The 56,035-nt window shown below is 36.0% G+C and carries 51 protein-coding genes, 2 pseudogenes and 1 riboswitch; of the genes and pseudogenes, 40 read left to right on the forward strand and 13 right to left on the reverse strand.

Going from position 1 to position 56,035, the window contains the following annotated elements; all coding sequences use genetic code 11:
- The 3 genes from U473_RS15090 to U473_RS01990 form a co-directional block, all read left to right on the forward strand.
- On the forward strand, positions 1-268 hold a 268-nt coding region (locus U473_RS15090), incomplete at its 5' end, for a hypothetical protein (protein WP_235589051.1).
- 56 nt (positions 269-324) lie between these two features.
- Complete coding sequence (locus tag U473_RS01985; protein ID WP_068722853.1) at positions 325-708, forward strand: DUF302 domain-containing protein; 384 nt, start codon at positions 325-327, stop codon at positions 706-708.
- Between the two features lie 139 nt (positions 709-847).
- A complete protein-coding gene (locus tag U473_RS01990) occupies positions 848-1,738 on the forward strand; it encodes a peptidylprolyl isomerase (RefSeq protein ID WP_068722855.1) in 891 nt (296 codons plus the stop codon).
- Between the two features lie 58 nt (positions 1,739-1,796).
- On the opposite strand, the gene shc is transcribed toward U473_RS01990, so the two are convergent.
- The 5 genes from shc to U473_RS02010 all read right to left on the reverse strand — a co-directional run bounded on the left by shc (position 1,797) and on the right by U473_RS02010 (position 6,821).
- Entirely contained in the window at positions 1,797-3,563 is a 1,767-nt protein-coding gene (gene shc, locus U473_RS01995; RefSeq protein ID WP_321164178.1) for a squalene--hopene cyclase, read from the reverse strand.
- Positions 3,564-4,281: 718 nt separating this feature from the next.
- A complete protein-coding gene (locus U473_RS02000; protein ID WP_068722857.1) occupies positions 4,282-4,992 on the reverse strand; it encodes an SDR family oxidoreductase in 711 nt (236 codons plus the stop codon).
- Between the two features lie 20 nt (positions 4,993-5,012).
- Positions 5,013-5,738 carry an SPL family radical SAM protein gene (locus U473_RS14865; RefSeq protein ID WP_323754974.1) on the reverse strand — a complete coding sequence of 242 codons (726 nt, stop codon included), beginning with the start codon at positions 5,736-5,738 and terminating at the stop codon, positions 5,013-5,015.
- Positions 5,732-6,025 (reverse strand): hypothetical protein, encoded by a 294-nt coding sequence (locus U473_RS14870; RefSeq protein ID WP_201024124.1) that lies wholly within the window; start codon positions 6,023-6,025, stop codon positions 5,732-5,734. Before U473_RS14870 ends, U473_RS14865 begins: the two co-directional genes overlap by 7 nt.
- Positions 5,991-6,821, reverse strand: a complete 831-nt coding sequence (locus U473_RS02010) for a 5'-methylthioadenosine/S-adenosylhomocysteine nucleosidase family protein (RefSeq protein WP_068722859.1) — start codon at positions 6,819-6,821, stop codon at positions 5,991-5,993. The genes U473_RS14870 and U473_RS02010 overlap by 35 nt, the downstream gene beginning before the upstream one ends.
- Positions 6,822-7,008: 187 nt before the next feature.
- Between U473_RS02010 and U473_RS02015 the strand changes: the two genes are divergently transcribed.
- The 26 genes and pseudogenes from U473_RS02015 to U473_RS02135 all read left to right on the forward strand — a co-directional run bounded on the left by U473_RS02015 (position 7,009) and on the right by U473_RS02135 (position 37,560).
- A complete protein-coding gene (locus tag U473_RS02015) occupies positions 7,009-7,986 on the forward strand; it encodes a nucleoside triphosphate pyrophosphohydrolase family protein (protein WP_068722861.1) in 978 nt (325 codons plus the stop codon).
- A gap of 108 nt (positions 7,987-8,094) precedes the next feature.
- Positions 8,095-9,534 carry a bifunctional metallophosphatase/5'-nucleotidase gene (locus U473_RS02020; RefSeq protein ID WP_068722863.1) on the forward strand — a complete coding sequence of 480 codons (1,440 nt, stop codon included), beginning with the start codon at positions 8,095-8,097 and terminating at the stop codon, positions 9,532-9,534.
- Positions 9,535-9,776: 242 nt separating this feature from the next.
- Positions 9,777-10,055 carry an ACT domain-containing protein gene (locus U473_RS02025; protein ID WP_068722865.1) on the forward strand — a complete coding sequence of 93 codons (279 nt, stop codon included), beginning with the start codon at positions 9,777-9,779 and terminating at the stop codon, positions 10,053-10,055.
- Between the two features lie 16 nt (positions 10,056-10,071).
- Positions 10,072-11,433: a PFL family protein gene (locus U473_RS02030; protein ID WP_068722867.1), complete on the forward strand. Its 1,362-nt coding sequence runs from the start codon at positions 10,072-10,074 to the stop codon at positions 11,431-11,433.
- A 143-nt stretch (positions 11,434-11,576) separates the two neighbouring features.
- Positions 11,577-12,724 (forward strand): annotated as a pseudogene (locus U473_RS02035) (NRAMP family divalent metal transporter).
- Positions 12,725-12,904: 180 nt separating this feature from the next.
- Positions 12,905-13,651, forward strand: coding sequence for a 5-oxoprolinase subunit PxpB (pxpB, locus tag U473_RS02040; RefSeq protein WP_068722869.1), 747 nt, complete (start codon positions 12,905-12,907; stop codon positions 13,649-13,651).
- Positions 13,638-14,411 (forward strand): LamB/YcsF family protein, encoded by a 774-nt coding sequence (locus U473_RS02045; protein WP_068722872.1) that lies wholly within the window; start codon positions 13,638-13,640, stop codon positions 14,409-14,411. The genes pxpB and U473_RS02045 overlap by 14 nt, the downstream gene beginning before the upstream one ends.
- Entirely contained in the window at positions 14,404-15,351 is a 948-nt protein-coding gene (locus tag U473_RS02050; protein WP_068722874.1) for a 5-oxoprolinase subunit C family protein, read from the forward strand. The genes U473_RS02045 and U473_RS02050 overlap by 8 nt, the downstream gene beginning before the upstream one ends.
- A gap of 222 nt (positions 15,352-15,573) precedes the next feature.
- Positions 15,574-17,085 (forward strand): TIGR02677 family protein, encoded by a 1,512-nt coding sequence (locus U473_RS02055; RefSeq protein WP_068722876.1) that lies wholly within the window; start codon positions 15,574-15,576, stop codon positions 17,083-17,085.
- A 9-nt stretch (positions 17,086-17,094) separates the two neighbouring features.
- Positions 17,095-18,291, forward strand: a complete 1,197-nt coding sequence (locus tag U473_RS02060; RefSeq protein ID WP_068722878.1) for a TIGR02678 family protein — start codon at positions 17,095-17,097, stop codon at positions 18,289-18,291.
- Positions 18,278-22,444 (forward strand): TIGR02680 family protein, encoded by a 4,167-nt coding sequence (locus U473_RS02065; protein ID WP_068722880.1) that lies wholly within the window; start codon positions 18,278-18,280, stop codon positions 22,442-22,444. Before U473_RS02060 ends, U473_RS02065 begins: the two co-directional genes overlap by 14 nt.
- 27 nt (positions 22,445-22,471) lie before the next feature.
- Positions 22,472-23,842: a TIGR02679 domain-containing protein gene (locus U473_RS02070; RefSeq protein ID WP_068722882.1), complete on the forward strand. Its 1,371-nt coding sequence runs from the start codon at positions 22,472-22,474 to the stop codon at positions 23,840-23,842.
- 365 nt (positions 23,843-24,207) lie between these two features.
- Entirely contained in the window at positions 24,208-24,441 is a 234-nt protein-coding gene (locus tag U473_RS14095) for a glutaredoxin family protein (protein WP_268807447.1), read from the forward strand.
- Positions 24,442-24,513: 72 nt separating this feature from the next.
- The gene (locus tag U473_RS02075) at positions 24,514-24,804 is read left to right on the forward strand and encodes a metal-sensitive transcriptional regulator (protein WP_068722884.1); all 291 of its coding nucleotides are present in this window, start codon (positions 24,514-24,516) and stop codon (positions 24,802-24,804) included.
- Positions 24,805-24,832: 28 nt separating this feature from the next.
- Positions 24,833-27,043: a heavy metal translocating P-type ATPase gene (locus U473_RS02080; protein ID WP_068722886.1), complete on the forward strand. Its 2,211-nt coding sequence runs from the start codon at positions 24,833-24,835 to the stop codon at positions 27,041-27,043.
- An 80-nt stretch (positions 27,044-27,123) separates the two neighbouring features.
- A complete protein-coding gene (gene copZ / locus U473_RS02085; protein WP_068722888.1) occupies positions 27,124-27,330 on the forward strand; it encodes a copper chaperone CopZ in 207 nt (68 codons plus the stop codon).
- Between the two features lie 94 nt (positions 27,331-27,424).
- A riboswitch (SAM riboswitch) is annotated at positions 27,425-27,528 on the forward strand.
- A 103-nt stretch (positions 27,529-27,631) separates the two neighbouring features.
- Positions 27,632-28,669 (forward strand): ABC transporter substrate-binding protein, encoded by a 1,038-nt coding sequence (locus U473_RS02090; RefSeq protein WP_235589053.1) that lies wholly within the window; start codon positions 27,632-27,634, stop codon positions 28,667-28,669.
- A 14-nt stretch (positions 28,670-28,683) separates the two neighbouring features.
- On the forward strand, positions 28,684-29,532 hold the full coding sequence (locus U473_RS02095) for an ABC transporter permease (RefSeq protein WP_082732319.1): 849 nt from the start codon (positions 28,684-28,686) through the stop codon (positions 29,530-29,532).
- Entirely contained in the window at positions 29,532-30,272 is a 741-nt protein-coding gene (locus U473_RS02100; RefSeq protein WP_068722890.1) for an ABC transporter ATP-binding protein, read from the forward strand. Before U473_RS02095 ends, U473_RS02100 begins: the two co-directional genes overlap by 1 nt.
- Positions 30,273-30,284: 12 nt before the next feature.
- On the forward strand, positions 30,285-31,502 hold the full coding sequence (locus U473_RS02105) for a YeeE/YedE family protein (RefSeq protein WP_068722892.1): 1,218 nt from the start codon (positions 30,285-30,287) through the stop codon (positions 31,500-31,502).
- Between the two features lie 153 nt (positions 31,503-31,655).
- Entirely contained in the window at positions 31,656-32,360 is a 705-nt protein-coding gene (locus tag U473_RS02110) for a response regulator transcription factor (protein WP_068722893.1), read from the forward strand.
- Positions 32,353-33,774: an ATP-binding protein gene (locus tag U473_RS02115; RefSeq protein WP_068722895.1), complete on the forward strand. Its 1,422-nt coding sequence runs from the start codon at positions 32,353-32,355 to the stop codon at positions 33,772-33,774. The genes U473_RS02110 and U473_RS02115 overlap by 8 nt, the downstream gene beginning before the upstream one ends.
- 217 nt (positions 33,775-33,991) lie before the next feature.
- On the forward strand, positions 33,992-34,447 hold the full coding sequence (locus U473_RS02120) for a hypothetical protein (RefSeq protein WP_068722897.1): 456 nt from the start codon (positions 33,992-33,994) through the stop codon (positions 34,445-34,447).
- Complete coding sequence (locus U473_RS02125; protein WP_068722899.1) at positions 34,440-35,171, forward strand: cytochrome b N-terminal domain-containing protein; 732 nt, start codon at positions 34,440-34,442, stop codon at positions 35,169-35,171. The genes U473_RS02120 and U473_RS02125 overlap by 8 nt, the downstream gene beginning before the upstream one ends.
- The gene (locus U473_RS02130; protein ID WP_068722901.1) at positions 35,150-35,899 is read left to right on the forward strand and encodes a cytochrome b family protein; all 750 of its coding nucleotides are present in this window, start codon (positions 35,150-35,152) and stop codon (positions 35,897-35,899) included. The genes U473_RS02125 and U473_RS02130 overlap by 22 nt, the downstream gene beginning before the upstream one ends.
- A gap of 143 nt (positions 35,900-36,042) precedes the next feature.
- Positions 36,043-37,560, forward strand: coding sequence for a peptidoglycan DD-metalloendopeptidase family protein (locus tag U473_RS02135; protein WP_068722903.1), 1,518 nt, complete (start codon positions 36,043-36,045; stop codon positions 37,558-37,560).
- Positions 37,561-37,674: 114 nt separating this feature from the next.
- On the opposite strand, the gene cysK is transcribed toward U473_RS02135, so the two are convergent.
- Positions 37,675-38,604, reverse strand: a complete 930-nt coding sequence (cysK, locus tag U473_RS02140) for a cysteine synthase A (protein WP_068722905.1) — start codon at positions 38,602-38,604, stop codon at positions 37,675-37,677.
- 258 nt (positions 38,605-38,862) lie between these two features.
- Here cysK and U473_RS02145 point away from each other — a divergent pair, with 258 nt between their 5' ends.
- The 5 genes from U473_RS02145 to U473_RS02165 are packed head-to-tail and all read left to right on the forward strand — an operon-like array spanning position 38,863 to position 42,463.
- Complete coding sequence (locus U473_RS02145; RefSeq protein WP_068722907.1) at positions 38,863-39,543, forward strand: response regulator transcription factor; 681 nt, start codon at positions 38,863-38,865, stop codon at positions 39,541-39,543.
- Positions 39,540-40,937: a HAMP domain-containing sensor histidine kinase gene (locus tag U473_RS02150; protein ID WP_235589054.1), complete on the forward strand. Its 1,398-nt coding sequence runs from the start codon at positions 39,540-39,542 to the stop codon at positions 40,935-40,937. The genes U473_RS02145 and U473_RS02150 overlap by 4 nt, the downstream gene beginning before the upstream one ends.
- Positions 40,934-41,173, forward strand: coding sequence for a hypothetical protein (locus tag U473_RS02155; RefSeq protein WP_068722909.1), 240 nt, complete (start codon positions 40,934-40,936; stop codon positions 41,171-41,173). The genes U473_RS02150 and U473_RS02155 overlap by 4 nt, the downstream gene beginning before the upstream one ends.
- Positions 41,174-41,207: 34 nt before the next feature.
- Positions 41,208-41,741 carry a TlpA family protein disulfide reductase gene (locus U473_RS02160; RefSeq protein ID WP_082732320.1) on the forward strand — a complete coding sequence of 178 codons (534 nt, stop codon included), beginning with the start codon at positions 41,208-41,210 and terminating at the stop codon, positions 41,739-41,741.
- A 2-nt stretch (positions 41,742-41,743) separates the two neighbouring features.
- Positions 41,744-42,463 carry a prolipoprotein diacylglyceryl transferase gene (locus U473_RS02165; protein ID WP_068722916.1) on the forward strand — a complete coding sequence of 240 codons (720 nt, stop codon included), beginning with the start codon at positions 41,744-41,746 and terminating at the stop codon, positions 42,461-42,463.
- Between the two features lie 86 nt (positions 42,464-42,549).
- Here U473_RS02165 and U473_RS02170 read toward each other — a convergent pair whose 3' ends face one another.
- Together U473_RS02170 and U473_RS02175 are read right to left on the reverse strand one after the other, a co-directional pair.
- Complete coding sequence (locus tag U473_RS02170; protein ID WP_068722918.1) at positions 42,550-42,756, reverse strand: DUF1657 domain-containing protein; 207 nt, start codon at positions 42,754-42,756, stop codon at positions 42,550-42,552.
- A gap of 74 nt (positions 42,757-42,830) precedes the next feature.
- Positions 42,831-43,184 (reverse strand): phage holin family protein, encoded by a 354-nt coding sequence (locus tag U473_RS02175; protein ID WP_068722921.1) that lies wholly within the window; start codon positions 43,182-43,184, stop codon positions 42,831-42,833.
- Between the two features lie 143 nt (positions 43,185-43,327).
- On the opposite strand from U473_RS02175, the gene U473_RS02180 reads away from it, so the two are divergent.
- The 6 genes from U473_RS02180 (at position 43,328) to trxA (ending at position 49,179) form a co-directional block, all read left to right on the forward strand.
- On the forward strand, positions 43,328-45,679 hold the full coding sequence (locus U473_RS02180; RefSeq protein ID WP_068722923.1) for an endonuclease MutS2: 2,352 nt from the start codon (positions 43,328-43,330) through the stop codon (positions 45,677-45,679).
- Between the two features lie 52 nt (positions 45,680-45,731).
- Positions 45,732-45,941, forward strand: coding sequence for a DUF350 domain-containing protein (locus U473_RS02185; RefSeq protein WP_068722925.1), 210 nt, complete (start codon positions 45,732-45,734; stop codon positions 45,939-45,941).
- A 114-nt stretch (positions 45,942-46,055) separates the two neighbouring features.
- Positions 46,056-46,886: an MFS transporter gene (locus tag U473_RS02190; RefSeq protein WP_082732321.1), complete on the forward strand. Its 831-nt coding sequence runs from the start codon at positions 46,056-46,058 to the stop codon at positions 46,884-46,886.
- Positions 46,880-47,257, forward strand: coding sequence for a hypothetical protein (locus tag U473_RS14100; RefSeq protein ID WP_082732322.1), 378 nt, complete (start codon positions 46,880-46,882; stop codon positions 47,255-47,257). The genes U473_RS02190 and U473_RS14100 overlap by 7 nt, the downstream gene beginning before the upstream one ends.
- A gap of 6 nt (positions 47,258-47,263) precedes the next feature.
- Positions 47,264-48,742: a spore germination protein gene (locus U473_RS02195; protein WP_068722927.1), complete on the forward strand. Its 1,479-nt coding sequence runs from the start codon at positions 47,264-47,266 to the stop codon at positions 48,740-48,742.
- 119 nt (positions 48,743-48,861) lie between these two features.
- Positions 48,862-49,179, forward strand: a complete 318-nt coding sequence (gene trxA / locus U473_RS02200; protein WP_068722929.1) for a thioredoxin — start codon at positions 48,862-48,864, stop codon at positions 49,177-49,179.
- Between the two features lie 22 nt (positions 49,180-49,201).
- Here the strand turns inward: trxA and U473_RS02205 are convergent, their stop codons facing one another.
- From U473_RS02205 to U473_RS02220, 5 genes and pseudogenes are all read right to left on the reverse strand, one after another.
- Positions 49,202-50,809 carry a response regulator transcription factor gene (locus U473_RS02205; protein WP_068722931.1) on the reverse strand — a complete coding sequence of 536 codons (1,608 nt, stop codon included), beginning with the start codon at positions 50,807-50,809 and terminating at the stop codon, positions 49,202-49,204.
- Complete coding sequence (locus U473_RS02210; protein ID WP_082732323.1) at positions 50,806-52,176, reverse strand: sensor histidine kinase; 1,371 nt, start codon at positions 52,174-52,176, stop codon at positions 50,806-50,808. Before U473_RS02210 ends, U473_RS02205 begins: the two co-directional genes overlap by 4 nt.
- Positions 52,148-52,609 (reverse strand): hypothetical protein, encoded by a 462-nt coding sequence (locus U473_RS14105; protein ID WP_082732324.1) that lies wholly within the window; start codon positions 52,607-52,609, stop codon positions 52,148-52,150. Before U473_RS14105 ends, U473_RS02210 begins: the two co-directional genes overlap by 29 nt.
- A gap of 324 nt (positions 52,610-52,933) precedes the next feature.
- Positions 52,934-54,620, reverse strand: a pseudogene (locus U473_RS02215) (glycoside hydrolase family 13 protein).
- A gap of 102 nt (positions 54,621-54,722) precedes the next feature.
- A partial coding sequence (locus U473_RS02220; protein WP_068722933.1) for an ABC transporter substrate-binding protein occupies positions 54,723-56,035 on the reverse strand: 1,313 nt, incomplete at its 5' end.

Here is a 56,035-nt window from a genome sequence, read left to right on the forward strand (position 1 = left end):
GTTAAAAAATACCACAAAAAGAGATCTATTTCAATGGAATACGAATTTCATTTTTTCTTCATATCTACAGACTATCCTTTTAGTAAAAGATGAGAAATGGATAGTAGGAGTGAGGGATTTGCAAGCGCAGTTAAATGTTTTAAATGGTCAGGTAACACCACTTAAAATGAAAACAATTCAGAATGATTTTACTTCTATAAAGCCAAAGGGAGGACTCTGGATCTACTTCATAAAAACTTCATATTTATACTTTATAATATACCCATAGTGGTATTAGTATTAATAAAAATGTAAAAAATATTTTTGCAAAGAGGAGAGATAAGTATGGTACATTATACAGTAACGACACGAAAAGATATGGATCAACTTTTAATAGATATAGAAGCTGCTTTAAAAGAGATCCAATTTGGCATCCTATGGAAGTTTGATCTTCATGAGAAATTAGAGGAAAAAGGATTTTCTTCAGAAAAAGAACATACAGTCTTAGAAGTATGTAATCCAAAAGAAGCTTCTGAGGTGTTAGCAATTGCCCCACTTTCTAGTTACTTTCTTCCATGCAAAATTGTGATTTCTAGAGATGAAAAAGAAACACAAATCGGCTTCATTCGTCCAAGCGTTTTGATTGGAATCATGGAGAATGAAGAACTAATTAAAAAAGGCAAAGAGATTGAAGAAAAACTTACCCTTGCGATTAACCAAGCAAAATAATCAAGTTAATAAAAAATAGATTAGAACGCCGAGACTCTCGGCGTTTTTTGTTTGGTTTCATCAAATTTTCATTTTAATCTGGTACACTAATCACTATTCGAGATAATTTCAATAAAATAAACACCGAGAGGAGATCAAAATGGATAAAAAAAGGCAACGGAAGAAAATCTATCTCTTTACACTATTTATTCTATTAGGTGCGATTACATTATTTGCTGCAGGATGTTCTGTTCAAGAGGCTGTTGGCAGTGTAAATGGAGAACCGATTACCAAAGAAGAGTTATATGACCAAATGGTTAAACAATATGGGCAAGAAACATTCGATTATTTAACGACACAAAAAATCATTGAACTAGAATCCAAAAATCAAAAGATTACAATTTCTGATTCAGATATTGAAAAAGAACTGCAAAAAATGATGGAATCTTATGGTGGAGAAGAATCATTTAATCAAGCATTACAAATGAGTGGTATTACATTAGATGAAATAAAAGAAAATGTAAAAATAAACGTGCAATTAAAAAAGCTGCTTGAACCGCAGATTTCTATATCCGAAGAAGAAATGAAAAAATATTTTGATGAAAACAAAGAATCATTTGCTGAGCAAGAGCAAGTTAAAGCACGTCATATTTTAGTCGACAGTGAAGAGAAAGCAAAAGAAGTAAAAGGGCAACTAGAAAATGGTGGAGATTTTGCCGAATTAGCAAAAAAATACTCGACTGATACAGGGACGAAGGACCAAGGAGGAGAGTTAGGTTATTTTGGAAAAGGAGAAATGGTTGCGGAATTTGACCAAGTTGCATTCTCTCTTGAAGTAGGTAAGATCAGTGATCCTGTCAAAACAGATTATGGCTATCACATCATTGAAGTTGAGGACAAAAAAGAAGCCAAACCAGCAAACTATGAAGAGAGTAAAAATGAGATTAAAGATATACTATCTGACCAAAAAATGCAAGACCTTTATCCAACATGGTTAGAAGACCAGAAAACGAAGTATAAGATTGAGAATTTTCTTGAGAAAAAGGAGTAAAAATAGGATAGTTTAGATTAGAGGTAGCTTATATTTTAAGCTACCTCAATGGTTCTTATCACAAAAATTTTGATCGATAATGGCTTAATGCAAGCAGTGGCCAAATGTAGCGATAACTATGGTAAAGAATATAAAAATTTCCTGGGAAACCTGCTCCAGTAGGATAGGTCGTCCGCCAATCCTTTTCTTTTCCTAAATCAATTAAACATTGAATCCCGCGTTGAATGGTTGGAGTCGGACGATTATAAACAGCGATTAAGGCATCGACAGCCCATGCTGTTTGCGATGGGGTGCTTGCCTGAAGAGGTACGTATTGTTTCTTGGCATCACTAATACAAGACTCCCCCCAACCACCATCTTCTTTTTGGATGCTTAATAACCATTGAATTGCTTTTTGAATCCTAGGATGGTTAGAGGGAATACCTACTGCTTTTAACCCGGTAATCGCTGCCCAAGTACCATAAATATAATTAATCCCCCAACGCCCATACCAAGACCCATTTCTCTCTTGATTGAAGAATAACCAGCGAATCCCTTTTTGGACCGAAGGATGATAAGCATTTAAGCCTGCGTAATTTCCGAGGAATTCTAACGTTCTTCCCGTTAAATCGGCATGACTTGGATCAATCGTCACCGACTCAACCCCTTTAATTGGTAGTAAAGAGGTGTATTTTTTATTAGTGTTTTTCTCAAAGGCGGGCCAACCCCCGTCTTGATTTTGCATGGAAAGCGTCCAGATTGTCCCTTTTTGCCAAGCATAAAGATAGGAAGGATCATAGAATGCATTTGTTTGAATTGCTCGTAATGCAACAGTGGTATCATCTATATCTGGGTTAATGGTGTTACTTGGGGAAAAGCCCCACCCTCCGGGAATGGCTCTTGGATTGTGAAGTCGCCAATCCCCATATTTTGTATGCTGTTTCGCTAATAGGTATTGGTTAGCTTTTACAATCATCGGATCAGAAGGAGGAACACCTGCTTCTTGAAGCGCATAGCTGATGAGAGCAGTATCCCAAATGGTTGGAGGGGAGTTTTGAATCGTTGTATATCTATCCGTTTTACATGCATAAGATTTTAAACCATTCACTGCTTTTGTGATCGTTTTTGAATCTTTTGAATAGCCTAGTGCTAATAAGGCGAAGATCATGACAAACGTCGCAGTGAAATAACTATAAAGTGTACCGTCATTTTCTATTCGATTCAATAAGAACTCTTCTGCTTTTTGAAAGGCAAGTTCACGTGGATTTTTCAGGTCAGAAAGTTGGTTTAAGGCATTCTCAATCATTTTCTCTTGCCAAGCCATTAGTTTGAAAGTTGACTCATTCGACTTTTCTGCAAGATATAACTCAGATAAGTTAGGCGATCTTAATGTCTTTAAGAAAAATTTTTTATTTGCTCCAATCATGATGGGGACAAAGTGAACCCTCGCATACCCGACAAAATCAAAGATATTAAAGGGGATAGGTGGAGGAAGTAGAATCAATTCAATCGGTAAACTTAAATTTCCTGGCCAATGATACTGACCGGTAAAGGCTAGCATCACTTTTGTGAATAGGCTTACTTGAGACAAACCACCTTTTTCGATGATAAATTGTTTTGCTGCGATCATTTTCGGTTCCTCTGGATTCACATATCCTGAATAAAGCAAAGAATAGTAAGCTTCCACTGTAGCTGATAAATCTCCCTCTTCTTGATCATGATAAATCTTCCATGTGCCACTCGATGTTTGTTTTTCTTTTATTCGACGAACTAATGTTTGGATTAAAGCTTCATCATCTATCTCCAATGATCTTAGAAGAATAATCAGATAGGCATCAGCAATGATTCCATTTTCAAAGCAAAAATACCAAGCTCCATCACTCGCTTGTTTTTCCTCTAAAAGGCCATCAAACGGTTGATTTCATCATTAACCCTATTTATCATTTATTTTCATCCTCTGTTAATAGTAAAGAAAGTTTAACTTTCTTCCGCTTATCGTTTAAGTTTTATATTCATAGAAATACACGGACAACGGAGCGCGTTGGAATATACAAACTTATGTAATTGCCTATCTTATGTTATTCAAATGATAAAAGAAAGGTTAATTTGAATTGATTTCATTTACATCAAATTTTCACATTTTCCGATTACACTCGATTTACAATCCAATCACCGTTCGCATCTCAGGGGCTAATATCAATCGAAGAACTCTAGAAAATATTGAAAAATCCGGATTTGTGATTGAGGAAAATGGGTGGATATCCGCCGTTGCAGAAATGCCTTCCTTTCAATAGGATAGTTTATGAGCTTCATTCCACTTTTTTTGAAAGGAGAGCTAAACTTGTTTAAATTTCTTAAATTTTTACCTTTTATAACAAATATCTCTAAAATTGCAGTGCTATATTGGGGATTAAAAACACCATTGCGTCTATTTAAACGAATGTTTCTTCCTAAAGGGAAAGGATTTGCGTCACTCTTCAGCTTTTTTCCAAAAATAATAAGATTATAAATTTGTGATAGGTAAACAAAAAACCGTCTACAACATCACGTAGGCGGTTTGATCCTTATTTTTTCATTTGTTTTTTCCTATTAATCATATGTCGCTGTGGTTGAATGGTAAGCTCTGTCAGCACCGTACCTTCTCGTTGAGAAAGGATCGTTTCAACCGCATTTGCTACACATTCAGGTGTTAGATAGCTCTCAGGTACGTCACCTTCTTGAAAATCCAAATGATCATAGAAGGACGTTTGCGTCATGTCTGGATGAATAGTGACAACTTTTACTCCTGATTTCCGAATTTCATCAAATAGGCTGATCCCAAAATGCGTAAGTCCTGCCTTTGTTGCTGCATATGCACAACCAAAGGTACTGGACTTTTTTGCTGTGATCGAAGAAATGTTAATCATATATCCTTTTGTCTGGCGAAGTTCTCGCAAAAGCAAATTACTGAGAATCAATGGTGCTTTAAGATTTGTTGCAATCATCGTTTCAATCTGTTTCGGACTCAAGGTCTCGTGTGGGCCAAAATAGCCTATACCTGCATTATTCACAAGGATATAGACTTCATTCTCTTCGTCTTTGATTTGTTTTGTCACTTCAACGAGTTGTTTTGTGTTGGTAATATCGCAAACAATTTTTTGAAAGTGTTCGTGTTGATAGTCCGTTTTTGAAAAATCTCTTGCTAACCCATACACTAGAACATTCATTTGATTCAATTTTTTCGTAATGGCTAAGCCAATCCCAGTGGATGCTCCTGTTACAATTGCCGATTTCATTGTAGACTCCTTTTTTGATATTATGATGTATAAATTTTCTCTTTTGGTACATACTTTTCGATCATCTGAGTTACTTCTTGAATCAGTTGATTACGAATTTCTTTTGGATAGGTATAAACACCTTCCATATGTTCATAAGGGTAGTAAATCAGATCAGAATTATTTCGATATTTACGAATATTTTTCAGATAATCTTTGGGCATCCGAAAAACTCCTACACTGATATCCAGAATCTTCTCAACAGGTATGGTCATAAACGTTTGGTCCACACATTCCTGATAGTGTTCGCGCCAATCATCAATGTGTAAAAGAGGATCAAAACTTAATCGAACCTTCCATCCGTCATTGATCGCTTGTCTGATATTCGCAAGCCTTGCTTCTAAAGAAGAGGTGCCTCGTTCATAATGTTTCACGATAAAATCAGGGGATACCGTCCATCCCAAGATCACATTGTTCAAGGGTTCAAAATGACGAATTGCTCGATAATTGACACTTTTCGTTCGAATCTCAATCGTTACATTCGCATGATTTTTGGCATAGTGAATCCATTCCGCTGTAAAGGGAGCGATATTTTCAAATGCTAGTAGATCGGTATCATAAGAGATAGGAAGATAGACAGAATGTTTTTCTAACATCTGATCTAATTCGGCAAAATAATCTTCTATATTCACAAACATCACGACATGAGCAGAAGAAAACATGCCTTGTAGATAGCAATAATCACAATGATAAATACAATTTAAGATATTCGTCGAGTAGTAAAAATGTGGGTTCCCGAAATCATGACAAACTTCTGCACCAGGATAAAAATAATGATCTTTTTTTCCGCTAAAATAAGCTTTTGTGAATTTTTTTGAACGAAAAAGTTTTGTTTTGGACGATGGAAAACTTCTTGATACTGATCGATTTCAATTACTCTAGCATTGGGAAAACGCTGAAGAATTTTTTGCGCCATCGGATGATCTTTCATATTTTCCTCAACATAGATATGAGAGAACCTAGGTGTATAAAAGTTGTTTGCGGATTTGTTCAAAATAGGTCTTCCCTTCAGACTTTGTTTTTACCTCAACATGAAGATATGATTGTAAAAGATCTAAAGGTTCTTTGGTACGAATTTTATATTGTTTTGTAAGATGAATCAATTGATGATACATGGTAATGGTTAGACGAAGGTGATCTCGAAGTTGCTGTAAAAGTTGCAGATCCTCTTCTGTTAGTACCTCAGGATCGGTAAAAGAAACCTCTTGCAAATTCTTAATAAATGCAGCAATCGACTCAAGTTGATTCTTTATCAATTGCGAAATATCATAAGATGTAACGACAGTAGGCTTCAATTGGTCAGAAACAATTTTTAGCACATGAATTTGGTGGGGTGGCAAGAAAGTAGAAGCAGCTTCAAAAAATCCAGCCCCTTCCATATCGACGAGATCCCCTATCACTTCCTTGCTCATTGATAGATCAACGATTGTAGAGAACGTCTCTAACACCCCTTCAGAAAAAGAATGTTCTACCAAGATGTCTGGATAGTAGTTATGCTTTGTATCATGATGAATGATTTTGTGACAGTAGATGAGATCGCCTTGTAACTTTTGGCTCTTAGCTCCCGCAACCCCAATATTCAGAATGGTATCTGTGGCCTTTACTTCATATTTTGTTAATAGATAAGTTGTAGCAATCGCAGAAGAAGTGATACCCACACCACTTACTGCGAGAACAATCCCGTTATTTTCATAGAGTTGAATCCTAGAGACTTTCAAAACTTTTTTTAGTTGAAAATACTCAATCAACGGTTTTGCTTCAGGGTATAATGCACTTATGATGAAGATCATTCACATCACCTGTCTTTTTAAAAGAAATATCTTTTCTTATTATAAATGAATGGTTGAAGGTAAGCATAATATAAGGAAATATTTTTTAAATAGAAGGGTTATTAATCATGTGGAAGAAAAATAATGATGAGATTGTAGAAATTTACAAGGAATTAGTAGAAATCATTAATTAAAAAGGGGAAAGGAAATGACAAAAACGATCCGAGATTATCAACAAAAGGTAGATCAAACTGTACGTGTATTAGGTGGATATTGGCGACCACTTTCAGGGTTGGCAAGAGTGATCGAAGAGTTAGGAGAACTAGCAGAACTATTCATGCAGGAAGAGATGGATAGAGAAGACCTGGGAGGGGAACTGGCAGATCTTTTTGTGATCACAGCATCAGTTGGAAACCAATATTGTATGGATTTGAATGAGGAATTTTCTTTAATGGCTTACCCAATAGAAATTGAAGAGCTTTATAAGCAGGCTCAACCTGTGTCCAGTAAAGTGGATGGGGTAATGAGTCTTCTTACGAGAGCTGGACAGATCGCTAGAATTCTCAATCATTATGAGGGAGATAAGAAAAAGAAACCGACAGAGAAGAAACGAAGATTGGGTGAAGAGATTGCTAAATTCAACATTGATCTGATTGCGCTGGCAAATCTCAATAATATCCCGCTTTTCACCTATGTAAATCAAATATTAGACCGTGATGTTGTGCGAGATAAGAATCGGTTTGACATCACTCACGATCCAACGACTGAACCTTCCCTCGATCATTTTCGTGAACTGACGAAAGGAACACCTTATGAATCGTTGAAGAAAGTTTGGGGTTCCTATGAATGGGATGAATCACTCTCATTAGAAAAGAACTTACAAAATACGCTTCCTACCTTTCAGCGTTTTGGGAAAGTAGGAGAAAATGAAGGACTTGAGGCGCTAGTTCTAGAAATTGTAGGAGAGGAATTTATCTCTGATGAAGAAAATCGCAATAAAACGATTCAAAGGACATTACAGTTCTTCCATCAATTTGATCCATACATTGGACAAGATCCATACGTAAATGATCTCGGTCTTCATGAGTTAACCTTTCGTTACCATTTTTATGGAGTAGAGTTTGACTGGGTTCCTATGGTTCATAGGCAATCATTGTTCCTCTTATTTATACGGTCAATGAGCTGACATCGAAGATTATTGCCATGGAAGCATGGATAAGAAGAATGGAAAAAGGTTAAGAAGTATATAGTGCCAGTCCTCTTGGTTATCCTAAAGAGGAAAGGAGTGGAGTGAATGATAGTACAATTAACCATTATCCAACAAAATGATAGCCATAGTCATATTGAACCACATTGGGAAGGTTTTTATGGCCGTGAAATCCGTTATGATATGACAGGTGGTTTTGCACGGATTGCCCAATATGTGAAACAACAAAGAGAAAAAAACCCCAATCTTCTCTTTATCGATAATGGAGATCTGTTTCATGGAACAGGCCCAGCATTGTTATCGAAAGGTGAGACTTTGATTCCTGTAGTATCCAATCTTGGTCTTGATGCATGGGTTCCCGGGAACTGGGATTATGCCTATGGTCCTAAACAATTGCAAAATTTAGCGAACCGTCTCCCATTTTCCACGATCGCTTGTAATGTATTTGATTCGGTACATGGAATCCCTCTTTTTCTACCATATATTGTGAAAGAGATGCAAGGATTAAAGGTAGGAATGATTGGTCTCACCTTTCCATATGAAGATCAGACGATGCCCCCGTCTTTTTCGGAAGGTCTCTCATTCACTTTAGGATTAGAGGTGTTGCCTAAATATATCGAGCATCTACGTACAAAAGAGAAAGTAGACTTGGTTATTTTAATCGAGCATATTGGCCTACCATTATCTCAAAAATTAGCGACACTAGTAACTGGTATTGATGTGATCTTAAGTGGTCATAGCCATGACCGGATTAAACGGCCAATGAAAATTAACAATACATTAATTATCCAATCTGGTTCTCATGCATCTTTCCTAGGGCAATTGGATTTGAAAATTTCAAATGGGAAAATCATCGACTATACTCATCAACTTATTCCCTTGCTTACAGATCAATTTGAGGAAGATCCTCTTATAAAAGAGCTGGTTGATCAAGCTATCATTCCTTATCAAAACCTGCAAGAGAATGTCGTTGGCAAGACAACCATACCACTTCATCGAATGTTCTTATTAGAGACTCCGATGGACCACTTCATTACAGATGCCTATATGCATCACATTAATGCAGATATTTCTTTTTCTCATGGATGGCGTTATGGTGTTCCAGTTCTTCCAGGATCGATTACTATGAAAGACATCTGGCAAATTATTCCTTCGAATCCCGAACTATTTACAGTAGAAGTTGAGGGAAGAGAACTCATGCAAATCTTAGAAAAAAATCTAACTTCCGTCTATGCTAGTGATCCATTTCAACAGATGGGCGGTTATATTTTGCGATCAACAGGACTCTATATAGCATTCAAACCATATAACGGGGAAGGTAATCGGATCGAATATGTGGAAGTAAATGGAGAACCCCTTAAACTTGATAAGTCCTATAAAATTATTGGAGCAGGCCAGCAGGACTTTAGGGAACTTGGAAGTCGAAGAAAGTTCTTAGGGATTAAATCCCATGATGCGATTGTTCAATATCTAAAGGAAATTAAAGAGTATAAGGGGAGAAACAGCAATTATGTAACTAGTATTTAAGTTCCGTTGAAAAACTCTTCTGTAGTGGAAGGGTTTTTTTACGGAATAAGTCACTCTTTTATGCGTATCTTAAAAGGTATCTAAATCCTGTAGGTCTGTCTTTCTTTTAAATAAGCAATTATGAAATTGTTTTAAATAAAAAATTGACTTACTCTACTACATTAAAGCATAATAATATCAATATTCTTTTTTTAGTTTATTAGGAAAGGGTATCATTAAAATTTTAGATTGAGGTGAAATAAATGAATGAGAAAAAAGCCGTAGTAAGTGTCATTGGAAAAGATCAAATAGGTATTATTGCTCAAGTAACAAGTATTTTAGCAGAATATCGAATTAATATTTTGGATATTAGTCAAACGATTCTCCAAGATTTTTTTACAATGATGATGATTGTCGATTTGTCTAATGTAGAGGGAAAAGTGGATCAAGTGAGGGAAGATCTAAATAAACTTGGAGAAGCCCTTGGCCTAAAAATTAATGTACAGTTAGACGAAATCTTTAAAGCGATGCATCGCATATAAGATAGGAGGGACAAGAGTGACTTTAGCATTAACTGAAATGATGGAAACCATCCGGATGGTTCAAATGGAAAACCTCGATATTCGTACTGTAACTCTAGGAATCAACCTTCGTGATTGTTATGATACGGATTTTGAAAAAATGAAAGAGAAAATTTATAAAAAAATAACTACCTTTGCAACAGATTTAACCAAAGTGGCACAAGAAGTTGAAAAGGAATTTGGCATACCTATTATAAATAAACGAATTTCAGTCACCCCTATAGCAGAAATATTAGGAAGTTGTACAAAAGAACAGGCAGTTGAAATAGCAAAGACTCTTGATAAAGTAGCAATCGATTTAGAGGTTGATTTTATTGGTGGTTTTTCAGCCTTGGTACATAAAGGTATGACTAAAAGCGACCAAACCTTAATAGAATCTATACCTGTCGCTTTGTCAACTACACAAAGGGTTTGTGGCTCAGTATCAGTTGCAACGACAAAAACCGGAATTAATATGGATGCTGTGAAGTTGATGGGACACGTAATAAAGCAGGCTGCTGAACTTACTGCAGACCAGGATGGGATTGCTTGTGCGAAATTAGTTGTTTTCTGTAACCCAGTTGAAGATAACCCTTTTATGGCCGGAGCTTTTCATGGTTCGGGAGAAGGCGAAGCGGTACTCAATGTTGGCGTTAGTGGGCCTGGGGTGGTTTTAAATGCTTTAAAACGTTATCCAAATGCTGATCTTGGAGAGATAGCAGAAGTGATTAAAAAAACAGCATTCAAAATTACAAGAGCAGGAGAACTAATTGGTAGGGTCGTAGCAAAAAAATTAAATGTTCCTTTTGGAATTATGGATTTATCTTTAGCTCCAACGAATGCTATTAATGATAGCGTAGCTGAGATTTTGGAAGAAATCGGACTTGAACGTACTGGAACCCATGGTACGATTGCTGCATTAGCTTTAATGAATGATGCGGTAAAAAAAGGTGGTGCAATGGCTAGTTCTTATGTAGGGGGACTAAGTGGTGCATTTATTCCTGTAAGTGAAGATAACGGAATGATTCGAGCAGTAGAAGAAGGTGCATTAAGTTTAGAAAAATTAGAAGCGATGACAAGTGTTTGTTCGGTAGGATTAGATATGATCGCTTTACCAGGCGATGTCACTGCTTCAACACTATCATCTATTATTGCTGATGAAGCTGCTATAGGGGTAATTAACAAAAAAACAACTGCTGTACGCGTTATCCCTGTTCCAGGAAAATCTGAAGGTGAACTTGTGGAATTTGGAGGTTTATTAGGTCGTGCCCCAATTATGAAAATCAATCATTTTTCTTCTGAAAAACTTATTAACCGTGGTGGACGAATCCCAGCACCTCTTCAAGCATTAAGTAATTAAAAATATTCTTTTACAAGGAACATATATATTTTTAAAAAGTAAGATTTGAAAAGGAGGATATTTATGAGTAATGGTCCATTACTGCCAAACACATCTATGGGTTCAAAAAAAATATTAGTGTAATATTAGGAGCCATTTTTATTATGGCTACATCAGCAATCGGCCCCGGGTTTTTAACTCAGACTGCTGTTTTCACTGAAAAATTTATGGCTAATTTTGCCTTTGCAATTTTAGCCTCGATTATCATTGATATCGGGGCTCAAGTAAATATTTGGAGAATCATCGCAGTATCTAGAAAGCGTGGGCAAGATGTTGCTAATATGGTCTTGCCAGGACTAGGAAGTTTAATCGCCATCTTAATCGTTATAGGCGGTTTAGCATTTAATATAGGAAACGTTGCTGGGGCAGGTTTAGGATTAAATGTTATCTTTGGTGTTAGTCCAACTACTGGAGCGATAATTTCAGCCATCTTTGCTATCATTGTTTTTAGCTTAAAAGAAGCAGGCAAAGCAATGGATATTATTGCTCAAATTCTTGGCGGAATTATGATTTTAATGGTAGGATATGTGATGTTCATCTCCAACCCACCTGTAGGAGATGCACTTGTTAAGAGTATTTTTCCTGATGATTATAGTATATTATTTCTGCCAATGATCACCTTAATTGGTGGTACAGTAGGGGGATATATTACTTTTGCTGGAGGACACCGTTTGCTAGATGCTGGGATTACTGGGGAAAAAAATCTGCCATATATAAACAGGGCTTCGATATATGGAATCTTAGTAACTGGATTAATGAGAATTTTGCTGTTTTTAGCTGTTTTAGGAGTGGTATATGCTGGGAATAAGTTGGATCCTTCCAACCCGCCTGCATCAGTCTTTCAAATCGCTTTAGGTGACTATGGCTATAAGTTTTTTGGTATTGTTCTTTGGTCTGCAGCGATTACTTCCGTAATTGGTGCAGCTTACACAAGCGTATCATTTTTACGTTCTTTCCACGCACTTTTTGATAAATATACTAATTTTATCATCATGGGATTTATCATTTTCTCAACGTTAGTTTTTGTGTTAGTTGGTAAGCCAGTAACAATATTGGTAATCGTTGGTTCTTTAAATGGATTAATTTTACCTTTAACATTAGGATCTATATTAGTAGCTTCTAGAAATAAAAAATTGTTGGAGAAACCTATCGCCATCCAACTTGGATGATCATTTTTGGAGCAATTGCCGTATTGATTACATCCTATATCGGGTGGGTATCTCTTCAAGGAATCGCTGAATTGTGGAAATAGTAACTCTTTTACACAGGGAATAATAAAAATGTTATCTCCTGTGTAATTTATTTAATACTTTCATTAAATTATATGAAGCAAATTATTCAATGTCTTCTTATCAATGTTTTGCTTTTTTATGATCTTTATGTTAATTTTGTAAAATAAAAATATGTAGACTTTTTTTGGAGGAAGGAGTATATGAACCTAGATTTTCAGCCACTAGGGGATACAGCAATTCGAGTATCTTTTGGAAATGAAATTTCTAAAGAAATTAATCAGGCGATTCGTTTATTCACAAATGGTTTAAGTCAAAACCCAATCTATGGGGTTATTGAATGGATTCCAACTTATGCTTCCCTAACTATTTTTTATAATCCTGCATTAATTGCATATAAAGAAATGTTGAATAAGTTAATAGAGATTAAAGACCATATTAAAGAAACTAATTTACCTTCAGCAAAGATATATGAAATCCCGACCTATTATGGCGGAGAAACAGGACCAGATTTAGCTTATGTTGCAAAATATAATAATCTTACTGAAGATGAAGTGATTTCCATCCATACGGGTACTGATTATTTAATTTATATGATCGGGTTTGTACCTGGTTTTCCATATTTGGGTGGTATGTCAAATAAGATTGCTACTCCGCGTCAAGAGAAGCCAAGAACCCGTATTCCAGCGGGATCCGTTGGTATTGCTGGTGAACAGACTGGTATTTATCCGTTAGAGACACCTGGAGGCTGGCAAATCATCGGAATCACTCCACTTAAGCTATATGATCAAACAAAGGAACGTCCCATTCTCCTATCAGTAGGACATTACTTAAGATTTGTAAGCGTTTCATATCATGAATATTTAGAAATAAAGAAAGCAGTTGAAAACGGGAACTATCAAGTAAAAACTTACAAAAAGGAAGAGGGGATGGATTATGTATTCAATTGATTTAAATAGTGACTTAGGAGAAAGTTATGGAAATTATCGTATTGGTAATGATGACGAGGTGCTAAAATATATTACTTCTGCTAATATTGCGTGTGGATATCATGCTGGGGATCATAATGTTATGATGAAAACAGTAAAAAAAGCGAAAGAATTAGGAGTAGGGGTAGGAGCACACCCAGGGTTCCCTGATTTAAGTGGTTTTGGACGAAGAGAAATAAGAATGTCCCCTGAAGAAATTTACAATATGATGATTTATCAGATAGGCGCATTATTGGGTGTAGCTAATTCACAAAAAGTAAGTGTTCAACATGTAAAACCACATGGTGCATTATATAATATGGCATCAAAAAATAAAGAAATGGCTATGGCGATTGCTAAAGCAGTGAAGGATTTAGATAAAGAGTTGGTTTTATTTGCTTTAGCTGGTAGTGAACTTTATAAAGCAGGGGTAGAACATGGACTGAAAGTAGCCCAAGAAGTTTTTGCCGATCGTACCTATCAGCCAGATGGCACATTAACTTCTCGTTTACAACCAAATGCGATAATTCATGATCTTGATTTTGCTGTTGAACGTGTGATTCGAATGGTTAAAGAGGGAAAAGTAAGAGCAGTAAATGGAGAAGATATTGATATTCAAGCAGACACCATTTGTGTACATGGGGATGAACCACAAGCTCTTTCATTTGTTAAGACACTAAGAGAAAAATTGAAACAAGAAAAGATCATGATTAAAAATTTTGGAGTGTCCTCGAATGTCTAAACCTTTATTAAAGGTAATCAAACCTGGGTTACTCACCACTGTTCAAGATTTAGGGCGGTTAGGCTATCAACAGTATGGAATTGTCGCTGCAGGTGTAATGGATGCTTTTTCAATGCAAATAGGCAATTTACTGGTTGGCAATCCAAGAAATGAAGCAGTCTTAGAAATTTCAATAATTGGACCCACTTTGCAGGCGTTAGATGATATGTTGCTTGCTATCTGTGGTGGTAATCTTTTTCCTACAGTTGATGGGAAAAAAATAGACATGTGGAAGAGTTTTATATTAAAGAAAGGACAAATTCTTTCTTTTGGTGCCCCAGTTGAAGGTGCAAGAGCCTATTTGAGTATTGCAGGCGGGTTTGATATTCCTATCGTAATGGGAAGCAAATCAACTTATATAAAAGCCGGAATTGGTGGATATAAAGGTCGTGCTTTACAAAAAGATGATATTCTATTTGGTAAAGGAATTCTAGAAAAAAGATATGTTGGACGGTTACTTCATTATGATGAAATTCCGACATATAAAAGTGAGATTCATGCTAGGGTTATTTTAGGGCCACACCTTAATTATTTTACTGAAGAAGGAATTCAGATCTTTTTAACCCAAACTTTTGAAATTTCATCTCAATCGGATCGAATGGGATACCGTTTAAATGGTCCCCAAATTACACATCTTTCTACTGCTGATATTATTTCAGATGCTATCCCCTTTGGCGGAATTCAGGTTCCATCAAACGGTCATCCAATCGTTTTAATGGCAGACCGACAAACAACAGGTGGATATACTAGAATTGCTACCGTTATTTCAGTTGATTTACCTTTATTAGCGCAAGCATTACCAGGCCATACCATTCGTTTTTCAAGTATTTCTGTAGAAGAAGCCCAGGTTTTATATAAAAAAAGAGAGAATTTGTTTTATACTCTATCATTACTAGCTTAAATTTTAAAAAACACTAACCGTAAAAACAATACCTATAAAAAAAGCTCTTTACCATAGAAAAGCAAGAATGGAGCAATTTCAAAAAAATAATCGCAAAAAGGTTTTTATAATAGGTAAAAAGTGAAATTAGTAAAAACATCCCTCTTGGAATAATGGGGATGTTTTTTTATGTTTGTTTGATATACTGTAACTGAGAAAATTTTTAAAAATGTGAGGAAATCTATGAATGATCAAATGTTAAGAGCGATATCAGAGGTTACCTATTTAACGACAGATAATGCATGGCGATACCGTTCAATCCTACGTTATTTTTATCAACAGCATGAACGATTACGTCATTATCTATTCCCAGAGGAAATCTATGAATATTTGAAACAAAACTTTCACTTTCAAGAATATACAGAAGAACAATTACAAAATGACTTGAACCAATTAGTTCAGTGGAAAAATATCATTCCCCGTCAAGAGACAGGAAGAGTTAATTCAATTGAGGATTTTAAGAAAAAGAAGTTTCGCTATCAGGCGACTCCCTACACCATTGAAATTGAACGGATGGTTCAAGGGTTAGAGAAATTAGGGGATTCTTTCGGTGGATCATTGGAAAAGACCTTATTTGATCGATTGCTTGAATCCTTATATCAACTCACTGCTTATCACGAAAATCCCTTTCATAAAGGCAAACGTGAATATGATGTGGACAAGCTAGATAATGAGGCATTATATCGTTTGTGGGAAGATATGTTTGATCAATTTCGGAAAATGGCGGAAAACGCTACAGATTATATTGCCTATCTTAAAAGTGAGAAGGTTGAAGAGGTCATGATGACTGAAACATTTCTCGCCTTTAAGGATGCTTTAACCGAATATCTACGGAATTTTATGTCTGCGTTACAACGGTCTTCCTTTAAAATCGAATCCGTTTTGCATGATACTAAGACTGATTTTATTGAGCATGTGGCTAATCGTATTGCAACCTATCAACTATCGATTCCTCGTTTAATAAATCTACCAAATGAACAGGATCTAATTCAGCAATCGATTGATCAATGGCAAAGCTTACAAAAGTGGTTTCTTGGTGAAAATGGTCGTGAAAGTGAACTTTCCTTTTTGCAAAATGAGACGAACGAGACTATTCGACGGATGACTCGATTTGCACAGCGAATCGGAGAAAGAAGTCAAAATTTCCGTAGTCGCCGAAAGGATTATCTTCATTTAGCGAAATGGTTCGCTGAGATGCAGGATATACAAGAAGCGCATAAACTATCGTCTGTTGTCTTTGGTGTTTTTCATACGAGGCATTTTCAAACAGATGGCATAGAGACAGAAGATATCTATTCCGAGGTTTGGGACCAACCCCCTACGATCTTTACTTTAAAACCAAGGATTAAACAATACAAGGAAAAAACCAGACCTGGAATCATTGTGAACAAAGAACGAGAGAAAAAAGAGACACTTCAACAATATTTGCTAGAAAAAGAGGCAGAACAGAAAATGATGGAACAAATAATGAATCAAGATCGAATTGTACTTAGTCAATTAACGATAGTAGATCCATACGTACGTAAAACCCTTTTGAATTGGATTGCAAAAGCGATGGGAAATAAAGAACAAATCGGTAAAACAGAAACGGGTAGACGATTTAAATTATTACAATTGAATGATTCTATGATTCAGCTTGAGTCAGAAGATGGATGGTTAAGAATGCCCAATTATGTTTTCTATTTCATAGATTAGGTGGAAAAAATGGAGAAACAAAATTTGATATTTGATGAAGTGGCACAAGAGGTTTTAGAGGATTTATTTGAACAATTTTGGATTCTACGTGAGAAGGATCCAGAGAAATACCAGATGATTCGGGAGAGAGAACATGCATTAAGGGATTATTTTCAGGAAAAATTTGGTTACCGTTTCATTGTGCATCGCCATTTTGCGAAATTAGAAAAAATTCCAGTTGATCCAGAACCATGGATGGGAATTCAAATGTTTATACATCCACGTGATTATGCCTTGTTTGCATGTGTATTAGCCTTTTTAGAGGGGAAAGCCGTTGATGAGCAATTTCTATTAATGGAAATTGTCGAAGACCTGTTAAGTATTTATCCAAGAGAGGAAGGAATCGATTGGACCAATTATGAACATCGTAAGTCTCTTGTTCGTGTACTCAAGTTTTCTGAAGAGATAGGAATTGTAAAGGCTGTAGATGGAGATATTGAAGGTTTCTCGCAAACAGAAAACCATGAAGTACTTTATGAAGTTCCGCTCATCTCTCGTTATTTTATGCGATCCTATCCAAAGGACCTATTTCAGTTTGAGTCTATGGAAGAGATTTTGAAAGTAGAGTGGATGGGAGAAGAAGCGAATACAGGAGCGATGAGGAGATATCGAATCTATCGAAAGCTATTCTTGTCACCTGTACTCTACAGTGAAGGAGTACAAGATCCTGACTTTCAATATCTACGGAATTATCGGAATCGATTACGGGAAGATATTGAGTCTCATACACCCTTTCAATTGGAATTATATAAAAATACAGCAATGCTCACATTACCTGAACGAAAAGCACGCTTTCATTTATATCCAGATAATAAGGGAATTATGGACGTTGCTTTGCAATTTTCGAGTATTGTACGGGAACAACAAGTTGAAGATGAGATCCCAATTCAATGGGATGGTTCTTTATTATTGACTTGGTTAGATTTTGAACGATGGGTAGGATTTTGCAAAGAAAAATATGGGATAGGTTGGAGCAAGGAACACCGTGAAGCCTCTATTCAAGAAACCACAATAAAATTATTTCAGCTTTTAGAGGATTGGAAATTGGCTAGAAGAGAATTGGATACAGGGGCAGTCATACTTTTACCAGCATTAGTGCGAATGATTGGGCGTTATCCAGATGATTTTAACGGAAATGAGGAGGTAGGAGAAAGTGAAGGGGAATAAATGGCAACTTCATCGTGCAGGTTTACTTAATTTTTGGTATTACGACGAGGAAGAGTTTCAATTTTCGGGAGGTAGATTACTTTTAAGAGGAAGTAATGGATCTGGGAAATCCGTCACCATGCAAAGTTTACTCCCTGTATTATTAGACGGAAAGAAAAGTCCCGACCGTTTAGACCCATTTGGCTCGAAAGCAAGAAAGATGGAGGATTACCTTCTTGGTGAAAAAGGGATCGTTGATCGCGATGAGAGAACAGGATACTTATATCTTGAATATAAGCGTCAGGATACGGAGCAATACTTGACAACTGGAATTGGCTTACGGGCTAAAAGACAAAGTAACATGGAATTCTGGGGATTTGTGATCTATGATAACCGCCGAATCGGACAGGATATACTCCTGTATAAGCTAGAAGCTGGAGAGAAGATTCCACTGACAAGAAGAGAATTAGAAAATAGATTAGAGAACGGTGGTAAGGTGGTTCGTACACAAAGAGAATATATGGAGTTGGTAAATAAATATATATTTGGTTTTGAAACATTAGATGCGTATGATGAATTGATTAAGTTACTCATTCAATTGCGTAGTCCCAAATTATCCAAAGAATTTAAGCCAACTGTCATTTATGATATCTTGAATGAATCTTTACCAGCCCTATCTGATGAAGAATTACGTCCATTATCTGATACAATCGAAAATATGGATCAAACCAAGCAACAATTAGATCAACTAATTCGAGACCAAAGATCCTTGAAACGCTTATGTAAAGAATATGATCAATATAACCAATTTGTTCTAGTAGAAAAAGCAAATGGCGTATTGGTGGCTCATCGAGAGCAGGAAAATGTACGCAAAAAGAAAGCAGAATTGCAGCGTAGAATGAGTGAGTTAAAAGCTGAATTGGATTTGCAGAGTAGGAATTTGGAACAACTTGAGCGAGAAGAAGAAGTTCTAAAGGATGAAGAAAAGCAATTACGAGATCATGATGTATTTAAAGCTGAAGAGAAAAAACAAGAATTACTAATAGCAGAAAAACAGATAGAATTCAAAAGAAAGCAAAAGGAACAAACCCTAGAAGAAAAAAAGCGTAAAGAAAGAGAGTTAAAAGATAAAATACGGATAGAAGCAGAAAAAGAGGAAAAAGCAGATCGCCTGATCCAGGAATCGCTTGAGGAATTGGAGTTTCTGGCGGAAGAGGCAGCCTTTTTCAATCATCAGATTGCCGCTCCAGAATTTAAACGAAATTACCAAGGGGTTTATCAATTTGATTTATGGAAGAAAGAAGTTCATGATTATCAAGGAAAACTAGATGAAATTCTTAAAATTCTTAGGGAGCATTCGATCATCAAAAAACGTTATCAAGAATTAGAAAAAGAGTTAGGAGAGGTTAATAAAGATCTTGATGATCAGCGGAGTAATGAACGGAAATGGGAGCAATATTTTGAAGAGGAGAGAGAGCGTTATTTAGAAGCTTTCCATATATGGCAACAGCAAAATAAACAGCTGGATTTGTCAGATAAGGATGTGCAAATGGTGGCCTCTCGAATTGGCCAAATCTATGACGAATATCCTTTAGAAGAAATTAAGGCTCCTATTGAAAAACGATATCGTGAAGTCTATCAAGTTCTCCAAAAAGAGAGCATTCAATTACAACAAAGAATCGAAACAAAGCAAAAAGAAATAGAACAGAAGAAAATAGAATTAAAAGAATGGAAGGAAAAGAAAGATCCAGAACCAGAAAGACATTACGAAACAGTAGAAGCTAGACAACAACTTATGAAACAAAATATCCCTCACCTTCCTTTTTACTCGGCGGTAGAGTTTCATGACGAGGTGTCAATAACGCAACGAGAACGAATTGAAGCAGCGATTACAGAGATGGGTCTATTGGATGCATTGATTATTCCTGAATCTTATTCAGTAGAACTCGTTCATGATCGAATCATTCGGCCAAACCCACAATTTTTTGGCTATACGTTAGCAGATCTTCTTTATCCAACACCGGTTGAGGGAATTGAGGTAACAGGAAAGGATATTGATCATGTATTAAGAAGTATTGTTATCGATGAAAAGGCTGATTCTCTCATTTCGATTAATGAAGAGGGTCGTTATCAGATTGGACTGATTGAAGGACATGCCCCTGATCAGTCACAGGCAATCTATATTGGCAAAGAAGCTCGAAAACAATATCGGTTACAAGTGATTCAACGAATTGAAGAGAAAATCAGTGCACTAGAAGAAGAGAAAATTCGAATGATACAGGAATCCCAACGATGGGAAATGAAACTTGCAACCTTAGAACGAGAATTTCTAGATTTTCCAGAAGATAAGGATGTAAAACATGTTTATGAAGAATTAGTAGAAACTAGACAAAAGATCAAATTACTTGCAGAGGAAGCAAAACGTAAGAATGATCGTGTAAAACAAGAGCTTGAACAATTACAGAGGATCAAAAATCAATTACGAGAATTAACAGAGGAAATCAGCTTGCCTATTCAGGAAGAAGCATATGAAACGGCAAGAACATCAATACTGAATTATCAACAGGAACTACGAGATTTAGAAAGTAATTATAAGGACTATCAACATAGTAAACAAAGCATCTTGCTATATCAACAAAACTTGGAAGAAATTCAGTTTGATATTGATGAATTAAAAGGAGAATTGAATCAAATTGAAGGAGAGATAAAGAAATATCATCTTCAGTTACAACAAATTGAAGAACGTTTAGCAGAGTTAGGAGCCGAAGAAATACGGCAACTGATTGAAAATATTGTTCAACGATTAAAGCAAATTCCAATTCAGATCAAAGAATTGATCGCAAACATACAAGATATACGCAATCAAATCAATCATACTGAAGCAGAGATCAACAAAAAGGAATCAGAGGTTTTATTTGCAGAACAGCTCTTTCAAAAATGGTTAACCATTTTCACAGAGGATGATCGATTACAACTGGTGAATGTGATCGAGGATTCGTCTATTCGGTTAGAAGAAGAGCATATTGTGAGTCGTGCTAAACAAGTCTTAAATCAATATGGTACACTACTCCAAAACCTAGATCGCGAAAAAGTGAATCAACGATTAACAAACGTTTATTATCAAGAACAGAGTGTGCTCGTAGAATATCGTCTTACCCAAGATACGATCTTTGAGATCAATGAAGAGATAAGTATTGATGATGAAAACATCATCATGAAATGGGATCAATTAAAACAGAAGGCAAGACGAATTCAACTGCTTATGGAGTATAATGGTAATCGTGTCAGTCCTTATTATGTTTTAACTCAAATCGATAAAGATATTGAATTGCAAAAAGTAATATTAAGTGAAAAAGATCGCGAATTATACGAAGAAATTATTTTAAATAGTGTAGGGAGAATCATTCGCGCTAGAATTAATCGGGCAGAACAATGGGTGGAGAAAATTAACCGTTTAATGTCTGAAAGGGATACATCAAGTGGGTTGACCTTTTCCATTCGATGGAAACCTAAGACTGCGGATATAGAAGAAGAATTGGATACTAAAGATTTAGTTGATCTTCTTCGTCTTGATTCTAGACTATTAAAAGCAGAAGATATGAATCGTATCACCACCCATTTTCAATCTAAGATCACTCGTGCCAAAGAAGTACTTGAAGAAAAAGGTTATGGAGAAACCTTGCACCAAATGATTAAGGAGATGTTGGATTACCGCAAATGGTTTTCATTCACTCTTTATTACAAAAGGGAAGGAGAACCAAAAAGAGAACTTACAAACAATGTCTTTTATACGTTTAGTGGAGGCGAAAAAGCTATGGCGATGTATATTCCGCTATTTTCTGCAGCTTATTCTAGGTATCTGGAAGCCCGTGATGACGCACCATATATCATCTCTTTAGATGAAGCCTTTGCAGGTGTGGATGAGAATAATATTCGTGATATGTTTGATCTAGTAGAGAAACTAGGGTTTAATTATATCTTTAATTCACAAGCCTTATGGGGAGATTATGACACAGTATCTCAATTATCGATCTGTGAATTAGTTAGACCGAAGAATGCATCTTATGTTACAGTTGTTCGCTACCACTGGGATGGTAGAAGATTGCAACTTTTGAAAAGCGAAGGGATTGAAGAAAATCGTCTGGATCAAGAAAAGATAAAGTATATGGTATAAAAAGAAGTTTAAAAGGGGAAGTAATGCATGGATAAGCTAAATCATTTAACCAGTGAAGCGGTAAAATACTTCAAACAGGAGAAAGGTTTTCAAACACTTTTTCAACTATTGATCAACAAATATAAGAGCCTAGGAAGAATTGGGGGAAAAGTTACCATCGTCAATGTGAATGAACAGGAAAAAGAGGTACTTTCCTCTTTTTTTCGTAAGGACTTTTCCAAAGAGAAATCAATCACCATCGCATTTTCACAGTTTGAAAAGGCACTTGAAAGGACAAAGTTTGCAGGAGTTGATGTTAAGGATTTATTAGATGGTTACATTGGACATCCAATCATATCGCAGGCAGAAGAAAAAGAACGCTATGAACGACTTAAAGCTAATTTTTTTGAGGAATTTAAACAACGATACAACGACCCACTTGCTCTAGGCTTTCTTCAACATATTCAAGAAAAGGGGAATGGCGTAAGAGGATTTCATCTTGCTTATGATAAAGATCGGGATTTATTTAAGAGTCAGTTGGAACAAGTGATAAAAGCCATTTCTATTTTAACGTTTCGTTTAGAGACAGATACTAGAACAAAAGACTATATTCGATTGCCTATCTTTGCCTACCAAGTGACACAAGATCCTCATGGTTTTGACCTGGATACAGATCAAGGTCGGTTTCTTATTGTGGCTTTACAATGGATTCGACAGTTGGAAGACCAAGATTATGAGATGGTAAGTTCGTTGACGGCTGAAGATGTTAGTGAATTGATGCAATATTTTAGAATCATTCGCGATGATATATTGAATTTTGTCACTTGCACTGGTATTTTAGGTTTTTGCGATGATGGGACGCCAGAATCGTTATGGTGGGAGGCATTTAAGGGGAATCATGTTATGAATGTTGCATTAAGGGAATTGATTAAACTCCATTTCTTTATACCCGGTGTTACGTATCATTCAAGAAAAGCCAATGTTGTTTTTGTTGTTGAAAATTCTGGTGTTTTTTCGGCAATCATCGACCAATTACAATTACAAGAGTCTCCACCAATCATATGCACTCATGGGCAATTTAAACTCGCTACCTTGATTTTACTAGATTACCTTGTTCAGAATGATGCTATTATTTATTACTCTGGAGATTATGACCCTGAGGGCCTTCAAATGGCTGAGAGATTAAAAAACCGGTACCCCGAACATGTCCAACTTTGGCATTATGAAGTTGATGAATATATGAAAGCAAAGTCAACCGTTGAATTATCTGATACGCGGCTTAAAAAATTAGAGACAATAACACTAAGTGAATTACTACCATTAAAAGAACAAATAAAGATAGAACGTAAAGCAGGGTATCAGGAAAAGTTAATTCCTAAACTAATAGAAGATATAGAAAAGATGATGGAAGAGTGTTAATACTAGTGGAGATTTTGTGTGTAGGAAATATTTAAGGAGATACTCAATCGCTTTGATCACATTGAGAACCAACTGAATGGTTTTGACGTGGAACTAACGTTTTAAGAGGATATTATGAATTTCCTCTCCAAAAATAGTTAACTATTTAGACACAATATTGACATAGACATGACTAAATTAGAAAGATTATAATTTATAATATACTACACGGGGGTATGGGTATAATTTGTGATGGATTTTTGTTTAGAGAAAATATTGATTTGGACAAATTAAAAAAGAATTAAAATTGAATTAGGATTTATGGGTTTGAGGGGGTGATATGGATGGAAAATATTACATTAGAACTATTTACAAGGCCAACATGAATAGATTGTCAAGCGGCGAAAGAGTTTCTTTCCCAACACAATATTGACTATGTAGAACATGATCTTAGTATTCATCCTGAAAGGGAGGATCTACTAAAAGAGGTTTCTGGTACAAGAATTGTTCCTACCTTTGTTTTTCAACAACCCGGTTTATTTGGCCTTTTTAAAAAGAAAAAAATACTTATTGGTTTTGAAGTGAACGAAAAAGAAATAAAGAAATTACTTTTAGGATAGATTTTCCATTTGAGTTAACTTTACACCCTTCAATAGATACGGTATAATTTAATACATAAAGGGGGTAGGGGTATGGAAAACTTAAATGAGCATATGCACCCAAATGAGATGAATCAAAAAATTCTTCAACGTTTAAAACGAATCGAGGGACAAGTGCGTGGTATTCACAAGATGGTAGAAGATGATCGTTATTGTGTAGATGTCTTAATTCAAATTGCAGCTGTACGTGCTGCTTTAGACAAAGTTGGATTATCCTTATTAGAGAGACATACACACGGATGCGTCCAAAAGGCAATTAAATCTGGTAATGGTGATCCTGCGATTGATGAATTGATGGATGTTATTAAATTGTTTATTAAATAGATAGATAGTCATCAAAGGAGTGAGTAAAATGGTGACGGAAGCAAAGGATCTTGGCTATGGTGTAGCAAAGGAAAAAGTAGAATTAGATCTAATTGGAATGACTTGTGCTGCATGTTCCTCACGAATCGAAAAGGGATTAAATAAAATACCAGGTGTTTACTCTGCTACAGTCAACCTGGCGCTGGAAAGAGCAGTTGTCGAATACAATGCTGAAGAAGTAGATGTGGATGATTTTATAAAGAAAGTTAGGGACTTAGGATATGATGGAAAAGTTCATGAGGATGAAGTGGATCAACAATCTGCTAAGGATAAAGAATTAAGTAAAAAGAGAACCAAGTTGATCATTTCTTCTCTCTTATCCCTTCCCCTATTATGGAGTATGTTGGGTCATTTTGGGGTTATGTATTTGGTGCCAGAAATCATCATGAACCCATGGTTTCAACTTCTTTTAGCAACACCAGTTCAATTCTATATTGGTTATCAATTCTATCATGGTGCTTATTCTGCTTTGAAAAATGGTAGTGCTAATATGGATGTCCTTGTTGCATTAGGAACATCTGCTGCTTACTTTTATAGTATTTATGGAATAATTATAGGCACTCATCAACTTTATTTTGAAACGAGTGCAGTCCTGATTACGCTCGTTTTATTTGGTAAATATTTAGAAGCCTTAGCGAAAGGTCGAACATCTGATGCGATTAAAAAATTGATGAGCTTACAAGCAAAGACTGCGATGGTTGAAAGAAACGGAGAACCGATTGAAGTTCCAATTAAAGAAGTGGTAAAAGGAGATATCATCATTGTTCGCCCTGGGGAAAAAATCCCTGTTGATGGTGAAATTATCGAGGGCTATTCGTCTGTTGATGAATCCATGATTACAGGGGAAAGTATTCCAGTCGATAAGAAAGTTGGCGATATTGTCATTGGGGCTACAATCAATAAGCATGGTTCTTTTAAGTTTAAAGCGATAAAGGTTGGGAAAGATACAGCCTTAGCACAAATTATTAAAGCGGTAGAACAAGCCAATAGTACGAAAGCACCCATTCAACGGATGGCTGATGTGATTTCGGGGATATTCGTGCCGATTGTTGTGGCCATCGCTATTTTAACCTTCTTAGGTTATTACTTCTGGCTAGATCCTAACAATTTTGAACATGCCTTAGTGAATGCGATAGCCGTTCTCGTTATTGCTTGTCCATGTGCATTAGGTTTAGCAACACCAACTTCTATTATGGTTGGGACCGGTAAAGCAGCTGAACATGGGATTCTTTTCAAAGGTGGAGAACACTTAGAAAACACTAAAAAAATCAATGCGATTGTATTAGATAAAACAGGCACCATTACCAAAGGGGAGCCTGAATTAACAGATTATATTGCGATTGATGCAAGTGAACAGGAATTATTACAATATGCTGGTTCCATTGAAAAAACGTCTGAACATCCGATTGGTAAGGCAATTGCTAAAGGCGTAGAAGAAAAAGGAATCGACTTGCTTCAAGTCAAAGATTTTGAGATTCTTCCTGGCAAAGGTTTAAAAGCAAAAGTGAACGATACGATGGTTTATGTGGGAACACGTAAATTAGTAAGAGAAATTGGACTTGATCCAGCAGCTATTGAAGAAAAAATGGCTCAATTAGAAGCACAAGGGAAAACAGTTGTTTTAGTTGCTACTCCTGATAAATTATTAGGAATCCTTGCAGTGGCTGATACGGTAAAAGCTGACTCAAAAGAAGCCATTGCCAAATTAAAAGAAATGGGTATCAAAGTCGTGATGATTACCGGGGATAATCAACGTACCGCAAAAAGTATAGCTCAAGAAGTGGGTGTTGATGAAGTTCGTGCAGAAGTAATGCCTGAAGATAAGGCAAAAGAAGTTGAATCCTTAAAAACTCAAGGATATACAGTTGCCATGGTTGGCGATGGCATCAATGATGCTCCAGCATTAGCTACTGCAGATGTAGGGATGGCAATTGGAACTGGAACAGATATTGCGATTGAAGCAGCCGATGTTACCTTAATTGGTGGGAGCTTAAAAGGGGTTGCAGATGCAATCTATATTAGTAAACAGACCTTAAAAAATATTAAGCAGAATCTATTTGCTTCTTTATTCTACAATTCAATTAGTATTCCAGTAGCAATGGCAGGTCTATTAGCACCTTGGATTGCAGGAGCTGCGATGGCAATGAGTTCTGTCTCAGTCGTTCTTAACTCCTTACGATTAAAAAATATTAAATTTTAAAAAAACAAAGTTATTGACTATTGTTTGTTACCCTAACAAGGGTTTCATATAATCATTCATCTATAATGGAGGGATTTTAAATGGAAAAAGTAATTAAAGTAGAAGGTATGACATGTAATCATTGCAAAATGGCGGTAGAAGGGGCACTAAAAAAATTAGCAGGTGTCTCCAATGCGGTTGTTAGTCTTGAGAACAAAAATGTAACGGTTTCTTTCGATGAGGGAAAAGTAACTTTTGAACAAATGAAAGAAGCGATCGAAGACCAAGGCTATGATGTTGTTGCATAATTAGAATAATCATGAAAAAACTTTTTGATTGTAGCACATTAATGGATTGACGATTTTCTATGAATCACAGTATGATCAATTACATATTATCACGTTCTTATCCAGAGTGGTGGAGGGACTGGCCCAATGAAACCCGGCAACCGATTTGTATGATACGGTGCTAATTCCAGCAGAACAATTTGTTCTGAAAGATAAGAAGAGTTATCTTAACACCTCTTCTTATGAGGTGTTTTTTCTTGCAATATGCAAGGACAATCCTGACTAAATTAGTCAAGTTTATACGTTAAAGGGGGAAATGGAATTGGTAAAAATTTTAGGGGCACGCCGATTACGGTGGGTAGGGATGTTTGTAATGATCATTTCTTTATTTTTAACCGCCTGTGGAGCAAACAAGGAGCAGCAAGCAAATACAAATCCACAAACAAAAGAAAAGCTACGTATTGGTTATTTAAACGTGATGGATGATGCTCAAGTGATGCTTGCTTATGATGCAGGTTTTTATGAAAAGAATGGGTTAGAAGTGGAAGTTCAAATCTTTAATAGTGGGCCTGAAATGATTAAAGCGATTGTTGGAGGACAATTAGACGCAGGGGTGCTTGGATTTACAAATGCTGTTACATGGGCTGATAAAGGTGCTGATTTAAAAGTAATCAGCGGTGCGCAAATGGGTTATCACAGTCTATTAGTGCGAAGTGATCGTAATATTAAGACGATACCAGATTTGAAAGGAAAGCAACTAGCTACACAGAAACAAGGGAGCACAGCAGACATCGTGCTAAATGGTGTTGTACTGAAAGAGGGTAATCTTACACGTAATGATGTGAATATGGTTTATGTTTCACCAAGTGTGGCGATCCAATCCTTAACAGCTGGGAAAGTAGATGCTGCTTTTCTCTTTGAACCATATGATCGAATTGCTCGTAAAACCATTCCTGTAACGCCACTTTATGATGTTGGAGAAGAATGGCCTTTCCCATGTATGGTGGCAATAACCTCAGGAAAAATTCTTCAAGAAAAACAGATTGCGATAAATAAGATGTTAGATGCTCAAAAAGAAGCGATTGAGATGTTAGAAAATCAACCAAAAGAAGCAGCAAAAATATTGGCAAAACGTTTTATTGAAACAGAAACCATCGATACAACAAATGGGAGAATCAATTCAGTAGACTTAATCGCTGAAGCAATTGAAGCTCAAACCTTTAATTGGGAAATTACTCAAGAGAATATTCAACAAATGAAAGATATTGTACAAATGATGGTAGATCAACAAATGCTATCAAAACCTCTAAATGTAGAGGATATTCTTGATTTATCTTGGCAAAACAAAAAACAATCTTAAGATGGTGACTTCAAGTGAAAAAAGAATCACAAATCATCAAGTCTATTGCTAATCAAACCATATTAAAACCGAATAAAAAGGTCAAGCGTCTAAGTATAAAATCGACACTTCCATATGTTTATGCGATTGTTACACTACTCGCTATATGGCAAATTACCGCATGGTTTTTACCAAACTTTTTATTACCAGATGTAGTTAATGTCTTTCAGCGATTTCTTAGTGAAGTAAAAGATCCAGCATTTTTAGACAGCATTCAAAGTAGTCTAATTCGATTAATCATTGGGTATCCTTTAGCTTGTCTTCTAGGTTCTTTATTTGGCTTATTGTCTGGTTTATCGAAGGGATTTAAAATCTATCTAAAAAATGTAATTTCAATATTGCAATCAATCCCTCCAATAACGTGGATTCCATTTTTAGTTATTTTATTTGGGTTTGGCGATCTTCCTATTATCATCGTGATCACGATTGCCAGTTTCTTTCCTATGGCTTTAGCGATGATTAATGCGACAGAAAATATAAATCGCACTCATCTCGAACTAGCAAAGGTATTAGGTGCGAATAAAAAACAATTAGTAACAAAAGTTTTTCTGCCTGAAACCTTTCCATCTTTTTTAACAGGTGCTCAAGTTGCTTTTGGCAATGCTTGGAGATCGCTTGTGGCTAGTGAAATGGTTGGAGGAGCAGCAGTTGGTCTTGGTTGGTCGATTAGTTATGCAGGGGAAATTGCCGATATGGAAGGAGTTCTTCTTAATATTGTAGTGATTGGTGGGATCGCCCTCATTCTAGATCATCTTGTTCTTGAGCAGTTAAAAAGGAAATTTCTTCGGTGGCGTGATCTGACAGGAGGAGGGGGTTCAGTATAATGCAAACAATCAAGTTGGAGAATGTTAGTAAATCTTTTGGCGATTTAAAGGTATTATCTAATGTGAACTTTTCTGTTGAAAGTGGTGAATTTGTTGCCATCGTCGGTCCTTCAGGTTGTGGAAAGAGCACAGCATTAAGAATGATTGCTGGTTTAGAAAAACCAACCACAGGGAAGGTAATGGCTAATGAACAGATCATTGATCAGCCTGATCCAGAGCGGACTTTAATTTTCCAAGAGCACGCTCTATTTCCTTGGCGTACAGTTGGTGAAAATGTAGAGTTTGGTTTAGAGCTAGCAAATGTTGCTAAAGAAGAAAGGGAAGCACGTATTCAAGCGATTCTTATCAAAGTTGGATTAACAGATTTTAAAGATTACTATCCAGGACAGTTATCTGGAGGAATGCGTCAACGTGCTTCCATAGCCCGTGCATTGGTTATGGATCCAGATGTGTTATTGCTTGATGAACCTTACGGTGCCTTAGATGCCATAACTAAATTAAAAATGCAAAATGAACTGATGAATTTATGGTTGGGTTCTCAGAAAACGATGATTCTGATTACCCATGATATTGATGAAGCGATTTACTTGGCCGATAAAATTTTTGTGATGAGTCCAAGGCCTGGTTATATCAAAGATATGATTATTGTTGATCTTCCAAGACCTCGTAATCGAAATGGAACTGAATTTATCAAGATAAGAGAAAGAATCATGAATGAACTTGATCTAACTACTAACTAAGAGGTGATTTGAATGCAAACAAACGTAACCGTTGCTAATCCTGCCCCTTCACGGGTAGGATATAATCGTTCTATTATAATTGCTACGATATTTGTGGCTTTCATCGGTGTTGTTTACTTATATCAAGCCGTTTCTTTACGCCAGGCTTCACTATATTTTGTAGGAATCATTGCAGGAATTGCTTTATATCATGCTCATTTTGGTTTTACCTCTGCATGGAGACACTTTATTTTAAATCGCCGTGGTGAAGGGATTCGCGTGCAAATGCTTTTAATGATGCTGGGGAGCTTTCTTTTCTTACCCTTATTAATTCAAGGTTCCTTTTTTGGCCAAACGGTTAATGGGTATATAAGTTCTGTTGGGATCTCTCTTTTATTCGGAGCATTCATTTTTGGGATTGGCATGCAATTAGGAGATGGATGTGCATCAGGAACACTATACCACTTAGGTGGTGGTGATCTTCGTGCTCTGAACACATTAATTTTCTTTATCATTGGTTCTGTACTTGGAGCAAAAGATTTTCAATGGTGGATGGATACACCAAATATTGGCCCAGTTTCTTTTCTGAATAATTTCGGAATTTGGCAAGGGATTGTTATACAAATGATTCTAGCGGTCATCGTTGTTGCCATTTCCATGTATTTGGAACGTAAACGACATGGTAAGTTGTTGAAAAGTAATCAACGGCCAAACAAGGATTGGAAAGTCATCTACCAAGGTCCTTGGTCATTAGTCACTGGAGTTATTATTTTAGCATTGGTTCAATTTGCTATTTTCGTTCTCTCTGGAAAACCATGGGGAATTACCTCTGCTTTTGCTTTATGGGGTTCAAAAATAGTGAGGGCACTCGGCGTACCAGTGGAAAGTTGGGGATATTGGCAAACACCAGCAAGGGTTAATGAATTGAATGGGAGTATTTTTGCTGATGTTACCTCTGTACTTGATATAGGAATCATATTGGGCGCATTACTCGCTGCTGCACTTGCTATACGTTTTACCAAACCCGTTCAATGGAAATTTTCGACTCGTTCAATCATAGGAACTGCAATCGGTGGAATGTTAATGGGATATGGTGCTCGAATTGCCTTTGGGTGCAACATCGGTGCTTTCTTTAGTGGAATTGTTTCTTTTAGCTTACATGGCTGGTTATGGTTTGTAGCAGCCTTTATCGGTTCAATCATTGGGGTTAAACTTAGACCATTATTTGATCTTCAAAATCATGTAAAGTAAAGAAGACTTTTTTTAAAAAACGCTCCTGTATTTAAACAAGGGGCGTTTCTTATTGAAAAAGCCCCCAAATAACTCCATAAGCTTGTATAATAAAAGTAATGATTTTTACAAAATAAACGAATGGACAGAGTTAACAAGTAGGGGGAGAAGCTTGTGAGCAAAACAAATAAAGAAAAAATACTGATTGTCGATGATGATTATAACTTATGCCAATTGATCAAATCATACCTTGTTCAAGAAAATTTTGAAGTAGCGATTGCTGATAATGGACAAGCTGCTCTAGAGAAATTTAAAGAGTTCGCCCCTCATCTTGTATTACTTGATATCATGTTACCTCAATTGGATGGTTGGAATGTATGTAAGGAAATTCGTCGGGTGAGCAATATCCCAATTGTAATGCTGACTGCTAGAGGGGAACAGTTTGATAAGGTTCTTGGTTTAGAATTAGGGGCTGATGATTATATCGTAAAGCCATTCGATTTCCGAGAATTGATTGCTAGAATAAGGGCTGTCCTTCGCCGTTATGCTCCAAAAGGGGTAGAAGTCAAACAAATTGTGTACCCAAACCTAATGATAGATATCAACGAATACCATGTTCGCTTAAATGGTGAGCATTTAAAATTAAAACCGAAAGAATTAGAATTACTTTACTTTTTAGCTAGTCATCCTAATCAAGTATTTACAAGACAACAACTGCTTGAAGAAGTTTGGGGATTTGATTTTTCCGGAAGTACACGAACGATTGATGTACATGTTGATCGCTTACGTAAAAAAGTACATGATGATAAAGAATTATGGCAAATTAAAACTCTTTGGGGTGTAGGGTATAAATTTGAGGTGAAAAAACAGTATGTTTAAAAAACTGGCTAGGCGTTTAATGTTTAGTTACTTAACCGTTATCTTTATTGCACTCGTTGTTTTGGGAGGGTTATTATCTTATTTATTTGAAAACTATTATTTTATAGAAAAAGAACGGCGATTGAAAACTCATGGGGAAGAGGTTAGTAGAGTCGTTGAATCCTATTTTGAAGGAAAGCTAGATATATACGGAATGAATAAGGCATTAGAAAATTATGAACATCATTTAAATGCACAATTAGTCTTGTTTGATCGGAATGGAGAGAAATTTGAAAAACTTCGTTTATATGAACATGCCCAGAAGGAAGATCCTTTTACAAAAGAGGAGTGGAATCAAGTCCTTGATGATAAAACAGTGGCTAGAAAAGATATAGGTTATCTTAATTTTTATAAAGATACCGTTTTATCTGTTGCTGTACCAATTAAGAATAATGGTCAAGTAACAGGTGCCGTATCTCTTCATTCAACGATTTATGATATACGTGAAACGATGTTGCAAGTTCGAAAGTTTATTATTCTTGCAGGGCTGATTGCAATGGCAATTGCTACTTTGTTAACCTATTGGCTTTCTAAGCGAATTAGTCAACCATTAAAACAGATGAGTAAAGCTGCCAGTGAGCTTGCTGTTGGTAAGTCAACGGATCCCATACATGTTGATGGAAATGATGAAATTGCTCAGTTAGCACATACCTTTAATACAATGGCCAAAGAATTAGCGACCACTGAACAAGTACGTCGTGATTTTATTGCTAATGTTTCCCATGAATTACGCTCACCACTTACTTATATTTGCGGAGTTTTACAAGGAATTAATGATAGGAAATTTACTGAGGATCCAATCGCTATGGAGAATTATGTATCTGCGGCACTAACCAAAACAAAAGGAATGTCTCGACTCATACAAGATCTATTAGATCTTTCTAGAATGGAAGCCAAAACATTTCAACTGTTTAAAACGAAAATGGATTTAAATGAAACGATAAGAAGGTTATTAGCCCAACTAGATCCAATATTAGATAAAAAATCACTTTCTCTCAAAGTTCAGTTAAAGGATCGTCCTATTTGGATTAATGCGGATATAGATCGAATCGAGCAAGTCCTTACGAATCTATTAGACAATGCGATAAAATTTACTCCGGTAGCAGGAATAATTAAAGTAAAAACAACAATAGAGAAGAATTATGCTAGAGTTGAGATTACAGATTCTGGTCCTGGAATCCCAAAAGAAGAGCTACCTTTTATTTGGGAAAGATTTTATAAAGTGGATAAAGTGCGTACACCTGGCAGTGAAGGAACAGGACTCGGTTTAGCCATTGTGAAAAGGTTAATTCTTGCACATGAAGGTCAAATTGAGGTTCAAAGTGAAGTGAATAAAGGAACTACATTTATATTTACGCTACCAGTCATAGATTGATAACTCAAAAAAGAAGATCATCACAGAAGTTTTTTATTCCCATCTGATCAAATCATTTATGCCTTTCCTAAATGAAAGGTTATTTTTTTTCATATTTCTTGAGAAAAAGTTCACAAATTGTTCACAAGGTTGTTTACAATTTGGTGATATTTCAGTGATAACCCTCTGTTACTTTATTGAATGTAAACGATTTTACATTCTAAAGGGGGTTATTCTGTTGCACAAAAAGTTTACTGTTTTTATTGTTGTATTATTGTTAATATTTGTAAGTGCTCTACCTGTATTTGCTCATGGGGGAGAGGAAGAGGGCGCTGTAGATGTACCAACTCTAGTCCGACAATCTATTGCTTTTATTGAAGGGATTAATGACATGGAAATGGCAAAAGATAAATTAAATGAAGCCATTGAAGTGAATCAGGAGACCCAATTAGCTGATGGACAAAAACTTGAACAAGCTAAACTAGCAATGGATGAAATGAAAATGGAAGAAGCAAAAACATTGATGGTTGAAGCAATCGGTGGTAATCCAGAAAATGATTTGGAATATGAACCAAAGGTATCCTTTGGAGCAGGAAGTATTTTCTTTATGATTCTTGCTATTATCTCTGTCATATTAGGGGCATTCATACTTAAAAAACAACATGCTAATAAAGGGGAAATGAGTCATGAGTAATGGATTTACAAATTGGTGGAAGGAAAGGGTTCCAACTGGCGGATTGAATTATCCTGTACCCAAACATGCAAACACCTTTTTATATACTTTAGGTGGAATTACCTTAGTAAGTACACTGCTTACAATCCTTACAGGTATTATTCTAGCTCAGCTTTATTCCCCTACACCGGAACAGGCAAATGAAAGTATTCGCTTTTTATTAAACAACTATGAACTTGGTAATTTTATTCGTGGGCTCCATTATTGGGCAGCACAAGTTACGATCACTGCGATTATTTTACATCTATTACGTGTATTCTTCTATGGTTCCTATAAGAAACCTCGTGAAGCGAACTGGCTTTTAGGTGTTATCTTATTCTTAGTTATGGTTGGTCTTTACTATACAGGTACGATCTTAAAGTGGGACCAAGAGGCATTTGAAGCATTAGAACATGCTCAAGCAGGCGGAGAACTGCTAGGCGGACCATTGGCTGCATACTTTGCAGAAAATCCAACTGTATCTATGTTAAGTAAATTCTTTAGCTTACACACAAGTATATTACCATTAGTCTTACTAGGATTAATTCCTTTACATTTATTATTGATTAAAGCCTTAAAAATTTCTCCACTACCATTTAAGTCAAAAGCAGAAAAAGAAGCAAACGCAGCAAAAAATCTGCACATGCTAATCATCAAGATGATTCAGAGGGACAAAGCACATTCTTGGTTCATATCAAACATCTAACAGGTTATGGATTGATCATTTTTGGGGTATTGATCTTTTTAGCGTTAGTGTTCCCGCCTGCACTTGGGGCACCACCTGTAGAGGGAATCGAAGCTACAAAGCCACCATGGATCTTTATGAGTATCTTTACCATTGAAAACTGGTTTGGCTTACAAGGGTTAATTGTTACATCCATCTTATTAGTGATTGGATTAGTTTTAGTTCCTTTTATTGATCGGAAACCAACACCTCATTTTGCGAATCGAAAAGCCTTGGTCAGTGTTGGAACTCTTGTAGTTTTACTATTTATTGGGTTCACAGTCAATGCTTATTTTACAAAGCCAGAACAACATATTGGTATGGGTGGTTCTGAACCTGCTGCTGCACAAGAAGAAACAAAAGCAGAAACAGATTCAACTATTCCAACTGAGGAACCTATACAACAAGAACAAAGCAAAGAACTACAAGCACTTGATCAAGCAATCGTAGTAGCAGGTGAATTGAAAGAAGCCGTGGCAGTAAAAGATTTCAAGCTAGCCGCTACAAAAGCTGGAGAATTAGATGAAACAGTGGATGATATTGGTGATCAAATTAAGGTAAAAGACGCCCAATTGCGCGAAGCGATTGGTGAACCGATTCATGAACTAGGTAAATTAACAAAAGAAACTAACCCTAATGTAGAAGAAATCAATAAATTAGTAGATACAGCAGTCCAGAATATTACTAAAGCAAAATCCTTATTTAACTAATAGAAATAGCCAAAGGTTTTCCCCTCCTTTGGCTATCATTCTTTTATGAATAATCATTCTAAATCTCTTCATCCTTTCTCCATATTTTAAGGGTAGGTTTAAAGTAACTTGTCTTAATCTATGTCAAAAAAAGGGAGGCTGTCATGAAGAAGTTCAATCTGTTTGAATTTACCACCTTTAAAGGTAAATTCCAAGAGGGATTCACCCAGTTCAAATTATGGGGAAATCAACAACTTCAAAAAACTAAGCAGTACATATGGGAAAATAAAAGAAAATCTATCATAATCGGTTCTATTTCAGGAATAGTTATTGCTGTGGCAACCTTTGGTTTATTCTATTATCAGGCAAATATGGAAAAATTATACCATGTATATGTAGACGAAAAACAAATAGGTGTTGTTAATGATATTGCAGTTGTAGAAGATTGGAAGAATCAACAGCTAAAGAAAGCCCAAATCACGTATGGGTTAGAAATGGTTCCAGGTAATGATATCACCTATCATGAACAAAAGATCTTTAAAGGCAAATACGATAACGCGCTTGCATTGGATGCCCTTCAATCTAAATTTGTCATTCAGGGCAAAGGGGTAGAAGTAGTTATAAATGGCAAAGGCGTAGGCTATGTAAAAGATCATGCAACTGCTGAACGAGTATTGAATCAAATAAAAAATACCTATTTACCAATTAAGAATAAAACAAAGGTTACTGCTGCCTCTATGGATTATAACCCACAACCAAGCATTCAAGTTCAAAGTATTGATTTAAAAGAAGAAATATCAATGAAAGAAGTAAAGGTTTCACCGAATCAAGTTCTTACTGAAAATGAAATGATTACTTTACTACAAAAAGGAACGCTAGAGGAACAAAAATACATTGTAAAATCCGGCGATACAATTTCAGAGATTGCTGAGAAGTATGGGTTAACAACAAAACAGGTTTACGATCTAAATCCAAAACTGCAAGGGGAATATATCAATATTGGTGATGAACTTAAAGTGACGAATGTAAAGCCATTGGTAACCGTTCAAGTAAAGGAAATAGTGATTGAAGAACAAAGAATACCCTATCAAGTGGTTTATGAAAAGGATAATACTCTTTACCAAAACCAAACAAAAGTTGTAAAACAAGGTGAAGAAGGAAAGAAAAAGGTGGAATATGCGGTTGTAAAGGAAAATGGAACAACGATTCAGAAAAGTATTTTGAATGAAGAAGTGATAAAAAAACCAATAAATAAGATTGTAAAAAAAGGAACAAAAATCTCTACATCAAGTATTTCTTCAAGAGGTTCTGGGAACTTTAAGTGGCCGGTAATGGGGGGAATCATCACAAGTCCATTTGGCCAAAGATGGGGTAGAGCTCATACAGGAATTGATATTTCAGGAACGAATGGTCTTACAGTAAAGGCTGCAGATGGTGGGAAGGTCACTTTTGTAGGCTGGAAAAGTGGATATGGCAAAACGATCATCGTTAGTCATGGTAATAATGTAGAAACGTGGTACAATCACCTTAGTGAGTATTATGTTTCTGAGGGAGACAATGTTGTTCAAGGTCAAAAGATAGGGAAAATGGGGAATACAGGAAATGCGACAGGGACCGTTCTTCATTTTGAAGTAAGGATAAACGGAGTACCCAAGAATCCAATTAACTACATTAGTAGATAGTAAATGGTACTAACACTTTAAAAGATAACTCACAAATAAATATATTGTTAAATAATAAAAGGAGCTTACCCTCAATCATTTTTATGACTTATGGGAAAGCTCCACTTTTGTGGGTTATAATTGAAACAAGTCACTAGATAAATACCGTTCTCCTGTGTCAGGTGCAATGCAAACGACTACTTCTTCAGGTGAGAAGCGTTTTGCTACCTGTATTGCAGCAAAACATGAAGCACCTGAGGACGGGCCAACAAGAATTCCTTCTTCTCTTGCTAGGCGTCGAGTGATTTCATACGCTTGTTCATCGGTGACTTGGATAATTTCATCATAGACGTTTTGATTGAGAATCGGTGGGATAAACCCTGGGCTTGTACCTACGAGTTTGTGTTTTCCTGGTTGTCCACCAGATAGTACTGGAGAACCAGCTGGTTCTACCACATGCACAGTTAAATGAGGACAATATTTTTTTAATTCTTCCCCTGTTCCCGTAATCGTTCCCCCTGTTCCTGCTGTTGCAACAAAGGCTGCAAACGTTTTTCCGGTTTGCTCAACAGCCTCAATTATTTCAACTGCAGTGGTTGTTCGATGGGCATCAGGATTTGCCATGTTTTCAAATTGCATGGGAATAAAGCTATCAGGAATTTGTTTTGCTAGTTCCTGTGCCTTACGTATCGCTCCAGGCATTCTTTCTTCCCCAGGGGTTAATACAACCTCTGCCCCATATGCTTTTAATAAATTGATTCGTTCGACAGTCATTGTATCAGGCATTACAAGAATCGCTCGATATCCACGGGCTGCTGCATTCATTGCTAAACCAATCCCTGTATTTCCACTAGTCGGTTCAATAATCGTGGATCCTTTTTTAAGTAATCCTTCTTTTTCTGCTTGGATGATCATATTGTAGGCTGCCCGATCTTTCACACTACGACTTGGATTAAACATTTCTAACTTTATGTAAACGTCCGCCCCTTCAGGATCTGCCAAACGGTTAATTTTTACAAGGGGAGTTTGGCCAATCAGTTCAGACATATTGTTCACTACTCGCATATAGATCACTCCTAGTAACTTTTAATTTTAATCTAATATACCACTTTTACCCTCATTTGTATTCAGTTCAATATGCTCTGGAAGCAAGTTTTTGTTTTTTTCTTCATTATTTCTTCATTGATTGTTGATAAACTATATTTTCAAATGATATAAACAATAGATTCAGATATACCCTTTTAGGTATAATAAAGAATAGCAAAATTTTCTTTTCAAATCAGATGAAAACGTCAATAATGAATGTGATAGGAGATGAATAAGATGTCTGCAAAAATTTTGATCGTCGATGATGAAGCACCAATGCGACAATTATTACAACTTTATTTAAAGTATTATTCATATCAACTAGATGAAGCTAGTGACGGAAAAGAAGCTTATGAAAAGGTGTTTAAAAACGATGATTATGATCTAGTCATTTTAGATGTCATGATGCCTGTGATGGATGGTTGGGAAGCATTAGAGAAAATTCGCAAAATCTCTGATGTTCCTATTCTAATGCTTACGGCGAAAGGAAATACAGAGGATAAAGTCGTTGGGTTAACAACTGGTGCTGACGATTATTTAGTTAAACCATTTGAAGAAGCTGAACTAGCTGCACGAGTTCAGGCTTTACTTAGAAGAACTCAGAAAAATAAGGAAGAGGATGAGGTCTTAAAGTATAAAGGAATCATTCTTAATTTATCTTCTAGAGATGCATTTTTTGAAGAGAAACTTATTCCTTTGACACAAACTGAATTTGACCTACTCCGCGTTTTAATTGATCATAAAGGAAAAGTACTTTCTCGTGAACAGTTAGTTGAATTGGTTTGGGGCATCGATTTTATGGGAGAAGATCGAACCGTGGACTCTCATATTAAAAACCTCCGAGAAAAGTTAAGAGAAGCTAATATTGAAGAACAAATCATTCAAACGGTGTGGGGAATTGGGTATAAGGCTCCATGATGAAGATGATTTTGAAACGTTTTAATGGAATTTCTTTTAAGTTAGGGTTATTATTTAGCAGTATTTTTTTAGTTTTATTACTATTACTTGGTTTCACACTATTTGAGCTATTCTCTCACTTGTTTGTTGATTATATTACTCAAGACTTGCTAAAACGTGGAGAAAATCATGCTAAAGTTTTGGAGGAAAACTTTAATGAGACAACGTTAACCCATGTTGCATTAATGGAACAAAACGTCATTACAAATGTTGTTGTCACGAATCAAGAAGGACAAATCTTGGTTGAGTCTGATCCAACCGATAAAGAAATGAAAGAGTATATAAATTTAGGAAATGCAATCAAAATAAGCCGAGTGCTAAACCAAAACTGGGATCAATTAAATTATATTGCTACAGTCTCACCCATTCGTAACGGAAATTTGGGATATGTTTATATGTACTATCCAACGAGCATTTTAAAAGAGATGGTTTTTGTATTAAAATTATTTATTAGTTTAGCGAGTATTGGGATTGTTTTGATCGCTGTAGGTATGATTGTCATCCTCTCTAAAAAGATGACGAAGCCGTTACTAGAAATGAAAGAAGCAACAAATGAAATGGCTAAAGGGGACTACAAGCAACACTTAGATGTAAAGGGAAAAGATGAATTAGCACAACTTGCTGACTCGATTCAATCGTTAGGTGAACAGCTACAATATTATGAAGATACAAGGAATGAATTTTTAGCTAGTGTTTCCCATGAGTTGCGCACACCATTAACTTATTTAACAGGGTATAGTGATATTTTAATCAAAGGTCGAATAGTGGATAAACAGGAACAGCAAACCTACTTAAAAATTATCAATGAAGAAGCAAAACGTGTAACACATCTTGTTAATGATTTATTCGATATGAGTAAAATACAAACAGGACAATTTCAACTAAAAAAGGAATATGTTAATCTCATTAAACTAGTTGAGAAAGTTATCCAGAACCTTAAACCTGTTGCTGAGGGAAAAGGACTTTCTATTCTATTTAATCCGATGATTGATCTTCCTGTGCTTTATCTTGATCCTAATCGAATGGAACAGGTGATTTATAATTTGATTGAAAATGCGATTAAGTATTCGGATCAAGGAGAGATAAGAGTATCTTTAGAGGGAGATAAAGAATTTATCTTCATTAAAATTGAGGATCAGGGAATAGGAGTCCCAGAAAAGGAATTGTCCAGAATTTGGGAACGTTTCTACCGTGTAGAAAAATCAAGAGCAAGGAAGACAGGTGGGACAGGTTTAGGGCTTTACGTTGTTAAGGAAATTGTGCAATTACATGGTGGCCAGATTGAAGCAAAAAGTGTGGAAGGAAAAGGAACAACGATGATCATCAAATTTAAAAGAAAAGATGTGGTTTTATGAATAAATTCCTCGAGACTATTCTTATCATCTTTTTGATGATTATTGGTATATCATTTATCTTATTTGTATTTAGAATGATCTGGCTACCTCCTAGCTCGATGGGAATGATGATGGGAAGAACGATGATGGTTCACCATATGAACTTATGGCTGAGAGGAACATTTTTTATTTTTCTCATTTTTGTTATCTTATTTGTAATTGCTTGGTTTATTGAAAAAAATAAAAGAGATAAATAGATGAGCATAAATATGAAAAGGTAAGGTGTTAAATGTGAAAAAAGGATGGATCAGTATTGCTATTGCGGTCTTAGTTGTTGGAGTGATTATTTTCATGAATCAATCGAATACAGGTAATCGAGATACAAGGCCTGAAGCTGGATTTACGGCTCCAGATTTTACGTTATTGAATGAAGAAGGGAAAGAGGTTACATTAAGTCAGTTAAAAGGAAAACCTGTATTTATCAATTTCTGGGCCTCTTGGTGTCCACCATGTAAAGAAGAGATGCCACTGATCCAGGAAGCCTATGAAAAATATGGGAATCAGGTGGTTTTCTTAGGTGTGAATCTCACATTTCAGGATTCAAGAGAAGAAGCGATTTCTTTCATGAAATCGAATGGATATGAAATGCCTATTTTATTTGATGATAATCCCGATGTTAAAAAGACAGTGGCCAAGCTTTACCGAGCTGAAAGTATTCCAACTAGCTTCTTTATCGACAAGAATGGCGTGATTCAGGTCAAAAAAATTGGAGCGATGAATTACGATGAAATTGAATCAAATATCAATAAAATAATAGGAGATTAATGATGGATGCAAATCAAATTTTAAGTTTGGGACCTTTACAAATCCCCGTCAATTGGCTGATTTTGTTTGCGGGGTTACTTATTGCAGTTTTTATCACCGAAAAAATAGCTCGAAAAAGAAATTGGGAGAAGGAAAAATGGTCTGACTTACTATTGATTCTTTTTCTTTCCTTTTTGATCGTCTACAAATTCGGATGGATTTTATTTGATTTAAAAAGAGTGATTCAAAACCCAGGGATCATCATCTGGACATCTGGTTCAACCGCTAGTCTATGGCTGGCATTTATTTTGTCAGCACTCGTTTTAATTTATAAAATAAAAAAGGAACGTTACCCCATTTATGATTTTTTTGAACTAAGTTGGCTTACATTAACGATTACATTGTTTCTTTATTACCTTTTCATTATGGATTATGGAAAAGTGACTAGCTTTATTTTTGGGGTTTCATTGGAAGGTGAATCAAGCTACCTATACCATCCTGTAAACTGGTATAAGGCCTTTTGGCTTGGACTTTTATTAATCATTCGTTTTGGAATTTGGTCTAAATTAGATGAAAACCATTTAATGCTACTATACGTTGCTTTTGGTATGGGGCTTCTAATTATTTCTATCTTTGATGTCTCTATGCAACTATATTTTGGCTTAACAGTGGAACAATGGTTTTTCTTAATCATCGCCTTAATTGGCGGAATAGGTTTGCTAAGAAAAAAACGTAATGAGTGAAAGAAAAAAACATAATGGTAAATAAGATAAAGCCCGCTGTATAAAACGGGCTTTATCTCTTTAATCATTCCCCTATGGGGTTTTCTTTACTGTTGTTTATATTGTGGCTCTTCAGTTGATACATAATTTAGACGAGCTTGTAGTGCAGAGATTGTATTATCCATATTCTGAGCCAACTGGTTAAACATTTGTTTTGCTTGTTGATCTTGTGTTTCTAGTGCAAATGTTTTTAGACTTGCGGAAACACTTTGAGCACTTGCAATGGCTTGTTGTAATTGAGTTCCAATGGTCATTCTAATCACCTCACTTTCCCACAGTGAATAGAATGTCCCAAATTCTTATTTCATATGATGTAAATTTTTGTAATTTAGTCTCGATCTTTGCCAGTAAATTTGGCCTTGATAGGAACAAACAAATCGATAATTCCAATGACTAGTGCTGCGATTAAAGCACCCAGAATCGTAACTCGAACGCCTGGAATAAAGAACTGGGTAAGATAAATGACTAAAGCACTAACCAGAAATCCAACGACTCCTCGACTATAAGGTGAAACATCTTTACCGAAGAATGCTTCAATCACCCAACCTAATACTGCGATCACTAAAGCAGCTAATAAGGCATTCCAAAACCCATTAACAGCAAAGTTAGGGACAAGGAAGCCAACAAACATCAAAACAAATGCAGCAACAACAAAACGGACAATGTGTCTTAAAATTGTCATGATTCATTACCTCCATATTCCATATAGAAAAAATTTTATCTCCTATTATCATTTCCATTTCACATGATTTTATAACCTACAATGGTATAATAACTTGTATATGATATTATAAATTTTTTAAATTGCTGAAGGAGGACATATTTGTGGATATCCGGGGATTAAGAACATTAGAATTCCCTAAAGTGATAGAGATGTTAATAAAAAAAGCTTCAACGACCATGGGAAAGGAATGGGCCGAAGGACTAACACCTAATAACGATTTTCAGATGGTTGAAGTTGCTCAACAAGAGACAAAGGAAGCAATGGATGCCATTCGGCTAAAGGGTGGAATTTCTTTTGGCGGTGTTAGAGATATTCGCGTTTCGATTAAAAGAGCAAAAATTGGTGGAGATCTAACAACTGAACAATTATTAGAAGTAGCTAGTACGGTTTATGCAGGGAGAAAAATAAAACGTTTCATCTCCAAATTAACAGAAGATACTTCTCTTCCGATTCTCCTCTCTCATTCAGAACAAATCACTGAATTAGGCTTTCTTGAAGATAAAATTAACGCTTGTATCAACGAGTATGGAGAAGTTGTAGATTCGGCAAGTCCTGAGTTAAGAACAATAAGGCAACAAATTCGAATGTTTGAGGGTAGGGTAAAGGAAAAATTAGAACAGATTTTACGTAATGCTAGTTATCAAAAAATGCTTCAAGAAAATATTGTAACGATTCGCAATTCCCGTTATGTCATTCCCGTAAAACAAGAATATCGCTCTGTTTTTGGTGGGATCGTACATGACCAGTCTGCTTCAGGGGCTACACTCTTTATTGAGCCTGAAGTTGTTGTCCAAATTAACAACCAATTAAAAGAACAGCTATTAAAAGAAGAAAAAGAGATCGAACGGATTCTAAAAATGTTAAGTGATGAAGTTCGCAATGTAGCAGATTCCTTGGAAATCAATATTCTGCATCTTGGTCAGCTTGACTTTATTCAGGCAAAAGCTGAGCTTGCAAAAGAAATGAAGGCCATCCAACCTAAATTAAACCAAAATGGTTTTCTCAACTTTAAAAAAGCAAGACATCCGTTGATCCCAGCAGATCAAGTGGTCCCAATCGATGTACAGTTAGGTAAGGATTACCGAGCGATTGTCATTACCGGGCCGAATACGGGTGGAAAAACGGTTACATTAAAAACCATTGGCTTATTAACTTTAATGGCGATGTCTGGGCTACACATCCCTGCAGAAGAGGGAAGTGAAATTGCAGTATTTTCTTCTGTATTTGCTGATATTGGCGATGAGCAAAGTATTGAGCAAAGTTTGAGTACCTTTTCAGGGCATTTAACCAATATCATTAAAATTCTAAACCATATGGATAAAGGAAGCCTCATTTTACTTGATGAATTAGGTGCAGGAACAGATCCAACAGAAGGTGCCGCTTTAGCGATTGCTATTCTTGAAAAAATCCGTAGCATCAATGCTAGGGTGGTCGCAACAACCCATTATAGTGAATTAAAAGCATATGCATACAACTCTAAAGATGTGATGAATGCTAGCGTGGAATTTGATGTACAGACCTTAAGGCCAACCTATCGACTACTCATTGGTGTTCCTGGTCGAAGTAATGCTTTTGCGATTGCAAAACGACTAGGATTATCTGAAGAGATTATCGACTTTGCAAAAGGACAAATCAGTGAGGATAATCTCCAAGTTGAATCAATGATTGCATCGCTTGAGGTGAATAAAAAAACGGCTGAGCTTGAGCGATTGGAAGCTGAAAAATTAAGAATAGAAGTAGAAGAACTACGGCTTAAATTAGATAAACAGGTTGAAAGACTTGAGGAAGAAAGGATGAAGCTTTTACAAAAAGCTAAACATGATGCAGAAGAAATAGTGAAAAAGGCTAGAAGAGAAGCAGATGAAGTGATTTCTGAATTAAGGAAAATGGCTAAAGAAGAACAAGCAGGAATCAAAGAACATCGCCTGATTGAAATGAAAAAACGCTTAGAAGAAACGATACCAGAAGTAAAAAAATCGAAAATGATTAAGACGAATAAAAATCAAATCATTGAACCAGGTGATGAAGTAAAAGTTCAAAGCTTTGGTCAAAAAGGGATCGTAGTAGAAAAAATAGATGAAAATGAATATCTGGTACAAATTGGAATATTAAAAATGAAAGTAAACAAATCAGACCTTGTTCTTATCACAGAAAAAAGTAAAGAAAGTAAAGAAGTGGTGATGACAGGGATTAAAAGAAATACGGATTTTGTTAAGCCTGAGCTGGATTTACGGGGAAGCACGGTAGAAGATGCCATCATGGAGATTGATCGTTATCTAGATGAGGCGTTTATCGCTGGATATGGTCAAGTATCCATTATTCATGGGAAAGGTACCGGTGCATTAAGAACAGGAATTCAAGATTTTTTGCGAAAGCATCCCCATGTAAAACAAACGAGAATGGGTCAATTTGGTGAAGGTGGATCAGGCGTAACCGTAGTGGAATTAAAGTAAATTTGAATGAAAGCATACTCTGTAGAAAAATAAAAAGGAAGAGGTGTTTGATTTGTCAGTTTGGGAGAATATGTACGTATTAACTGCTGCTTATTTTATTCTAGCAGTCGTCTCCATTATCATCTTTTTAGCCATCTTTGAAGTAGTTACCAAATATGATGATTGGCAAGAAATAAAAAATGGGAATCTATCTGTAGCGATGGCAATAGGAGGGAAAATTGTAGCTATTGCGATTATTTCTTGCGTTTTCTATTTATCATAATGATTCCCTTTGGGGAGCCTGTTGATATTCGTTTAAAAAACATTGTTGGTACGTTTAACCAGCAATGTTTTTTTGTGCTTTTGGGAATAGTAATAGGAGGATTTTTATGGAGTGATGTCATTGTTAAATAAAGATGCAAAGTTACTACTTTTAGTCAGCACCTTATTTACCATTGCTGTGGCTTTATCCAATACTTTCGTGAATGTATATCTGTGGAAAATAGTAAAAAATTATTTTGTCATTGGCTGGTTTAACTTTTTTCATTTTACTGGGATGATGATTACCTTCATTCTTGCAGGGAAAATGGCAAAAACCATGGATCGAATTTTCTTGTTACGATTGGGTGTTGGCATGTTATCGGTCTTTTTTCTAGTGGTGCTTCTATTAGGAGATAAAGCGGCCAATCATTATATCCTTGTAGGACTCTTGATCGGAATCGGCCAAGGATTCTATTGGTTTTCTTTTAACCTTCTATATTTTGAAATTACTGATCCTGATAACAGGGATATTTTTAATGGAATGAATGGACTATTTACTTCTGTTGGTGGTATGATTGCCCCATTTCTTTCTGGTTGGTTTTTATCCCACCAAAAGGGTGTTACAGGCTATAAAACCATTTTTTTTATCTCTCTTTTAGTTTTTTTATTAGCGGTAATCGTTAGTTTCTTTTTTTATAAAAGAAAATCGATTGGTCAGTACCGATTAAAACAAGTCATCAAGCAAACCCTACATCAAAAAGCTTGGAGCCATGTCTTTTTGGCGATGATGGCACAGGGTGGTCGAGAAGGTGTAATTACCTTTCTGATTGGTTTATTGGTTTATATCTATACGAAAAATGAGTTTTCTTTAGGTACCTATTCAATGGTCATTTCAGGAGTATCACTGGTTACTTATTTTTTGGTTGGAAAATGGTTAAAAAAACATGGAGGAATCATTCAATGCTGATTGGTTCAATCATGATGTCTGTGGCTGTGATACCTATGTTTTTAGATACAAATTATACCACGCTTTTAATTTATGGAATTGGTACAAGTATTTTTGCCCCTTTATATTTTATCCCGCTAACATCGGTTGTTTTTGATTTAATTGGAATAAATGAAGATTCGGCTAATCTAAGGGATGAGTATATCGTAATTAGAGAAATTGGGCTTAACCTAGGTAGAATGTTTAGTGTTTTGATATTTATTTTTTTAATAGCAACAGTGGGTGAAAAGAGTTTGCGTTTCCTTCTATTAGTAACGGGTAGCTTACCTATTTTAACATGGTTTTTTATGAAAACGTTGGCAGTGAAGGGGTATGAGCTTGAAGGAGAGTGAAAATACGTGGCAGTTAACCAATTGGAAGGGAAAAAATTAACGAAGCATCTAGATGAAAATGTAAAGTTAATCAATGAAATCCTTGGAGTTGGAAAAAGCTTCGATGTCATTCATCGAGAACTTCATTATGCTGGCTTAGATTTTGCTCTATACTTTGTCGATGGCTTTGCCAAGGATGACATTATGAACCGAATCATGCAATATTTAGGTAAACTTGAACACGAAAAACTCGTTCCTAATACCGTGAAAAAATTATTAGAACAACATATTGGTTATTTAGAAGTTGAATTAACAGATGATGTGAAAAAAATTGTAACTCAGGTTTTATCTGGGCCGTTAGCTTTACTAGTTGAAGGAGAAGAAAAAGCCATTTTAATAGATGCTAGAACATATCCTGCAAGAGGACCAGAAGAACCAGATATTGAACGAGTGGTAAGAGGATCGAGAGATGGTTTTGTGGAAACGTTAATTTTCAATACAGCATTGACCAGAAGGCGATTACGAGATCCCTCTTTAAGAATGGAATATATGCAAATAGGAGAACGTTCAAAAACGGATATGGCAATTGCTTACTTAGAAGATGTGGCCAATCCAGATTTAGTAGAACTGATTAAAGAAAAGCTTTCTAACATTGAGATCGACGGTCTTCCTATGGCAGAAAAAACCTTAGAAGAATATTTGTTTAAAAATCATTGGAATCCCTACCCTATGGTGAGATATACAGAAAGACCTGACGTAGCTACAGTTCATTTATTAGAAGGGCATGTCTTGATTTATGTCGATACATCGCCAAGTGTCATGATTACTCCAACTACTCTATTCCATCATGTGCAACATGCAGAAGAGTATCGACAAAAGCCGATTTTGGGTGCTTATTTAAGATGGGTTCGTTTTTTTGCAATGGTCGTTTCTGTGTTTTTGTTACCTTTATGGTACCTAGTGGTTAATAATCCTTCTCTTTTACCAAAAGAATTACAATTTATTGAACCAAATAAGGTTGGGGAAATTTCAATTTTCTGGCAGTTTATGATTGCCGAATTGGGACTAGATATTTTAAGAATGGCAGCCGTACATACCCCTTCAGCGTTGGCAACGGCGATGGGCTTAATTGCAGCAATCGTGATTGGGCAAATGGCTGTTGATGTAGGACTCTTTACAAAAGAAGTGATCCTTTATATATCAATTGCAGGAATCGGAACCTTTGCAACACCAAGTTATGAATTGAGTTTGGCGAACCGGGTCGTCCGAATTGGTTTGTTGATCATCATTTATTTATTTGGAACTGTTGGTTTCATTATTGGTATCGTACTATGGTTCCTTTTATTAGTTTTTTCCAAGTCTCTAGATACACCTTATCTTTGGCCACTTATTCCCTTTAATGGAAAGGCATTATTAGATGTGTTAGTTCGCTCACCCATGCCTTATAAAAATAAAAGGCCAAAGATATTGTCACCCGATGATCCTGATCGAAGCCCAGGAACTTAAGTATTAGTTTCTTCTTTGATTTTTTGGGTATTGGATATTTTGGTTCTGACATGATATACTGTATACTGTATCTCATTATTAGAAGATTTCTTTTTTGAGGAAGAAGGAGGATTTTTAAAATGGCAATTGTTCATGTAACTGATCAATCTTTTGCAACTGATGTAGAAAGCACAGGCACAGTGCTTGTAGATTTCTGGGCACCATGGTGTGGCCCATGTAAAATGATCGCACCTGTATTAGAAGAAATTGATCAGGAAATTGGAAATAAGCTTACCATTGCGAAATTAAATGTTGATGATAACCCATCCTCTGCTGCAAAATATGGCATTATGGGAATCCCAACATTATTGTTATTCCAAAATGGTAAACCAGTAGAAAAAATTGTAGGTTTTCAACCAAAAGAACAATTAATGGCAACCATTAGCAAACATCTATAATAGCTAAAATATGTAGAACCCCCTAAAGTTTTAGGGGGTTTTTGATTATTTTGCTTTTTCTATAATCGTTTGGCGTAAACCCTGTATATTTTTTAAAAACCTTACTGAAATATTTTTCATCCTGGTAACCAACCAGACTGGCAATTTCACGGATAGGTAGATTGGAGTAGGTGAGTAATTCTTTTGCTTTGTCCATTCGAATCTTTACCATATAATCAGTGATATTCTCATTGTATTCTTGTTTAAATTTGCGGGAAATATATTCACGGCTAAGAAAAAAACGTTCTGAAATATGGTGAAGTTTAATATCTGTTTGGTAATTATTTTCTAGAAACTGTTTGATTTCATAGATGATATTACTTTCTTTTTTCACCTTTTCTTTATGATAAACAGAAAATAATGCAATAAACTGTTTGCGTTTTTCTTCCTTGAATTTTTCTATAGCTATACTTCCGCGCTCATCCCAAAAAATAATTCTTTCATCCCGAAAGTCACTTGACTTTATCTCGATTTCATCTAACCATTGGTTCTTAAGGATTTGATATTCTCTCTCCCAAATTTCTAATTGTTCCAAAGATAGATGTTGGTTGGTTTCTAATGTCGTAAATATTTCATTTAAAATATCTAACATGTGTTTTTCATTGCCGCTATACATTGCAAGACCGATTTCTTTAGAATAATCAAGAAGGTGTATGATTTTTCCGGCAGATACATCATTCTCATTGAAAATGGGCAGCATCCCGTTTATGCGGATTAGATTCACTTTGTTTAAAACATGTAATGCAGCTTTATAGGATCGGTGTAAATTGGAGAATTCAACACTGGTCCCCATAGCGAAGATACATGATAATTTTAAAGTATCCAATACGGCTCGATATATTTTTTTGATGACATCTTCAAAACGGTCTAAATTCTTCCATACCAGCAGAATAATTTCACTTTCTTTATTTAGATTGCGAAAGGCAATTCCTATATCATTTTTCCGTAAGTATTCATTAAAAATATTAAGCAGAGAAAAATAAAACAAATCCATATTTCCGTGATATTTTTCTTTAGCACGGGTATTCAGGTAAACAATCACTGCTTGGCATTCCGTTTGGCTGTCAAGTTTAAATTCCTCATTTACTTTTTTATACATATAAGAATGATTAGAAGAAGATTCTCCAAGCAGGTGAGTAAATAAATGATCCAAATAGATATGTTTTGCTTCATTTAAATCCATGCTGTTTTTAAGTTTAATCTTACGTTCATGTTCATCTTGATGCCAATCATTTACAGCATTCCCTAAGGTTTGATTTAATATTTTTTCGTCAATCGGCTTTAAAATATAATCATAACTGCTGTAGTGAATCGCGGTTCGCATCAATTGATAATCATCAAATCCGCTGATCACAATAATCTTGCTCTTAAAGCCTTGCTCTTGAATCCATTGCAAAAGAGCAACCCCATCTTTTTTTGGCATCATCATATCGGTAATAATAATCTCAGGACGATGCTTTATAATGAGCTCCATGGCTTCTTCTCCGTCACCGGCTTCAAATATACTGTCAATTCCAAGCTGCTTCCATCTGGCTAATAATTGAACTGCTTCGCGTACATGTGCTTCATCATCAATAATTATGGCTTTCAATGAATCACCCTCTCAAAAGCTATCGGTATTATCAATTCTATGCCAAAACCACTGTCTTGAAGATTGTAAATTTTTATACTCGCTTGATTTCCGTAGTATAGCTTAAGTCTTTGGTAAACATTTTTCAGGCCTATGCTTTCACCCTCGATTCTCTCAAATCCGTTATCTGTCTCTATCATGGATTGAAGCATATGAAGTTTCTCTACTAGAATTCCCTTACCGTTATCCTCAATCACAATCTGAAATTGTTGATCATTTAATACTTTACAAATAATATTTAACCTTCCAACTATTTTGCTGTAGTCAAATCCGTGCTTGAAGTAATTCTCCAATAAGGGTTGAAAGATCATTTTTGGAACTAGTGTCGTATAAAGTGCTTGATCAATATCGATGTAATAATCAAATTTTTCATCAAAGCGCTGCTTTTGGAGTACAAGATAGGACTCAGCATATCCGATTTCCCTATGAAGCGGAACCAAATTTTCCTCAATATTCATTCCATATCTCATGATTTGCGAGAGAGAAGTTATTAGGGAATATACCTGAGCACCTTGATTTTTTAAAGCTAAGGTTCCGATAGATTGTAGCGAGTTATATAAAAAATGCGGGTTGATTTGAGATTGCAAGGCTTTCAGCTGATTTATTTTATTTTCAATTTCTAATCGGTATTCTTGATCAATTAAATGATTAATTCTCTCAACCATCGATTTAAAATGTTTCCCCAGCAAACCAAACTCATCATTGCCCAATGAATCAAAATCGGTCTCCAATCTTCCGGATTCGATCTTTTTAATCGTATTGATTAAAATATTAATCGGAGAAGTAATTCTAAATGAGATAAACAAAGTGGCTAAGACAACGATACCTAGAAACAACAGACCGATGAGGATATTCATGACAGCGATTTCACGCGCCCTTTTATACAGGTGCTCATAAGGTATTCGCTTTACAATAAGCCAATTGTCGTAAGGTGCAGATAATTTATCATAAACAAGGACACCGGAAAACCGATCATCTGCCCATTCAAAGCTTTGCTGCTGTTTCTGTCCTGTTATGATTTGATCGTACCACTTTTCATGATTCATCTTACCGATTAAGGACTGATCGGAAGAGTAAACGATATGTCCTGTCTGATCCATTAAATAAAAATCTTCTGTTCCCAATGTGTAAAGACGATTTCCAATGGATTCTATTTTCTCTAAATCCACATCAATCGAAAGAAAACCAAGAAATTGTGAAGATGGTATCTGTTTTAAGCTATGGTGAAAGCTGACTACATTGATTGATGGGTTTTTAGGGATCAGCAAAAATCCATAATCGTTAATCTTATGTGTTGGTTCAATGGTAAAATATGATTGACTCTCCATTAATTTTTCGATAAGGGTGTTCTTCTAATCCCTTTTCATTTTTTCGGCTAAGAATATTATCATTGAAAACGATTAAATCGTTTTTACTCTTATCGATATAAAGATAGATTTGTTTTATATCATCCCTGGTACTGTAAAGATTAAAGAGTGCTCTCTTAAGCTCCTGATACCGCTCTAAATCATCGTTTATTCCGAATTCAAGGATATTCATAAAATTACGGTTTAGATAAAGAGTTAAAGGAATCTGGTTAATACTCTGAAAATAATCGGATAAATCATATTTTGCCTGATGAATCAGCTTATAATTTTCAGTTATAAACTGATCTTTTAATGACTCCTTTGTATAATAATAAGTGATTGCAATAGAGGTGCCAAAAGGTATGACTGTGACCAGCATAAGAAACAGGATTAATTTATTTCTTATTTTATACAAAGGTAAACTCCTCCTCTTATGCATTGATGGGAATTGGTATATTGTATTCTGGCTCCGACGTCCGCTGTCTTTGAAGCACAGGATGTGCAAATGTCGACGTTGTCACAGGAGGTGACGTTTTTTAGTCAACCTTCCATCCGAAGGTAGCCATAGGCCACAAGTGACGCTATAGCACTACGTGCTAAGTCGTCCTATGTCGCTTTCATACAATATACCAAATTCCCTTTATGAGATCTATTTGATAAAACATAAAGTTAATATCTTTTCTCGTAAAAATATGATGTAAATGAATTCAACTTAAAATGATCGTTTTCCTTCCTCCTCTTAATTTTTGAGCCGATAAACACGAGCTTCATAGGGTTGCATAATAAAAGAATCAATTCTGCCTTCATTCTCTACCGGATAATTGCTGATTAATAAATCTACGGATTGATAGACCACCTTTTCCGGTAATACAAATGTTGTTGCTGCTTCGTAAAAATTCAGAACAATGAGCAGCTTTTCTCCGTTGTATGTACGGGTATAAGCGTAAATTTGTTCATGATCTTCCAATAACAGATCATAGGTTCCGTAAACGATAGTCGGATTTTCTTTCCGCAGACGAATCAATTCTTTGTAGTAATAAAAAATAGATTCTTTATCCTGTAATGCTTGATCCACATTGATTTCTTTATAATTAGGATTAACTGCTAACCATGGCGTACCATCGGAAAACCCGGCATTCTTGCAGTCATTCCACTGCATTGGGGTTCTGGCATTATCCCGTCCCTTTTTATAGATAAGATTCATTAATGTTTCAACATCTTCAGTTCCTTTTTTTATTTTTTCACGGTACCAATTCAGGGTTTCAATATCCCGGTAATCATCTATTTTTTCAAATTTAACATTGGTCATGCCAATTTCTTCACCCTGATAAATATAAGGGGTTCCTTTCATCATATGGAGGCAGGTTGCAAGCATCTTGGCGGATTCCACCCGATATTTCGTATCATTTCCGAAGCGTGATACCATACGGGGCTGATCGTGATTATTTAAATAGAGGCTATTCCAGCCTTTTCCTTCCAATCCTTTTTGCCACTTCGTCATCACTTGCTTAAACCGGATTAAATTCAACTCCCGAACATCCCATTTTCCGCTAGGTCCCGAATCAAGGTCCATATGTTCAAATTGAAAAACCATATTTAATTCATTCCGGTCTTCACCGGTATAAAGTGCAGCGTCATCAGGAGTAACTTCAGGTGTTTCGCCGACGGTCATAATATTGTAATTGGAAAGCACCCTATTGTGCATCTCTTGTAAATAACGGTGTACACTGGGTCCGTTTGCATAATATTTTGTCCCGGGAAGCGTATTGTTGTCCATTTATGGCCGGAGCATCCGGGAGATCGGCATGTTTTGAAATAAAATTAATGACATCCATTCTGAAGCCGTCAATCCCTTTATCCAGCCACCATTTCATCATCTTATATATTTCATCGCGTACTTTGGGATTTTCCCAGTTCAAGTCAGGCTGTTTTTTGCTAAATAAATGGAGATAATATTCCTCTGTGTTTTCATCATACTCCCAAGTTGAACCGCTGAAAAAGGATTCCCAGTTGTTTGGTTCCTTTCCGTCTTTCCCTTTTCTCCAAATGTAATAGTCCCTATAGGGGTTATCTTTGGATTGGCGGGATTGAAGAAACCACGGATGCTGATCAGAAGTATGATTGACAACAAGATCCATGATCAGTCTGATTCCTCTTTTATGCATTTCGGCAAGAAGCTCTTCCCAATCCTCTAAAGTTCCAAATTCGTCCATGATCTCATAATATTCGCTTATATCGTAGCCGTTGTCATCATTGGGCGACTTATAAACGGGAGAAAGCCAGATCACATCCACTCCGAGTTCCTTCAGATAATCCAGTTTTGCTTGAATCCCTTTTAAATCACCGACGCCGTCTCCGTTAGAGTCCATGAAACTTCTCAGATAAATTTGGTAAACAACACTTTTCTTCCACCATTGGTTTTCCATCAGATCATACCCCTCAATCCGTAAATTAACGTTAAGAAAAAACTGGTTATAATACAAAACCAGTTTTTTCTTTAATCTATTCAATAATTTTTATCCCATTTATTATTTCTTTAAATTATCCCAAGCTGTTTGCAAGTCGTTTAAGAATTGATCCTTCGACTTTTGCCCGCCGACATAAGCTTGCATAATTGAACCAAATTCATTGATGACTCCGTCAGGGTATTTAAACCAGTTCCAAGAAAGAGTCTTGTTTTCATTGGAATATTTAATAATATCATCGGCAAGAGCTCCTAAACCGGTAGCTTCTATGTTATCAAAGGCAGGGATAAATTTAAACTTCTGAACGATGTAGGATTTTCCGACATCGGAGCTTACCATCCAATTTAAGAATTTCTTCGCTTCTTCCTTGTTAGGTGAATTTTTATTAACTACCCAGTTGTTTGGAACACCTACCGGAAGTTTATCCATCGCTTCAGCATCATTATTGATTGGAATTGGCAAGAAACCCATATTAATATTCGGATTAATTTCCAATATCATATTGGTTGTCCAGTTACCTTGTTGCATCATCGCTGTTTGACCGCTGGCGAATTGAGTAACCTGAGTATTGTAATCGGTTGTTAACGGATTTTTATTGCCGTATTTTATTGTTAAATCAAAAAGGTTCATAAATTCTTCGAATTTTTCATTGCCCGGGATTTTGGCTGTTCCGCTGTTCAGGCCTTGAATAAATTCATCAGGATTCGGTTGTTGTGCAAACGGAATATTCAGCAAATGAATACCCAATACCCACCATTCGCCATAGCCGACGGAAAAAGGTGTAATACCTGCATCGTTTAGTTTTTTTGCAGCTGCTTCTAACTCATCCAACGTTTTAGGTAAGTTTGTAATGCCTGCTTTGGCAAATAAATCTTTATTGTAGATAAATCCGTATCCCTCTAGATTCAAAGGCTGACCATAAATCTTTCCGTCAATAGTCATAGGAACTTTTGCAGATGGATAAACATGGCTGACCCAAGGTTGATCAGATAAATCTTCTAATTTATTTAACCATGTTTGAGCCTCGGCAAATCCGCCGTTATTAAATATATCAGGCTCATTTCCTGATGCAAACTGTGCTTTTAATGCAGCACCGTAATCAGCGCCGCCGCCTACAGTCTGAACATTGACCTTAACATTGGGGTTTTCTTTTTCATATTCCTTTGCTAATTGTTCCAGATCCTCCGCAATTTCAACCTTGAATTGGAAGATGCTTAAGGTAATGTTTTCCTTTTCAGCTGGTTGTGCCGGTGTTGTGCTGCTGTTGGCTTGATCGGCTTCGGTCTTTGCCGGTGCTTCAGTGGTTGTCGAACAAGCAGATAAAGATAATAGCATGATGATAGAAATAATAAGAGTGACTACAGTAAGCCTTTTCA

Origin of the sequence: Tepidibacillus decaturensis, from assembly GCF_001561915.1 — a bacterium.
Classification (GTDB): Bacteria; Bacillota; Bacilli; order Tepidibacillales; family Tepidibacillaceae; genus Tepidibacillus_B; species Tepidibacillus_B infernus.

What these genes read in the sequence shown, in the direction of transcription:
- U473_RS02050 (WP_068722874.1), top strand. Translation starts at nt 14,404, where the DNA reads ATGTCTAAACCTTTATTAAAGGTAATCAAACCTGGGTTACTCACCACT.
- U473_RS02155 (WP_068722909.1), top strand. Translation starts at nt 40,934, where the DNA reads ATGAATAAATTCCTCGAGACTATTCTTATCATCTTTTTGATGATTATT.
- U473_RS02015 (WP_068722861.1), top strand. Translation starts at nt 7,009, where the DNA reads ATGACAAAAACGATCCGAGATTATCAACAAAAGGTAGATCAAACTGTA.
- U473_RS02170 (WP_068722918.1), bottom strand. Translation starts at nt 42,756, where the DNA reads ATGACCATTGGAACTCAATTACAACAAGCCATTGCAAGTGCTCAAAGT.
- copZ (WP_068722888.1), top strand. Translation starts at nt 27,124, where the DNA reads ATGGAAAAAGTAATTAAAGTAGAAGGTATGACATGTAATCATTGCAAA.
- U473_RS02165 (WP_068722916.1), top strand. Translation starts at nt 41,744, where the DNA reads ATGGATGCAAATCAAATTTTAAGTTTGGGACCTTTACAAATCCCCGTC.
- U473_RS02000 (WP_068722857.1), bottom strand. Translation starts at nt 4,992, where the DNA reads ATGAAATCGGCAATTGTAACAGGAGCATCCACTGGGATTGGCTTAGCC.
- U473_RS02175 (WP_068722921.1), bottom strand. Translation starts at nt 43,184, where the DNA reads ATGACAATTTTAAGACACATTGTCCGTTTTGTTGTTGCTGCATTTGTT.
- U473_RS02045 (WP_068722872.1), top strand. Translation starts at nt 13,638, where the DNA reads ATGTATTCAATTGATTTAAATAGTGACTTAGGAGAAAGTTATGGAAAT.
- U473_RS02010 (WP_068722859.1), bottom strand. Translation starts at nt 6,821, where the DNA reads ATGATCTTCATCATAAGTGCATTATACCCTGAAGCAAAACCGTTGATT.
- U473_RS02060 (WP_068722878.1), top strand. Translation starts at nt 17,095, where the DNA reads ATGGAGAAACAAAATTTGATATTTGATGAAGTGGCACAAGAGGTTTTA.
- U473_RS02100 (WP_068722890.1), top strand. Translation starts at nt 29,532, where the DNA reads ATGCAAACAATCAAGTTGGAGAATGTTAGTAAATCTTTTGGCGATTTA.
- U473_RS02150 (WP_235589054.1), top strand. Translation starts at nt 39,540, where the DNA reads ATGATGAAGATGATTTTGAAACGTTTTAATGGAATTTCTTTTAAGTTA.
- U473_RS02025 (WP_068722865.1), top strand. Translation starts at nt 9,777, where the DNA reads ATGAATGAGAAAAAAGCCGTAGTAAGTGTCATTGGAAAAGATCAAATA.
- U473_RS01985 (WP_068722853.1), top strand. Translation starts at nt 325, where the DNA reads ATGGTACATTATACAGTAACGACACGAAAAGATATGGATCAACTTTTA.
- U473_RS01990 (WP_068722855.1), top strand. Translation starts at nt 848, where the DNA reads ATGGATAAAAAAAGGCAACGGAAGAAAATCTATCTCTTTACACTATTT.
- U473_RS02135 (WP_068722903.1), top strand. Translation starts at nt 36,043, where the DNA reads ATGAAGAAGTTCAATCTGTTTGAATTTACCACCTTTAAAGGTAAATTC.
- U473_RS02105 (WP_068722892.1), top strand. Translation starts at nt 30,285, where the DNA reads ATGCAAACAAACGTAACCGTTGCTAATCCTGCCCCTTCACGGGTAGGA.
- pxpB (WP_068722869.1), top strand. Translation starts at nt 12,905, where the DNA reads ATGAACCTAGATTTTCAGCCACTAGGGGATACAGCAATTCGAGTATCT.
- U473_RS02210 (WP_082732323.1), bottom strand. Translation starts at nt 52,176, where the DNA reads ATGGAGAGTCAATCATATTTTACCATTGAACCAACACATAAGATTAAC.
- U473_RS02115 (WP_068722895.1), top strand. Translation starts at nt 32,353, where the DNA reads ATGTTTAAAAAACTGGCTAGGCGTTTAATGTTTAGTTACTTAACCGTT.
- U473_RS14100 (WP_082732322.1), top strand. Translation starts at nt 46,880, where the DNA reads ATGCTGATTGGTTCAATCATGATGTCTGTGGCTGTGATACCTATGTTT.
- U473_RS02070 (WP_068722882.1), top strand. Translation starts at nt 22,472, where the DNA reads ATGGATAAGCTAAATCATTTAACCAGTGAAGCGGTAAAATACTTCAAA.
- U473_RS02055 (WP_068722876.1), top strand. Translation starts at nt 15,574, where the DNA reads ATGAATGATCAAATGTTAAGAGCGATATCAGAGGTTACCTATTTAACG.
- U473_RS02080 (WP_068722886.1), top strand. Translation starts at nt 24,833, where the DNA reads ATGGTGACGGAAGCAAAGGATCTTGGCTATGGTGTAGCAAAGGAAAAA.
- U473_RS02020 (WP_068722863.1), top strand. Translation starts at nt 8,095, where the DNA reads ATGATAGTACAATTAACCATTATCCAACAAAATGATAGCCATAGTCAT.
- U473_RS02075 (WP_068722884.1), top strand. Translation starts at nt 24,514, where the DNA reads ATGGAAAACTTAAATGAGCATATGCACCCAAATGAGATGAATCAAAAA.
- cysK (WP_068722905.1), bottom strand. Translation starts at nt 38,604, where the DNA reads ATGCGAGTAGTGAACAATATGTCTGAACTGATTGGCCAAACTCCCCTT.
- trxA (WP_068722929.1), top strand. Translation starts at nt 48,862, where the DNA reads ATGGCAATTGTTCATGTAACTGATCAATCTTTTGCAACTGATGTAGAA.
- U473_RS02190 (WP_082732321.1), top strand. Translation starts at nt 46,056, where the DNA reads ATGTCATTGTTAAATAAAGATGCAAAGTTACTACTTTTAGTCAGCACC.
- U473_RS02125 (WP_068722899.1), top strand. Translation starts at nt 34,440, where the DNA reads ATGAGTAATGGATTTACAAATTGGTGGAAGGAAAGGGTTCCAACTGGC.
- U473_RS02145 (WP_068722907.1), top strand. Translation starts at nt 38,863, where the DNA reads ATGTCTGCAAAAATTTTGATCGTCGATGATGAAGCACCAATGCGACAA.